Genomic DNA, 57,671 nt, shown 5'->3' with positions numbered 1-57,671 from the left:
GGTGGGCTTGAACAGCGGGAAGTCCACAACCCAGGTGAAGGCGAACTTCTTCGGGTCGAGCAGGCCTTCGCGGCGGGCGAGCTCCACACGGGCGGCACCCAGCAGCAGCTGGGAGGATTCACGAGAACCGGCGGCGAAGAACACGGCATCGCCCGGCTCAGCGCCAACGGCTTCGCGCAGACCAGCGCGCTCTTCCTCGGAGAGGTTCTTGGCCACAGGGCCCTTCAGCTCGCCGTCTTCAGCGAAGACCACGTAGGCGAGACCCTTGGCTCCGCGCTGCTTGGCCCATTCCTGCCATGCGTCGAACTGACGGCGAGGAGTGGAGGCGCCGCCCTTGAAGAGCACGGCACCCACGTACGGAGCCTGGAACACACGGAACGGGGTGTTCTTGAAGTAATCGGTGAGTTCGACCAGCGGGTTGCCGAAACGCAGATCCGGCTTGTCGGAACCGTACTTATCCATAGCTTCCTGCCAGGTGATACGCGGCAGCGGCAGCTGGACTTCGTAGCCAGCGGTCTTCCAGATGGCGGCAATAACCTTCTCGGCCATAGCCATCACGTCTTCCTGATCCACGAAGCTCATCTCCATATCGAGCTGGGTGAACTCAGGCTGACGATCAGCACGGAAGTCCTCATCACGGTAGCAGCGGGCCAGCTGGTAATAACGCTCAACGCCGGAAACCATGAGCAGCTGCTTCAGGAGCTGCGGGGACTGCGGCAGAGCGTACCAAGAGCCCGGCACCAGACGGGCCGGCACCAGGAAGTCGCGAGCGCCTTCCGGAGTGGACTTGATGAAGGTCGGGGTTTCCACCTCGGTGAAGTCCATATCCTCGAGGGCGTGGCGAGCGGCCTTGGCCATGTCGGAACGCAGCTTCAGATTGTGCTGCATGGACGGGCGGCGAAGGTCGAGGTAACGGTACTTCAGACGAACGTCCTCACCCGGCAGCTTGTTCTCGGACTCGTTCTCGAGCGCGGTGGAGACCTGGAACGGCAGGGCGTCGGCCTTGGCCAAAATCTCGATGTTTTCGGCAACGACCTCAATCTTGCCGGTGGCAAGGTGGGTGTTCTCGTTGCCATCCGGGCGCAGGCGCACCTCACCGGTGACCTGAATCACGAACTCGGAGCGGAGCGGACGGGCCACTTCCTCGTCATAGATAACGACCTGCACCAAACCGGTGTTGTCGCGAAGGTCGATGAAGGCCACGCCGCCGTGGTCACGACGACGGTCGACCCAACCGGCGAGGGTGACCTTCTGGCCCACCAAGGCCTCGGTCACGTCAGTGGCATGATGTGTTCTGTAAGCCGTCTGGCTCATTGTCTTGTTTCTCCTCGATTTTTCGCGCGAATTCGTCAGATTTCGACGGTTTGCTGGGCAACCACAGTATCCGGCTCCCACGACGTGCAATCAGCGGCAACCTGCTCACCGGTGACGATGTTCTTGACCTCGTCTCCAGTGGCTTCACCGTTCTCGCTGTCTGCGGCACTGGCCGGGAACCATACGTACGGAATGCCGAGCTTATCCGCATACTTGATCTGCTTACCAAGCTTGGCTGCAGTGGGTGCCACATCGGTAGCGATGCCGCGAGCGCGCAGCTGGGCAGCGATACGATTGGCAGCCGGACGATCTTCCTCATTCCACACAGCCACAAGTACGGCGGCCGGGGATACACGGTTGGCGTGAGCGCCCGCGGTGTGCAGCATGTAACTCACCAGTCGGCTCAAGCCGATGGACAGGCCTACACCCGGGTACTTGCGATTGCCCTGGGAGGCCAGATTGTCGTAACGGCCACCGGAGCAGATGGAGCCGAGAGATGCGGCACCGTCAAGGAAGGTCTCGTAGACGGAACCGGTGTAATAATCCAAGCCACGGGCAATCTTGAGGTCGGCAATCACGGAACCGGGGCGAATCACAGCGGCTTCGTCCACAATCATAGCCAGCGTATCGAGACCCTGACGAGCCAACGCATAGGCTTCCGAATCCTGTGCAATGCCATGTGCGGCGCACAGCGCATCGAACTTTTCCGCCAGTTCCTTGCCATCGGCCGCGGTCAGTTCGGCGAGTTCAAGGCAAGCGCGGGCCTGAGCCTCACTAGCCCCGCAGGACTCGGTGAGCAGTCGGGCCACTTCATCGGCACCGATCTTGTCAAGCTTATCGATTTCGCGCAGCACGCCCTCGATGTCGGTCAAGCCAAGGCCACGGTAGAAACCTTCGGAAAGCTTGCGGTTGTTGGCGTGCACGGTTGCCTTCGGCAGACCGAATGCACGCAGCTCTTCCAATGCGGAAACCATGACCAGCGGCAGCTCGACCTCATAGTGGTCCGGCAGGTCGCCGGCACCAATCACGTCGATATCCGCCTGAACGAACTCACGGAAACGACCTTCCTGCGGACGCTCGCCACGCCATACCTTCTGAATCTGCCAACGCTTGAACGGGAAAGTCAATGCACCCGAGTGCTCGACCACATACCGACTCAGCGGCACGGTCAAATCGAAGTGCAAACCCAAACGCTCCTCAATGGGAGTGTCGGATTCGTGACCGACTTCCTGCAGACGGCTCAGCAGATAAATCTCCTTGCTGGTCTCGCCCTTTTTCAGCAGAGAAGCGCCAGTTTCCACCGCTCTCGTCTCAATGCCGATGAAGCCATTGAGCTCAAAAACCTTACGAAGCGTGTCGATAACACGCTGCTCCACAACACGTTCGGAGGGGAGCCACTCCGGGAATCCTGATATTGATGCACCTTTAGCCACGAAATCAATATAATAGGTGAGGGTTGCGTCAAGCCATGCGATTTTCCAGCATGCGAGGCGCTTCCACTCACTCACACTACGCTTGTAAGGAGCTGGCCATGTCCGACGAGACTGTCACCGAAACCGAAAACACCGCTGCAACCGAAGAGCAGGCAACGACACCCGCACCCGCGGTCAGCGAGGCCAAGCCGACTCCCGCTTCAATGCCGAAGCCGCATGCTCCCTCCCCTGCTGCATTCGCTAAGAAGACCCCGGCCAAGCAGCACACTGCAGCCCCGGCCAACACCTCCGCCTACTCCGAGGAGGATGTCAAGGCAGCCGAGGCATTCGGCCGCGTGGACGATAACGGCACCGTGTTCGTAAAGGACGGCGACGCCGAGCGCGAAGTCGGCCAGTTCCCGGATGTTTCCAAGGAAGAAGCCTTGGCACTGTACGCCCGTCGCTTCCTTGATCTGAAAGCCAAGCTTGACTTGCTCGCCAACCGTCTGACCTCTCCGAACGTCAAGGCTCGCGAGATTGACGAATCTCTCAAGCTTTTGGGCGAAGAGACCAACGAGCCGGCTGTGGTGGGCGATATTGCCGCCCTGAAGGCTCAGTTCGAGGAGCTTAAGGCAGCCGGCGAAGCCAAGAAGACCGCACTGGCCGAGGCCCGCAAGGCCGCTGTTGCCAAGGCTGTTGCCGAGCGCACCGCCATTGTCGAGAAGGCCGAGGCCCTGGCCGCATCCCTGGGCGACAACACCAACTGGCGTTCCACCGCAGACAAGTTCCGCAACCTGTTTGACGAGTGGCAGAACCACCAACGCACCACTATTCGCATTGACAAGCCGGAAGCTGAAGCCTTGTGGAAGCGCTTCTCCGCAGCTCGTACCACATTCAACCAGGCTCGCCGCAAGTGGGCTCAGGCTCGCGACAACGAACGCAACCACGCCAAGGAAGTCAAGGAAGCCATCATTGCCGAAGCCAATGAGCTCAAGGATTCCACCGCTTGGGGCGAGACTTCTCGCAAGTTCAACGATCTGATGGATCGTTGGAAGAAGGCTGGCCGCGCAGGCCGCAACGAGGACGATGAGCTGTGGGCCAAGTTCCGTGAGGCCGCGGACGCGTTCTTCAACGCTCGCCAGGCCGACCGCGACCAGATGAACACCGCAGAGAAGGAGAATCTGGCCAAGAAGGAAGAGCTGCTGGTCCAAGCTGAAGCCCTGGTGCCGGTCAAGACCGATGCCGAGGCCAAGAAGGCTCGTCAGGAGCTGGCCAAGATTCAGGAAGAATGGGATCAGATCGGCTACGTGCCGCGCGAGGATATGCGCCGCATCGAGAACCGTCTAGACGCTGTGGACAAGCAGATCAAGTCCGTTGAGGATGCCGCTTGGAAGCAGTCCGACCCTGAGGCCGATGCCCGTAAGTCCAGCTTCGAAGAGCAGCTAAACGCTCAGCTCGCCGAGCTCGACGCCAAGATCGCCGCTGAGTCCGATCCGAAGAAGAAGGCGAAGCTCGAGGCCGAGAAGGCCACCAAGGAACAGTGGCTGAACGCCATTAAGTAATAGGCAGTAGCCACTACTACTTGCTAAAGTAATGGGCTTCCCTCCACAATGAGGGAAGCCCATTCTCGTTTTACAGGGTCCGTTTTCCCCTTTCTTCTAGGCCCTCATACCGGTTTGTGGCAGTTTTACTGGCGCGAGCGCAGGATGTGCGGCGAGGTACTGCTTCAGTGGCTCACTGTATGGCATATTGAGCTCGCCATAGTTCGTTCCTGCGCGGAAGGCATGGTAATCATCACCACCCTGCAGCAGATATGAGTTAGATGCCACAATCACCAAATCATCATCAGCAATCGGTTTGCCATCGATGAACAAATCAGTAATATCAACCGCACGATGATTATCATCACCATCAAAACTGGTATTTGCTGGGTGGCTGCCGGCCTTATCCTGGGTCTCCTCCCCCGCTTCGGTTGATTGATATTCCACAAATCGATAACTCACATTTGAGGAAATTCCAATCCACCGACGTTTCAACTGCCCATCCTTGAATCGGAACTGCTCAGCCAAGACATTTTTCAGATCTTTGCCAGTCAAGGTTTCATGTGCGGCTTTGAACTGCAGAGCCATCAGGGAATCCACTTCGCGTACGCTGACCTTACCATTGCCGTCCATGTCAAGTTTCGCAGTGCGCAGGCTGCCATCGTTGGAAAAACCGACTACAGGCAAACGCTCGCCAGCATAAAGGGTTCGCTGAATCATGGCGCGATTCGCATCCGCCACCAGCCGGCCCACTGAATCTTCCTGACCGTTTTCGATGCGCTTATCAAAATTCGTACCAGCAGCCAGCGTACCGACAATAGTGCCACCTACCTGTGCTGCATGCGCCTGCGCAACCGCATACACATGCTGGGCATGATCAACCATGCCTTCGCCCGTTGAACCGGCAGACATCCAAGCCGATTGCGTGGTATGCGCATCAAGACCTTCCACCCGAATCACGCCGGGAACTGTAGACGATGCCTGTTCAGTGCCATTGCCAAGATCCACGTTCTGCACTGCAACTCTGGATCTGCGTCCGTATCCGGTAATGACCAGATCCTGCACCGCCATTGCACGTCCGAAGCTACCGGCTTCATAAATCGGGGCTCCACCATCCGTGCGCGCGTATTTCACCGCATGCGTATGGCCTGTGTACACCACATCCACATCCTTGCCCAATCCTTGCGCAGCGGAGGCATCAGCATGAATCAGCGCAACTACCGCATCCACCTTGCCGGATTGCTTGAGCTCATGCGCCACTCGATTGACTGCATCAACCGCCCGCTCATCCAAATCAGCATCTTTCGTGATTTGCGGGGTAGCCACCGAGCCCAGTGCATCAGTCAATGCACCAACGAATCCAATACGCTTTCCATTGACTTCTCGAATCGTATAATCCTTGACCCGACTCAGTTTGCCACCCGGTGCCTTGTTGCGTGCCGATACGTTAGCGCATAGCCAATCAATGCCATTAGCAGGTGAGGCAATCCGGTTATTGAAGTCAGCCACCGAGCGATCGAATTCATGATTACCGACTGCGGAAATCGTCAATCCCCAGGATTTCGCCATATCCAATGTCGGCTGATCTTTAGCCACAGCGGACTCGTATGGAGAACCGCCTACTAAGTCGCCAGAGGAAACAGGCACCATATTGCCTGGATTATGGCTGTCTGCCAATGTAAATGCGGCCGCATTATCCGCTCCGCGTTCAATATGGCCGTGGAAATCGGTGATGTCCGCGATGGTCACCGTTCTGGTGCCAGTAGCGGCATCATTTCCGGAAAAAGGAACAGTTCCTGCAGCTCCAGCAACAGCATTGGGAACAAAAAGAATCGTAAGTACAGTCGCGATGATTACCGCTACGGCGACCTTAGGCCGCCTGCCGGCCCACTGCCGGCGATTCATGCCCTTGCTCACACTGTTACGCTAAGACGGCTAGTTGAATGAATTTCCACGCCCATTCAACGCCTAAGTTAACTCTTAGCGGCTTCTTTGTCTCAGCAATCCCCACCGTAATCGCGCGAACCGGCGCTATGTATGCGGCCGAACGAAGCATCCGCATACATAGCGCCGGTTTAGACCTCCGAATCCTCACTATGTATGCGGCACCTTGGTTCCCATGCATACATAGTGAGGGAAAAGGCACATTCAGGCTCTTTGCCACCCAACATGCCTTGCTGATGTTCGCATATCCCGACTGTTAGACTTCCCTAGCGTGAATACACCGACTCAGAACACCGATCACATCCGTACCGTAGCCGACCTGTTCGTGGAATGTCTTGTTAATGAAGGCGTTGAGACCATGTACGGCATCCCCGGCGAAGAGAACATTCCGCTGATGGAAGCCATTGAGCGCGACGGTCGCATTCGTTTCATCCTGACCCGTCATGAGCAAGGTGCAGGCTTCATGGCCGCCACGCAAGGCCATTTGACAGGCAAACCCGGCGTTTGCCTGGCTACCCTTGGCCCGGGCGCTCTGAATCTGACGCTTCCGGTGGCACAGGCGAACGCCAGCACCACGCCAATGGTGGCCATCTGCGCGCAAGGCAACGTGAGCCGACTGTATAAGGAATCGCATCAAATTGTTGATCTGGTGTCTGTATTCCGCCCGCTGACCCAGTGGACTTCGATGATTGTGGAACCGGCTTCCGTGCCGGAAATGGTTCGAAAGGCGTTCTCCATCTCTCAGCGCAACCGCCCGGGTGCCACTTGCTTGATTCTGCCGGAGGATGTGGCCGAAATGCCCGCTCCCGAGGATGCTCACCCGCTGCCGCTGCCGAATCCGATGAGCTTCGCTCCTACTGCCGACACGATCTCTCGCGCTGTGAGCATTATTCGCGGTGCCAAGCATCCGATCATCTTGGCCGGCAATGGCGTGGCCCGCGGCCATGCGGAGAACCGTCTACTGGCCTTGGCCGAGCAGCTTAATGTGCCGGTGGCCACCACGTTCGAAGGCAAGGGCGTGATTTCCGATCGCATTCCGCTGGCGCTCGGCGTGGTGGGCTTCATGCGCCATGATTACGAGAACTTCGCGTTCGATGAGGCTGATCTGATTATTGCCGTGGGCTTCTCCATCCAGCAGTTCGATCCGAAGAAGATCAATCCGAATGATGATAAGACCATCATCCACATCAATACCTTCATTGAAGATACGGATGCGCATTACTCCACCGCATTAAACATCATGGGCAATATCGACGCCACGCTGCAGGCGTTGATTGCCCAACTGCATGCGGAGCATGTGACATTCGGCGTCTCGCATCCGAAGATTCACGAGCTGCTGGAAACCGAATACACTTCGTATGCGGATGATGATTCCTTCCCGATGAAACCTCAACGTATCGTGGCCGATACACGCCGTGCAATGGAAACCGATACCGATATCGCTTTGGTGGATACCGGTGCCTTGAAGATGTGGATGGCCCGTCTCTACCCCACGTATTATTCGAACACCTGCGTGATTGATAACTCCCTGTCTACGATGGCCTGGACGCTGCCGGGTGCGGTGGCTGCCTCGCTGGAAAATCCGGGACGCCCGGTGCTCGCGGTCATGGGTGACGGTTCGTTCATGATGAATGTGCAGGAAATCGAAACCGCCGTGCGTGTGGGCGCCCGCATCGTGATTCTGGTATGGGTTGATGAAGCCTATGGCCTAATCAAGTGGAAGATGGATATTCACGACGGCACCCATGAATATGTGGATTTCAATAATCCGGACGTGGTGGAACTTGGCATGAGCTTTGGTGCCAAGGGCCATCTCATCGAATCCGCCGACCAGCTCTACCCCACGCTGCGTTCGGCATTGCGTTCCGGTTCCGGCATCGACATCATTGCCTGCCCGGTTGACTACTCCGAGAATATGAAGCTCATCGAAAAGCTCGGTGAAGTCGACTTCAGCGGCTGAGCCTAGACAATACGCACACGACGAATCCTTGTGAACATTAATACCAACGTATTAGTGTTCACAAGGATTTTATTAAAACATTAATTTTCCCAATAAGGACGTATTGCTATTTTTACATTTCTCAGCTTTAAACAAGGCACTCCAGTAGGATCAGTGAAATCATAACCTGAGCCATATGCCGCTCTAAGAAAAGCTTTTCCTCCAACCATAATATTGGGATCTGCTTCAGTAAAAATTTTATATGTGGATCTGTTATTATCATTTATATTACGGCAAATCATTACCACTTTTTGTTCTTTTGTCTTTTTGTCAACATAATTATGAAATGACATTATTTCCAGTGGTTCTTTTTCTTTTTTATAATGTGAATTAATAGCCATTGCCATGATATCATTATATTTTAATCCCTTAGGCTCATACCTCATGATTTCATCATATTTAGACTTTAAATCACGCATATGTATAAGAGTTTCATCAGGATTATTAGCCATGTCCTGTTTAAAATTTCTTTTAATATCTATTAAATATAAAGCCTTCTCTCCTTTATTAGCCAGGTAACATGATGACATCATCACATGACGCATATATTCATTGAATTCATCAGGATATTTTTTAACAAAATCATGGAAACGAGCATCCTCATCGTCTTTTATATCCTGTATTAAAACCATATCTGCTGGTGAAGCACTGCATTTTTCTGAATACTTACTACCCCTGCATTCAGGACATTCAATATCCTTGTTTTCCTTATCATCATGGATTGTTCCTTTACCATGACATTTCTCACATCTTTTAGCAAAATTAACTGTCAAATCATAATTATAAGGTGTGAATTTTTTAACAGTTGGCATATATCTCGCATTACCAATATACAAACTATTAAAACTGATTATTGTAGAATGTAAATTACCTTTAAATAACGAGCAATTGTCATATTCACTCGGCAAAACGGTATTTGGATTCCTGTTTTTGCTCTTTTCATGTTCGTTATACAACGATATTCTTCTGTTGACCTCTACCGTTGCCTCATACTCGTTCGCAGCAATTACATCGCAGGCACCATGCTTATCGCATGGCGTATTATCACATGGAACCATCCTGTTTTGCTCAGCAGAGTAATGCCATGACATCTTACGAACTGCGTCGTTCTCTTCATTGAATAAACCGAACATTGAAACAACTCCCCTCGACACTGATAATGCATCTAGTATAGCTTTTCATCAATGTATGAACAGTATCCCACTACAGCATAAAATATCAGGTTGCGTTATCATGCCACAGGGTAGTTGTGACATAGCAAAAGGGTCTTGATTCCTTATGGAACCAAGACCCTTACTTATATGCATTGTCAGCGGCGATTATTCAGCAGATTGCTCACCAGCATCGCCGGTATCAGCAGCCGGTGCGGAGTCATCCGCAGCCTGGGCACTGACCAACTCAGGCTTGTCGCCTTCACCAGTTTCGGCGTCTGCGCCTTCTGCCTTGGCAGGCTCCTCGAACTTTTCACCCTTGAAGGTGAATTCACCCAAGATGCCTTCGCCTTCGGCGTCCACCACCACGCGCTGACCATCTTCGAGATCGCCCATCAGAATCTTCTCGGAGATGGCGTCCTCGATGTCGCGCTGAATCACACGACGCAGCGGACGTGCACCGAGCAGCGGGTCGAAGCCCTTCTGCGCGAGCAGATCCTTGGCAGCGTCGGTGAGCTCGAGCGACATGTGACGGTCGAACAGACGGTCATTGAGCTGCTTGACATCGAGATCAACGATCTGACGCACCTGCGGCTCGGTGAGCTGCTTGAAGACAATGATGTCGTCCAAACGGTTCAGGAACTCCGGACGGAACTGCTGCTTGAGTTCGGAGCTGACCTGGTCCTTCATGCGCTGGTAGCTGGACTCGTTGTTGGCGCCCAGGTTGAAGCCCGTATTGGCGGCCTTTGCGATGTCACGCGTACCAAGGTTGGTGGTCAGAATGATGATGGTGTTCTTGAAGTCCACCTTGCGGCCCTGACCATCGGTCAAGTGGCCGTCATCCAGCACCTGCAACAGCGTGTTGAAGATATCCGGGTGAGCCTTCTCGATCTCATCGAACAGCACCACGGAGAATGGCTTGCGACGCACCTTTTCGGTGAGCTCGCCGCCCTCTTCGTAACCCACGTATCCCGGAGGTGCACCGAAGAGGCGGGAGGCCGCGTACTTCTCGGAGAACTCGGACATATCCACGCGAATCAATGCGTCTTCATCGTCGAATAGGAATTCGGCGAGAGTCTTGGCCAACTCGGTCTTGCCCACACCGGTCGGACCGGCGAAGATGAACGAACCGGACGGACGCTTCGGATCTTTCAGGCCCACACGGGTACGGCGAATCGAGCGAGACAGTGCGGACACCGCTTCATCCTGACCGATGATGCGCTTGTGCAGTTCGGCTTCCATGTTGAGCAGCTTCTTGGATTCGGCCTGGGTCAGCTTGAACACCGGGATACCGGTGGTGGAGCTGATGACTTCGGCGATCACATCCTCGTCCACAACCATCTTGACGTCGGACTCGCCTTCGCGCCAGGAATCTTCCTTGGCCTTGCGGTCGACCTCGAGCTTCTCCTGGCTGTCGCGCAGCTTGGCGGCGTTCTCGAAGTCCTGAGCCTTGATGGCTTCATCCTTCTTGGCTGCCACCTTGGCAATCTTCTCGTCTAGCTCCTTGAGCTCCGGCGGAGCGGTCAAGCGCTTGATGCGCAGGCGCGCACCTGCCTCATCGATCAGATCGATGGCCTTATCCGGCAGGTTGCGATCCTGAATGTAGCGGCTGGAGAGTTCGGCTGCGGACTGCAGCGCACCATCAGTGATGGTCACATGATGATGGTTCTCGTAACGGGAGCGCAGACCCTTCAGAATCTCGATAGTTTCAGCAATGGTAGGCTCGTGCACCTGAATCGGCTGGAAACGACGTTCCAGAGCCGCGTCCTTCTCGATGTACTTGCGGTACTCGTCGGTGGTGGTGGCACCAATGGTCTGAAGCTCACCACGGGCCAGCATCGGCTTCAACATATCGGAGGCGCCCAGAGCACCATCCGCGGAGCCTGCACCCACGATGGTATGGATTTCGTCGATGAACAGCACGATGTCGCCGCGGGTCTTGATTTCCTTCAAGACCTTCTTCAGGCGCTCCTCGAAATCACCACGGTAACGGGAACCGGCCACCATAGAGCCAAGATCCAGCGAATAGACCTGCTTGCCCTTCAGGGTTTCCGGCACATCGCCAGCGTTGATCTTCTGGGCCAGGCCTTCGACCACTGCGGTCTTGCCCACGCCAGGCTCACCAATCAGCACCGGATTGTTCTTGGTACGGCGAGAGAGCACCACCATAACGCGCTCAATCTCGTTGGTACGACCAATCACCGGATCCAGCTTGCCCTCAGCTGCCTCCTGCGTGAGGTTGCGGCCGAACTGGTCAAGAATGGCGGAGCCGGACTTATTTTGCTTGTCGGCAACGCCACCTGCGTTGGCCAGGTCGCCCTTGCCATCGCCGGAAGTACCGGAGTTGCCACGAATCATATCGATAGTGGCGCTACGAAGCTCGCCCAGATCAACACCCATCTTGATGAGCACCTGAGTGCCGACACCTTCGCCTTCGCGAATCAGGCCGAGCAGAATATGCTCAGTGCCAATGTAGCTGTGCCCCAGCTGAAGGGCCTCACGAAGCGAAAACTCCAGCACCTGCTTGGCGTGCGGAGTAAAGGGGATGTGCCCGTTCGGAGCAGCGTTGCCCTTGCCGATCATCTCTTCAACCTGCTTGCGGGTGGGGTCAAGCTCCACGCCCTTCGAGGCCAGCGCCTTGGCGGCCACACCCTCGCCCTCACGAATCAGGCCGAGCAGCAGGTGTTCGGTGCCGATGTAGTTGTGCTGAAGGGACCTTGCCTCTTCCTGCGCCAACACAATCACGCGCCGTGCACGGTCGGTAAACCGTTCGAACATGCTTGTCCTTCCTCAATAGACATTCCGTTTTACTCTACCGATTCACGGTGACGTTTATTCACCTGATTCCATGAATTGCGCCGTAAGCAGGAAAGAAAACGATATGCTGGACGTATATTCATCATTCACACTATGCCAAAGGAGGTTGTGATGGCTGAATTGAACACTAAGGCCGACATCGTGGTTGGCGTTGACGGCTCGGACGAGTCATTTGCCGCATTGAAGTGGGCGCTTGAAGAGGCTTCTCTTACCGGCCAGAGCGTCAATGCTGTATTCGGTTGGACGCATTCCTGGGATATGGGTGGCGAGCCTGATAGCGATGAGGCTTGGGCCAAGGTCCGTCATGATATCGCTAACGAGTTGCGTGAATGGGTGGAGCGCGCTACCAAAGGTATCGACTTTGATCCGGCGAACTTGAAGCTCACTTCCGTTAAGGCTTCTGGCACTACTGCCCTGCTGCAAATCGGTCATGATGCACAGCAGATTGTGGTTGGTCGCCGTTCGTTGGGACGTGTGGCGCGCTGGTTCCTAGGCTCGTTGTCGGCGTCTCTTGCCGAGGAAGCCGAAGTGCCGGTTACCGTAGTGCGCTTGAGCGGCAGCGAGGAGGAAAGCGTCACCGATGCCATCGCCAATGCGTTGACTCCCGGCGACGAACCAGTGCATTATGAGCAGCCGGAACCCCAGGCTGAGCTGAATGTTCGCCCGGTTGTGGTCGGCGTTGATGGTTCCGAAACGTCTCGCCGCGCTTTTGATTTCGCGTTGGAGGAGGCTCGCATTCATCATCGCCCGCTCCATGTGATGTTCTGCTGGCAGTTGCGTGATCTCGGTGTGGTTCCCGGATATGAAAATGCCGTGCCCTCAGTTGAGGTTGGACAGCAGCGTGCCGAGGAAATACTGAACGGTTTGATGGCCAAGGCTTCCATTCCCGAAGACGTGCCGGTAACCGCGAACGCCTTCCATATTCGCGCTTCCAAGGGCCTGATTGCGGCTTCTCGTTATGCCTCACATCTGGTGGTTGGCTCGCGTGGACTATCTGGTTTGGACGCACACTTCCTCGGATCGGTGTCTCGCCAAATCGTCAACTTTGCCGAATGCACGGTGACCGTGGTGCACTGAAGTCATTAGGAGGTGCGAGCCACTGAGCCGCTTTAGCAGCTTCAACACCAAATGAAATTAATTGGGCGGTGAGATTACCCCCTTCATGGTCTCACCGCCCTTTTTTATTGTAATTCCACAGAACCTCAAAGGTAAGTTTTGTATGGAACATCACAGTTTTCCAATCACGCCTATCACCCATCACTTACCCCCCTCTAATACCCCCTTATCCTCTCTCAGCGTCCATAATTTGGGGAAAAGCCGGATAGGGAGGAGTTGCGTCAGAGGTTACTTTAGGGACGCGGATACCTATGGTCAGATAGCAACCTTTGGTTCAGGCATTATTGTCGTCAATGTCTTCTGCACCTTCAGCATCGCCAACACCGGGTTCCAAGGTAGGTTCACCGTTGTCACCGGATTCATTCTCGACACTTTCGGTATCAATATCGATACCGGTGTCGGCGTCGGTATCAGAATCCTCATCGGCGCGATTTTGGCGCAGTTGTTCGATCAGATCGATGACAGTTTCCAGCTCCGGAGCCACATTGTCACTCACTTCGGAATCGTCATCGTCAAAATCGTCATCATCAGTGTCAACAGACGTGTTATTAATGATGTCTTCTTCAGTAGCCTCATCATCATCGAGGTCATCATCTTCACCGAAATCGGTGTCAATAACGTCGGTGTCGGCATCATCAGACGAATTGACGAGGTTATCCTCAAGGGTTTCCCCCTCCTCCGAAGAGACAACAGCAACGTCGCCGCTCATATCATTGCCGCTGAAGGAATCAGCCTCATTCGCCACAGTTGCAGCAGGAACCTCTGTACTGTCTGCGTTCTCGATTCCGAGACCTTCGGATGCGGATTCCGAACTCTGAGCATCGGCAACACCAGAAACTACCGTACTTTGAGGAGTCTCACCGCCAGATTTCTCAGCACCATCGGTAGCCTTTGCGCCAGACTGAGCGGTCGCACTTCCGGCACCATCAACTGCATCCGTTGACGGTACAGAAGATTCAGTTGCCGGCGCATCGGCAACGGCAGCGACGTTCTCTGCAGCATCAACCACAGTTTCGCCGTCAACGTCGGCAGACTCGGACTCGGACTCGCTTTCCTCAGCCTTATGGGCCTTAGGTCGAGCGATAACATCAATATGCAAATCATCCAACGCCGGCTTGGACTGCACCCACAGATGGCTCGGCTCAGGAGGCTCGATTTCGGAGTGTTCGCCGCAACCATGATCCAGCGACACTACGCGTCCATCATCCGGACTCCACTTGTTGGCGCACACACCAAACATGCGGTCCAGTTCGCCGGTCAATGGCACGAAGAAACCACAATCGGAGCACAAGTTGCCTTCTGCGGTTTTAGTGCTCAAAGCCTTAGGACCGCGCGGCCCCTCATACCAACGCTTGGCGGCCTGCGCACGACCCAAGGGGCTCAGCACATGGCGTCGCGTCAAACGAAAAGTCTCGGCTGCGTCATTAACATCCTGCAGCGAGGACTCTTCCACTTCCCCGGGTTCAAGACGCTCATCATCAGGATCCGTACCGATTGAATCGGTAGGCGAAAGATCCGTGGGTTCGAGACGATCCTTCCAAGGAATCCACTGCGGCGGCATCAACGCATCTTCAGTGGGGATCAGCGAAGATTCATTCACGGTCCAGGAGTCCAACTCCACGTCGTGATATAGCGTCACCGACCACTGCCAACCTTCATAACCACGAATATTGGCAGCAAAGCGAAAATCGGTAACATGATCTTCAAGCTCGTTGGCAACAACGAACTCGCCCACTTGCTCGGGCTCGTCGGCCACTTCAAGTAGCACGGCATGTGCTATGGCGCGAGGATCCGGCGTCACAGTGGTTTCGATGGTGTCAGTCATGGATGGAATCAGCCCCGTCAGTCCTGTACATCAAATTGATCAGCCACGGCGCGCAGCAGCGTGGCCAGCTTCTTGCTCTCAGCGGAAGAAGGATAACGGTGACGACGCAACGTATTGCCTGCGGAGTCCAACATCTTAATAAGGTCCTCGCAGATAGCAGCCATATCATCCGGCTTCGGGCGAGTTGCCTTAACCAGGCTCGGCGCGGAGGCAATCAGCTGCACGCCCATAGCCTGCGGGCCGCGGCGACCATCCACCACGGAATACTCCACCTTGGCACCCTTGCGCAGCGTAGTGGCGCCAGCGGGCAGGGCCTGAGCCGGCAGGAACACATCCTTGCCTTCCTCATTGGTGATGAAACCATAACCCTTGGCTGCGTCAAACCAACGAACTCGACCGGTGGGCATTGCAAAACCTTCCTTAGTGCATAGGGAGTAATGAACTGAAGGAACAGTGTACCTCACAGGCCTTGACCGGCGCCACTTGGAACGAGCGTCTTACGCTTTGCGCTCACCACCGAACCATGATGTCTTCGATGTCTTCTGCCGGTTTTCCTTTGGCTTGCCATTCGGCTGCTGCACCGGCAGCTGCACGGAAGCAATTCGTTCGACCGGCAGAATCACCGTAAAGGTCAGGCCGCCACCTTCAGTACCCGTGGCGCAAATGAATCCATGATGGGCTTTGACCACTGACTGTGCAATGGCCATGCCGAGGCCGGTGCCACCCTTTTGCCTTGCGCGCGAGGGATCTGCCGTGTAGAAGCGTTCGAAAATCTTCGAGCGGGATTCAGGCGGAACGCCCGGGCCATGATCCACGAATCGTAGCACGGCATACCGGTATCCAGTCTGCATCGATTGCCCCACTTCAGCGGCATCAACGAAACGCCTCATTGAAGCTTCGGTGGTTGGCATTTGCGCGAGTTGTCGCGGATCGATGGCAGCCGGCACAATACCCAACGCCACTTCGGCTGGAGAATCAACCGGCGTATAACGGTGGATGTTGCCCACGATGTTGGTGACTACCTGACGCAAACGAGAGGCATCCCCCGGCAAGGTGACGGCATCCCAATCACCGGTTTGGAGCTGCAGCGACGCAGGATGAGACAAATCCTGGCTTGGAGCCAATACCAGACGATCGCGAGTGATTGCACGATCCGGGTCAAGCGCGTGCAAATCATCTACGGCATCGGTCACCAGAGAAGATAGATTGACGGTACCGGTAATATCAATGCCTCGCCCTTCGTCCAGACGCGCCAACGACAGCAAATCTTCTACAAGCACGGTCATACGCTGACTGGAGCGTTCGATGTGCTCGATGGATTCATCCGCACGCTCCAGCGCCCCTGGCATGTCCCGCTGCATCTTATACAGTTCCGCATACCCGTGGATGGCCGCCAACGGCGTGCGCAATTCATGGCTGGCATCCGAGACGAACCGTTTCATTTTCTCGGTGGTCTCTTCCTGCTCATGGAAACTGACTTCTATTCGCGTCAGCATGGTATTCAGCGAAGCCGCGAGCGAGCCCACCTCAGTGTTCTCGGGAGCGGAGGGAATACGCTGGCTCAGGTCGCCCGCAGCGATTTTCGCTGCGGTTTTCTCCATGCGCTTCAGCGGCTGCAATGTGTGCTGAATAATCAAGGTGGAGAGCGAACCGCCCAGCAATACCACAGCGATGCCCACCACGATGCAGTAATAGGTCAGCGTCTTCAACGTGTCGATTTGGTCGGACATGGATAGTCCGATGTACACCACGCCGCGCACTTTTTCGGAACCATTGCTTTTGATGGTCCATTCTTTGGCGATGATGCGCCACGGTGCGCTGGCGGCAGTCACCGCAGCATGATTGGCGCCAGGCTTTGGACTGGAGAGCACCTTGGTTACCGAATCAGAGGAGCTTGAGCTGCCTGGTGCAGGGCTTCCGGATGAGTCGGGAGCAGGGTCGGTATTATTGCTGCTGTTGCTGCCATTATTACTTTGGCTATTGGTACCGTCAGAGGACGAGCCGCTATCCGATTCGCTGGCCTGTACTTCCACAACCTGACGTGCGACCGCGGGGGCAGTGAACACCTTGCCCAAGGTAATGCCATCAGTATTGCCATACGTAGGCAGTACCGGTACCGAAACAATGCCGTCCTGCAGCTGCGGCAACAGTGGTGTGACTACGAGCGGTTTGTCATCGGTATCGGTAGTGCCATCGGTGTATTGAATCTGCAGAAAATACGAATTCGGGCCGGAAAGTCCGTTGGAATTATCTGTTTTGGACAGCCAATCAATGTTGTTGAACACCAGATTGGCCTGCTGTGACAGCTGGCTATCTGTTTTCTCCAGCATGTAGTTGCCTACTAAGGCACGCAGCGAGAAGGAGATGACGGTAATGCCTACCAGCAGCACAGCGATGGTAGCAGCCATGAGCTTGCCGCCCAACGAAATGCGGTCGAAATGCTGGAAGAAAATGTTCTTCTTGCGTTCGTGATGCTCTTTCAGGCAATCCTTGACCTGAATTTGGATTCCAGGATTGTCTTGCGGGGACTGTGGCGGCTCTGGAGCCGAAACTGCCGGCTGTTGCTGCGGATTGCTCATGGTTTACAACGTTCTCAGTGCTTTGGCTCGCGAATCATATAACCGATGCCGCGCTTGGTTTCGATGAGAGGGGTCACCTTGTGCTTTTCGCCATTCTCATCGGTGACTTCCACGCCATCGACCTTCTTGCGCAAGTAGGAGATATAGGATTCCACGATGGCGGCGTCTCCGCCCCAGTCGTACTGCCAGACGTGATCCAAAATCTGCGCCTTGGATAGCACTCGGCCTTCGTTATCCATCAGGTAACGCAGCAGCTTGTACTCCGTTGGGCTCAAGTCGATAGGCTGGCCGGCACGGGTCACGTCGTGGGAGTCTTCATTGATTTCAAGGTCGGCCACACGAATAATTGGGTCGTCTTCGACTTGTTCGCGAGTACGGCGCAGAATGGCGCGGATACGAGCCACAACCTCTTCCAGGCTGAATGGCTTGGTCACGTAATCGTCGCCGCCCACGGTCAGGCCCATGATCTTGTCCTGAGTATCGTCACGCGCGGTGAGGAACAACACCGGAGCGTCGATCCCCTCCTGCCTGATGCGGCGGGTTACGGTGAAACCGTCAATATCAGGCAGCATGACATCAAGCACAATGAGATCGGGCTGGACCTTTTCAATCACCTCAATGGCCTCGGAACCGGAGGCCGCGGTGTTCACCTCAAATCCGGCGAAATGCAGCGAGGCAACCAGCAGTTCACGGATGGACGGCTCGTCGTCAACAACAACAATCGATGCTTCAATAGGCTTACTCATGGTTCCTAGAGTGGCGCGCTCGTCTGAGCGTTTCCTGAATGCCAGCTTGAAGTTATTCGTTCTTTTGTGTTTCCGGGGTTTCTTCAGCCGCTCTTTCGGCTTCCCTGGCCTTGCGCTCAGCCTTTCGCTTGGCGATTTGCGCCTTACGCGCCTTCTTTTCAGCACTGGTGAGCGTCTGTCGATTCGCACGACGCGGCTTCTTGCCCTTACTGCGTACGCGTATGACGATCATGAGAGCAACCACGATAAGCAGCACCACCAGCACCACAATCATGGCGATAACACCGATGGTTACCGAGGAGCTTGAGGTAGAGGTCTTCTTCGACTGCACAATCTGGTCCATCATGGCGGTTGCTGATCCCGGCCAATCAGGAGTGCTCTTCATCAGCGGTTCCTGTGCCGCTGCCGACAGTTTGTCTACAGTGTCCTGGCTTTTCAACCATTCATCGGAGTTGGAGGATACTGCAACCACTAGGTTGCCGTCATTCGATGCCACTGCCAGCAGTACCGTGTTGGGCTTTGGCTTGGTGAATTCAAGAATATTGCTGGCCCATTTCTGCGGTGTCTGATCGCTATTGAAGCTGGACACATACAGCAGATGGACGTGCACACCGGTTTCCTGCTCTGTTTTGGCAATGGCATCGGTCACTTCAGCCGCATGTGAGCCAAGTAGATTCTCCGTATCGGTGATGTTGTCGGTAATGGTGACGCCGCTGTTCGAACTGTTCGAATCGCTTGAGCTGCTCTCAGAGTTATCCCCATAGGCATTTACGGTTATCCACATGCAGCTCAGCACCAGTGCAACCAGCATAGAAATGGCGCAAACAAGCCATTTTCTAGCCTTGCTACTACGCAATGAAAGCGAGTAAGCCGAAGCTGGAACCACATTGGTCGTATGAACGTCTGCCCAAGTCGAATTTGCCATATGCTCCACCTTAGCGTTCGGTATTCGCAATGCCGAACGTGCTTCATCAATTATTTTTTCGGAAAGGAGCAATGATGCCTCAATATCAAGTGGATTCGGAGCGAATACAGTCATCATCGGCCGCGGTGGCTTCTTCAGTTGCGCAAATCAGGCAGGCGGTAGGAGGTATGTACACCCATCTCAATGCATTACAAGAAGCTTGGAGAGGTTCGGCCGCCACACAATTCACTTCGGTGATGGCGCAATGGCGCGCCGCACAACAGCAGATGGAGGCCTCGTTGGAGACTATCCAGCGTTCGTTGGCTTCTGCATCCACCGTGTATGCGGATGCGGAGACGGCGGCCTCACGATTGTTCATGCAATAACAAAGCGGGGATTCCCGAAGGAATCCCCGCAATCAGTTAACTTGAGCTATCAGCTAACCTATTTTGGATCAGTAGCCCATGTCAGCGCCAGCGGCCGGGGCAGCAGCCTTCGGCTCCGGCTTGTTGGCCACGACAGCTTCGGTGGTCAGGAACAGACCAGCGATGGAGGCAGCGTTCTGCAGAGCGGAACGGGTCACCTTGACCGGGTCGGTGACGCCGGCAGCCAGCAGGTCCTCGTAGGTGTCGGTGGCGGCGTTGAAGCCTTCGCCGTCCGGCAGGGAACGAACCTTGTTGATCACCACGTCGCCGGACACGCCAGCGTTCTCAGCGATCTGCTTGATCGGGGCTTCGATGGCGCGGAACACGATGGCGGCACCGGTAGCCTCTTCGCCGGTCAGAGAGGTCACGGCCTCATCGGACTCAGCCTTGGCAGCAGCCTGAACGAGGGCCACGCCACCGCCCGGCAGCAGGCCTTCCTCGATAGCAGCCTTGGCGTTACGCACTGCATCTTCGATGCGGTGCTTGCGTTCCTTGGCCTCAACCTCGGTAGCAGCGCCGACCTTGATGACGGCCACGCCGCCGGCCAGCTTGGCGAGACGCTCCTGCAGCTTCTCGCGATCGTAATCGGAATCGGTGTTCTCGATCTCAGCGCGAATCTGAGCAACGCGAGCGTCGATGTCTTCCTTGGAGCCAGCGCCCTGAACGATGGTGGTCTCGTCCTTGGAAACGATGACCTTCTTGGCGTGGCCGAGCACGGACACGTCGATGGAGTCGAGCTTCAGGCCCAGTTCGTCGGAAACGACCTGAGCACCGGTCAGGATGGCCATATCCTGCAGCATGGCCTTACGACGGTCGCCGAAGCCCGGAGCCTTGACGGCGCAGGACTTGAAGGTGCCGCGGATGTTGTTCAGAATCAGGGTCGGCAGAGCTTCGCCGTCGACGTCCTCAGCGATGATCAGCAGCGGCTTGCCGGTCTTCATGACCAGCTCAGCAACGTGGACGATGTCCTGCTGGGAGGAGACCTTGCCGCTCGTCAGCAGGATGTACGGATCCTCGAGGACAGCGGTCTGATCGTCAGCGTTGGTGACGAAGTACGGAGCGATGTAGCCCTTGTCGAAGCGCATGCCCTCGGTGAAGTCGAGATCCAGGCCGAAGCGGTTGTTGTCCTCAACGGTCACAACGCCGTCCTGACCAACCTTGTCCAGAGCTTCAGCGATCTTCTCGCCGACCTCAGGATCAGCGGCGGAAATGGTGGCGGTAGCGGCGATCTGGTCCTTGGTCTCAACGTCCTTGGCAGCTGCGACGAGCTCCTTGACGATAACCTCGGTGGCCTTCTCGATGCCACGACGCAGAGCAATCGGGTTGGAACCGGCGACCACGTTCTTCAGGCCCTCGTGAACCAGGGACTGAGCCAGCACGGTTGCGGTGGTGGTGCCGTCGCCAGCGACGTCGTCGGTCTTCTTGGCGACTTCCTTGACCAGCTCGGCGCCGATACGCTCGTACGGATCCTCGAGATCGATCTCCTTGGCGATGGACACACCATCGTTGGTGATGGTCGGAGCGCCGTAGGTCTTGTCAAGCACGACGTTGCGGCCCTTCGGGCCCAGGGTGACCTTGACGGTGTTGGCGAGCTTGTCGAGGCCCTCCAGCATGCCCTGACGGGCTTCCTCATCATAAGAAATGATCTTTGCCATGGTTGTGTGTTCCTCCAAATGGCTATGTATACCGGTTATCACCCGCAAGCGCCAAGAACGACCACCGGCCGTCAGCTGCCGGTTATCACTCTCGACCTCCGAGTGCTAACTGAGACATTAGCACTCTCGGGTAGAGAGTGCCAACAAGCGCGTTTGCGATTGCGCTATGGGCATGAAATCAGCAAAGAATCAGGCAGCTCAGATAGCCGAGATACAGAAAAAGCCTCGACTGCAACAACCAGTCGAGGCTTTCAGCGTCCTACGAGGCAAAACCACTCACTCGGGGCGTTCTTCGCCAGAAGACAACTTGACGACGTCCTTAGCCTGAGTACCTTTACCGGACGAAACAGGCGTGTACTCCACCCGATCGCCCTCATACAGCATCTTGAACTTGTTGTTGCTGCCGTCGTCCTTGATTTCCGCGTAGTGCACGAAAACGTCCTCGCCTCCGCCGTCCGGCTGTATGAACCCGAACCCCTTCTTGGCAAGGAAGAACTTTACGGTACCTTGTGCCATATTTGATCTTTCCTTTGTTCCCTAGGCGTCGCGAAAAATGCCAATAGGGAACGTAGAAAGAACCGCATCGCGCTCCCCCTACCTCGCGACTAGTGAAAGATTGTACCGTGATGAGGGAACATTACAAATCAAACAATAAGTGAATAGGCCAAACCGTCTCATTAATTGAGCGATACATTCATATTCGACAGCCCGCAGAACTTATGAAAAATGCCGTCTTCGCTCTCAGGCGTAGACGGCATAGATGCCATTCCGCTATTCGATATGCACTAGTGCATATCGAATGCGCTGCTAGTTCATCAGCACAACAGTAATAGGTGCAGCCAAACCCTGTACCTGCTGAACCGTGCTGATGCCCAACGTATTGGCCACATCCTGAGCCGTGGCCTTATCAGATTCATTCTGATACCACACCACCGTGGCGGAAGGCAGTGAACCGGTCGGGTTAGCTGCCTCCACGCTGGTGTATCCGGCCGTCTGCAGCACATCGGCCTTTTGGCCAGCGTACCCGGAGACACCGGTACCGTTCACCACACGAACCTGAGTGGCCTTGTTCACGGTAGCGGTCTGTTCGCTCTGCTGTGCACTCTGATCGCTGGTGGAGGAATCAGAGGATTCAGTGGACGTGTTCGAAGAATCCGTGCTGGTCGAGGAATCAGAGCTCGAAGAATCCGTGGAATCGGCAGTGGAAGAAGAATCGGACTTGGTCGACTTGGACGTGGACTTCTTCTTTGACTTGGTCGTGGTGCTGGTAGTCGAGGAAGACTGGGAGGACTTCAGATTCAGCAGATTGGCGTATTCGCCGCTGCTTACCGCCCAAGCACCAGCTCCCAGCAATGCCGCCACCACAATCACGATGATGAACGGAGCGATTCGAGTAATCACCGGGCGAGATCCACGGTGAGCGCCCACCGGACCGGCCGGTGGATTATCGAAGACGTCCTGCTCATACGATTCGTAGGTCACCTTGTCGCGCGCCATAAGCTGCTCTCCTTCATGCAAAACTACCCACGAGTGTAACCGTCTGACTCGAAATGAGCCACCGTACAGCATGCCATGAGCTGGACATGCACCGTATATGCACGTTTGGCTACAGTATTGAGCCATGATCAAACCGTTGAGCGAACTGGTTGAACCAGGCTGGGCCAAAGCGTTGGCCGATGTGGAACCGAACATTCATCAGATGGGCGATTTTCTCAGAGCTGAAAACGCCGCCAACAGGCCTTGGCTACCGGCAAGCCACAACATTCTGCGAGCTTTCACCATTCCTTTTGATTCCATCAAGGTCCTTATTGTGGGCCAGGACCCCTACCCTACTCCGGGCCATCCGGTTGGATTGAGTTTTTGCGTGGCCCCCGATGTGAGGCCACTGCCGAAAAGCCTGATCAATATATATAAGGAACTTGTGGATGATCTCGGTGTTCCCATGCCCCCTAATGGCGATCTGACACCGTGGACCGAACGCGGCGTCATGCTGCTCAACAGATGCTTGACCGTGGGTGTCGGACGCCCGAATTCACATCAGGGCAAAGGCTGGGAGCAGGTTACCGAAGCAGCCATCCGCGCGCTGAACGCCCGTGTTGATGCCGATGGCAAGCCAAAGCCATTGGTCGCTATTCTCTGGGGGCGTAATGCACAAAGTCTCGAACCATTGCTGACGAACGCGTACATCATCAAGTCGCCGCATCCAAGTCCGCTGTCTGCACCCCGCGGATTCTTTGGCTCCAAGCCGTTCTCTCGCGCGAATCAGGCTCTGATATCTATGGGTGCCACCGCCGTGGATTGGCAGCTGTAGGTCGAAACGTCGTCTTGGGGAATCCAACCATTCCCCAAGCTTGCAGTCAGTGTAGGTAGTTACAGTGGTGGACATGACTTTGTTCCCCACGCAACCAAAATTGCCTCCGCAGCCGTCTGTTCAGCGCCCATTGGCCACGCCTGTGGCGCCTCCGGTAACCGCTGCAGTTCCAGGAGCCGCAGCTCCCTTGGGTCTTGATGACGCCAAGCGTGCACGTATGCTTGCGGATACCATTCGTTCGCGTTTCTCCCAGACCTTGGTTGGTCAGGATAATCTGCGCGAATCCCTCATCGTCACGCTGGTCGCAGGCGGTCATATTCTTATCGAGTCCGTGCCTGGTTTGGCAAAGACCACTGCGGCACAGACGCTGGCCACTTGCGTTTCCGGCTCATTCAAGCGCGTGCAGTGCACGCCTGATCTGATGCCTTCCGATTTGACCGGCACGCAGGTGTTTGATTTCGCCTCGCAGAAGTTCACTACGCAGATCGGTCCGATTCACGCCAATTTCGTGCTTCTGGACGAAATCAATCGCTCCAATGCCAAGACTCAGTCGGCCATGCTTGAAGCTATGGCTGAGGGCGCCACCACCATCGGCGGTCAGCGGATCGCCCTGCCCAAGCCGTTCATGGTCATCGCCACGGAGAACCCCATTGAGGAAGAGGGCACATTCAATCTGCCCGAGGCCCAAATGGACCGCTTCATGATGAAGGCCGTGATGACCTACCCCACTGCGGATGAGGAGACGCGCATGCTGGCCATGCTCACTCGTCGCGGCTCGGATATGATCGGCCCGGATACCATCACCGGCGAGCGTATCACCGTTTCCGATGTGGAATTCCTTCGTCAGGCCGCACGCCGTGTGCATGTTTCGGATGCCATCATGAAGTATGCGGTTGATATTGCAGCCACATCTCGCGGCGCAGGTTCTCGCCCGATCAAGGGCTTGTCTGCTCTGGTGCGTCTGGGTGCTTCCCCGCGTGCCACCATTGCGTTGACTCGTATAGGTCAGGCTCAGGCATTGCTGTCGGGTCGCGATTACGTGGTGCCGGAGGATATTAAGGCCTTCGCTCACGAGGTGCTTCGCCACCGTATCGTGCTCACGTTCGAGGCTTTGGCCGATGGCGTGGTCAGCGATCAGATTGTCGATAAGATCGTCGAAACGGTTCCTGTTCCGTGAGTTCAGATTCTATTCGCAGGAAGATCGAGACTCTCGGCACCCAGATCAGTCTGCCTACGGTGCGTAAGGCATTGGGTGTGTTGGAGGGCGAGCATGCATCAGGGCGCCGCGGCGGTGCCGGTGATGTTATGGACGTGCGCGTCTATGAGCCCGGCGATGAGTCTCGTTTGATTGATTGGAAGACCAGCGCAAGACAGGGTCAGCCTATGGTGGTGCAGCGCGAGAGGCTATCCACTTCCCGTGTCTGGCTGCTTATGGATGTAGGCCGTGAGATGACCGGCGTCTGCCCGTCCGGAGAGCAGGCATGCGAAGTGGCGGCCAATGCGCTGCGCATGTTCGCGGCCTTGTCGCTGCGCCGATCCGATGACGTTTCCATCGTGTTCGGTGATGAAGCCGCCATTACGCGTATCCCGTTCAACGGTGGATTTGCACAATTCGAACGCACGCTGGATAAAGCGCTGACTCGTGAGTGGAACCATAAGCGCAACATCGATGCACTGCTTGAGTACGCCAGGCGCATCAAAGACCGTCACGCTCTTATTGTGCTGGCCACTGATGAACTTGCCATGACGGAGCACCATATTCAAGAGTTTCGCCGCATTGCACGCACGCATCCCATCGTGCTGATTGATGTGGCTACGCTGAACCCGTTCAAACCGCTGGCCAAGGGGCAAAGCGCCCCGCTAGATGGCGTGACCAACCGCCGAGTGCCAGCTTTTCTGCGTTCGTCGGCAAGCGCCCAGCAGGTCGAAACGCATCGCCACTATCTTGCAGCCGCTTTGGAACAGGAGTTGAATCGTGCCGGCTCGTTCATGATTCGCGCCGGCTCCAGTGAAGATATGTTCAATCGTTTTGTGCAACTGGTATCCGTGGCTTTGGCAAGGACCACACGCAATCAGCTGGGGGCTTCGCCTGAACTGAATCTGGGTCTGGCAGGTGATCGCCGATGACATTGCCCTTATTGTCTCTTGCCGTGGATCCTAGCAATCTGCATCCTGTGGAATCATTGTCCATCACCGGACCTTTGATCGTTGCGATTGTGGTCTTTCTGCTGCTTGCCGTGGTGTTGGTGATTGTGGCAGTGATACTGTCTCGCCCGGCCCGCGCTTCTCGTGCCGCTGCGCAATTGCGTGGCGCTCATCGTAATGCCAGTGCCAAAGCACAGTGGCATGCGCGTATCGATGATGTGCTGGACCGTTACGCCAATGGCACGCTGACCCGCGAGGATGCGTTCGTGGAACTCGCATTAATCGCACGCGAATTCGCTACAGCGGCCAGCGGCAAACCACTGAAATCCAGTACGCTCGCTGATTTGACGCGCATCGACCGCACCTTGGTGAACCGTCAAGGATTGGATACCCTGCGTCAAACCATCGAAGCATTGTATCCGCCTGAATTTGCCAATCCCGCATTCAACTATCAGGCGCAAACGGTAACCGTGGACCAGGCTGCGGAATGGGTGGCTAATCTCGTGGAAAGGTGGCGAGCATGATGCTGGCATGGCACTGGCCTTGGGCCGCACTCGCCGGCGCTCTGGCGGCATTGGCGATTATCGTGCTGATTATCGCGTTCGCCCGCCGTGCGAACGCTTCTCATGAGGCTGTATTCTCGCTTGATGACGATCTCAATACTGAGCACGCCTCTCGCATGTTCCGCCAATGGCGAGCATTGAATCGTACAGCTGTGGCGATGGTGGTGGTTGCTTTGGTGCTTGCGATTGCACTGGTCGCCAGGCCATCTCAAGTGGATTCCAGCAGTGAGCAGGCATCCAGCAGAGATATTGTGCTGTGCTTGGATGTATCCGGCTCCACGCTACCGTATGACCGTGAAGTCATTGATACGTATCTGGAACTTATCAAGCATTTCCAAGGCGAACGTATCGGATTGAGCATTTTCAACTCCACTTCACGTACCGTGTTTCCGTTGACCGATGATTATGATTTGGTCACCGAACAGCTCACGGCAGCCAGTAAAGCGCTCAAGGGCGTGGAAACACAGGATGATATCGACAAGATGTCTGACGCCGACTACCAGAAAATCGCGGATTGGTTGGAAGGCACGCAGAACAGGAAGGACGCCACCTCGCTGATTGGAGACGGCGTAGTGTCTTGCGCTGCCATGCTTCCCGGTTTCGCTTATGGTTCGGCCACTGAAGCGAATGCGGAGCGGCAACGTGCGGCTTCCATCGTATTGGCCACCGATAATGTGGTGTCCGGCAAACCTACCTATTCGCTTTCCGAGGCGCTTGACCTGACTCAGCAAACCAAGATTTCAGTGGATGGCTTGTATTCAGGGCCGCAGTCAAGCGAGAACGATCAGGCCACGTTGGATATGAAGTCGGCGATTGAATCTCATGGAGGTGTGTTCCTGACCCAGTCAAATGGACAGTCCGTCAATGAGCTGGTCAAGGATATTCAGTCGCGCAGGGATAGCGAATCGGCAAGTAAGGCGAAGGCTTCGATGTCTGATGCTCCCGGTTGGTGGACCTTGGCTTTGGTGGTGGCTCTTATTGCCGCTATGGCGTGTGCATGGAGGTTGAAGCGATGAGTGGATTCACCTTCTCCCCTGCTTTGGGTTGGATTGCAGGCGGCGTTATTGCCGCCCTGCTGGTGGTGTTGGCCGTGGCCGAAGTCGTGCAGTTCGTACGGCGGAATAATGCTTATGCCACGGATGAAACCGTATGGGCGTGCGTGCGCCGAACCTTGATGCTGGTGGTAGCCGCATTAATGGTGCTGACCCCAAGCGTGGTGGCGCCTACCACATCGCGCGCCATTAACGCCACTGATGTGATCATCGCCGTTGACACTACTGGTTCTATGGCTGTATCTGATGCGCATTATGGCTCCGATGAGACCATCAGCCGTATTGAAGCCGCACGCAAGGCCGTTCATGATGTGACTGCATCGTACTCCGACGCGAGTTTCGCCGCTTTGCGGTTCGGCGCTTCCGGCACACTGGATGTGCCGCTTACACCGGATGCGCCTGCCATCGATAATTGGGCGGATACGTTGAGCGTGGAATCCACTTCCGTGTCTTCCGGTTCAAGCTTGGATGCACCGATTGATCAGCTGTTGGTTACGGCCAAATCGATTCGCGACGCGCATCCTGATGATGCCATCGTGTTGTATCTCATTACCGATGGCGAGCAAACATCGAATGTGGCTAGGCGTTCGTTCTCCTCTCTGAGGCAGTATGTGGATGATGGCTTCACCGTTGGCGTGGGTTCCACCCAAGGTGGCAAGATTCCGGTCATTGCCGATGGCGTTAGCGCCGGCGACTCCTCTACCACTGATCAATGGGTAACCGATCCGGACACTGGCGAACCAGGCATTTCCAAAATGGATGAGACCAATCTCAAGGATATTGCCGACGAAATCAGCGGTACTTATATTGCCGTGAACGAATCGAATACCCTGGCCGGTCAGACTTCCGATAAGACTTCCGGGCAGTGGCGAGTCACTACCACTACCAAGGAGCGCACCAGAACAACTGCAGTAGTCTGGCCTTTGGCCATAGTGATGGCTGTACTGTTGGCATGTGAGCTTGGCGCTTGGATTGCCGCATCAAGGAGATTGCTATGACAACCGATGCAACAACCGTACATCATACGAAGCGTGCGCGAGTGCCGCTCGGCGTACGCATCGCACTGATTGTCACTGCTGTGCTATTGCTGGCGGCAGCAGGCGTTACGGCGGTGAATCTTTCCGCTGTGCTCGCGTTCAATCAGGCCACGGCATCGTTGAGCGCGAATCTTAAAGCCGCACAGGATACATCCACTGATGTGACCACGCTGAACGCCCAACAGCAGCAAACCGATGCTCAGTTTGCGGAAGCCGGCCAGATGCGCGCAGTGTTGTTGCCGCAAATCCGTGATGCAATCGACACGAATGCTTCCATCTCTTCTAAGTTGACGAAAATCACATTGAAGCAGGCTGAAGTGCAGCAGAATGGTGAAAGCTCTCAAGCTGAAGCCGCGCAACAGTCGGGTAGCTCTTCGAAGTCGAATGCCAAGAAGGGCGGAGCATTGACCGAAGAGCAGAAGAAGCAGGTGGAGGAGCTGATGAAGGCGAATCAGCAGTCCACTGACACGCAGTCCAATACTAAATCCGAACAGAAGACCTCACAGAACAAGGGCAACGGCACCACCAAACCGTGGTGATATGCATATCTGGCATCGCAACTACTGTGAACAGTTTGACTTGAAGTATCGTTCAGGCATTCGGCAATACAGTAAAGGCATGATGCTGCCCTGACGATGCCAAGCAGGCTGGTTTATCCACATTTGTTGTGCATAAACCAGCCTTTTTTCAATAAGCTAGAACCACATAGGTCGATTGGGCTAGACAACTGAATCAGCTATCCCTTTAGCTGAGTACATGAGCACTTTTACTACGAATTCACAGCCTACTGCAGCCGCACCTCTTGACCATATCGGAGGGTTTGCCGGCAACACCGTGACACCGTTCGATTACGGTTCATGCCCCTGCCACAATGCTGTGGAGCGAAGCCGCAATCTTATAGGAGTTCAGCAAGCCGCCACCATCATGGTATGCGAACGTTCCGCTACGGCCTCAGCCTCAGCAAACGATATTGTGTGGACCGGCAATGCCGCCAATCTCTTTAGAACCAGACTGAACCGGATAGCACAGGCTTCTCAAACACTGGTGGATGACATAGCAACCACACACCGACTCGTCTGGGGATAATCATGGCTGAAACGCATTATTACTGGCAGGTTGAATCCTCGATTTACGGTGGTGTCGGCTATGCGCCGGCCACATTGGAGGAATATACGGCGATCGCCAAAGCCTTGGATGATGAGGCTGCAGGCTTCGACGCGCTTGCGACTTCATGGAGCAATGCCGCATTGCAATTGTCATCGCAGCGCACCAGTGCACCGATGTGCCCGGCATTATCCGGTGGAAATCCTCTCACAGCTCCGGCCGGGCACGATACGGTGGCGTTTGATGCTGTAGGCGAGCGCTGCCACGAACATGCACTGGCGTGCCGCAAACTCAGCATCGACTTGTCTGCAACGGCAAGCCTGCTGATTCGAGCACATGCGCTGTATTCCGAAGCCGAACTATCCGTTCGTAGAACGTTTACCGAAGCGGTTCAAGCCGGCACTCAGTTCAAACCGGGACATGCCATCATCGGCACCGCAGCCGTGGCTCTTGGCGGCCTGATTTCCGGCTGGGTGGTTGAAGGCAAGCCGAATGCTTCCTGGATGTCGACGTCCACGTATCCATTCCAAGAGGGGGTAATGAGTGGTATCGGCGCGTTGGCGGGCGGCATTGCCATTGGCAAAGGCGTGGCCCATACCGATGAAGTCAATAAGGGAGCCGGCAAGATTGCGAATGTTTCCGGGCCGGTGAAAGACATTATTCAGGGCAATCATATTGACGTCACTGAAGTGTACGCGCACAATGACGTGGTTCGCTCCAGCAACAGCGTGGGCAGTGCGATGGAGAATCTACGGCGGTTGGCCGAAGAAAGATTGGGCAAAATCGATCTTGATAGTGGGCTTGACTATGGCACCATCGCCATCCAACGGTATGAGAAGTCAGATGGTTCCAGCGCATGGCTGGTCACTATTCCCGGTACGGATGGCAAAGCTGATTCCCCGTTCGGATGGGAACAGAATGTGGAACTTATGAGTTCAGACAAGGAACGCCGTATGCGCGCGGACAGCGTACGTATGGTCACCGAAGCCATGCAACAGGCCGGCATCGGCAAAGATGAGCCAGTGGCTCTGATCGGGCATTCACAAGGCGGCATCGTTGCCGCAACCATTGCATCCGATTGGTCGGAGGATTACAACATCGAACATGTGGTTACCGCTGGCTCCCCGGTGGCTAATCATCCCATTCCATCCGATACGTGGGTGACCAGTGTGGAGATTGATGACGAATTGGTGGCGGCATTGGATGGGGCGGCGAATCCGCATACGAAAAATTGGCTGACGGTGCGAGGGCATGTATCCCCCGCTCCCACAGCCACACCCAATACCACCAACGCCGATGGATCCTGCACCCCTGGTGTCACGCCAATCTATGGGCAAACAGCATATGACGCCGCGCCTGTGGCGGGTGGAGCCACTGATGGGCGAGAAATCAGTCATTGGATCAAATATCATCAGGCCGCCTACCAGAATGCCACCGATCTGGGCTCTCCGGCATTGCAACGGCATGAGTCCCATTTCCAAAGCGTCATCAGTGGCAATCTTAAGGAAACCCGATATTTCCAAGGGCGTATGACCTCAAGTACCACGCTGGCTCCCGCTGACCATTCAGCGCAAATCAATACGCTCCAGTGAAATAGCTATTACCACCATGTCAATAAGGCTAATCAGCCGTCCAACACAGACAACACCGCCGCTCAATTCGCCGGTTCACGGCTGGAAGTACCCTAGGAGACTATGAAGCTTACTGATATTTCCCCCGCCATCGCATTGACCCCGCTTGATGGTCGTTACCATAACGCCACCGCACCGCTCGTGGAATATTTGAGCGAACCCGCCCTGAACCGCGAACGTATGCGCGTCGAGGTCGAGTGGATGATTCTTCTGGCCAACGGCTTTGAAGGCAACGGCAACCAGCCGATTGTGGACGGCGTCCACCCGTTCACCGAGGAGGAGAAGGCATTCCTGTGTTCCATTCCTGAGGATTTCGGCGCTGAAGGCATTGCTGCTCATGCCGCTCACGAGGCTGTGACCCACCACGATGTGAAGGCTGTGGAATACTACATCGACGACCAGTTCGCCAAGGCTCCAGCTGACATGACGAACATCAACGATGCGTTGAAGACCCTCGTGCACTTCGCCTGCACCTCCGAAGACATCAACAACCTCTCCATCGCCCGCTGTGTGAAGAACGCAATGGAGAACGTCTGGACCCCGGCGTTCAAGGAAATCATCGATCACTTGGCTGAGAAGGCCGAGGAGTACAAGGACAAGGCGCTCCTTTCCCTAACCCACGGCCAGCCGGCTACCCCGACTACGCTCGGCAAGGAACTTGCCGTCTATGTGTACCGCCTGAACCGCCAGCTGAAGCACATTGAGAATCAGGAATACCTGGGCAAGATCAATGGCGCCACGGGTACGTTCGGCGCTCATCTGGCCGCCTGCCCGGACGTGGACTGGATTGCCGTCTCTCGCGAGTTCGTAACCAACCGTATGGGACTGACTTGGAATCCGCTGACCACGCAGATCGAATCCCACGACTGGCAGGCCGAGCTGTACTCCACCGTTTCCCATGCGAACCGCATCATGCACAACCTGTGCGTGGACGTGTGGATGTACATCTCCCGTGGCGTGTTCGCTCAGGTTCCGGTCAAGGGTGCCACCGGCTCCTCCACCATGCCGCACAAGGTGAACCCGATTCGCTTCGAAAACGCCGAAGCCAACTTCGAGATTTCCTGCTCGCTGCTCGATACCCTGTCCGCAACGCTTGTGGAATCCCGTTGGCAGCGCGATCTGACCGACTCCACCACCCAGCGCAACATCGGCTCCGCACTCGGCTACTCCCAGCTGGCCCTGTACAACCTGATGGGCGGCTTGAAGTCCATCCACCCGAACGATCATGTGATCTCCCGCGAACTGGACGAGAACTGGGAGGTGCTTGGCGAGCCGATTCAGACCGCCATGCGCGCCTGCGAGCTTCGCGGCCTGCCCGGCATGGACAAGCCGTATGAGAAGGTCAAGGAGCTGATGCGCGGCCATGAGATCAACAAGGAACAGGTCGAGGCTTTCATCGACCAGCAGTCCTTCGATCCCGAAACCGCTGCTCGTTTGAAGGCATTGACCCCGGCTACCTACACCGGTGTGGCTTCCAAGCTGGTAGCGTTTGACCGCTGATCGCATAAAGTCTTGATAAACACACACTAAGGCGCGTGCGCGATTGCGTACGCGCCTTACCATTAGAAGCACAATTCCCCTCATTTCAGCATCGAACAGGAGTTCAGGTGGCAGAACCGGTTATCGACGACGTAGCACCTCGTCGCACCCGCGATTTCGCAGATTTAACCAGAGCCGCAATGTCTCTGCTGACGGCGGCCATCGTTATGGTGTTCGCCGTATTCATGGGCGGCATTACCCGCGGCGTGGAATCCGATGCCCATACTGCGGCACAAGCCATCAATTGGCTTGCCAACTATCCTTCCACCGTGCTGACTCAATTGGTGACCATCATTATGGTGGTTATCGTACTAGCTCAGATTCTTGTTGCTCGAGAATGGCTGCAGGCCGCCGTTTCCGCCATCGCCATGCTTGCCGGCTACGGCACCGTATGGGCTATTTCAACGCTTATCAGCGGGCTTAACGATCAAACGCTCGCATTGGCACTGGTTTCCGCCGCCACCTCATATGGCTCGGGCCTTCTGCCGGACATGTATGCCGGCATGGCGGCTTTTCTGACGGCAGCCGGTCCTCGCCGCACTCGCTCCAGCGTGAAATGGAGTTGGAATATCCTGTACGTCACCGCAGTGGTGATGGTGGTGCTTTCCTGGCACTCAGTTACCGGCATGCTGGTTTCCATGACCGCAGGCCGTACGGTGGGCATGCTGATTCGGTTCATCGTTGGCACGCAGAACAAAGGCGTTTGGGGCATGCCGTTGGTTACGGCGCTCAAAGGCATAGGCCTTGAAACAGCTTCACTGATTCGACATCAGGAACCAGTGATAGTCAAGCGCGGATCTTTGGCCGCCACATTGGAGGATGATCTGACCGCAGGTTCACGCCTTTATGACCTCGAAACCACCGATGGTCGAAAGTTCATTGTGTCGGTAATTGATGCCCAAACCCATACAGTTGGCTATCTCAAGCAGGTTTGGGATCAGATTCGTTTCACCAGCGTGTCCATTCGCCGAGACAAATCCGTGCGAGATGCCGTACAGCATCATTTCTCCATGCTGTTGGGACTGCACAATATCAAACTGCCGGCCCCCTCCCCCTACGGCATCGCAGATACCGATGAATCCGCCATTCTGGTGTTGGACGCACACACGATAGCCATGCCCGCCAATCTCAAAACATTGACCAAGGCTGATGCCGTGGCCTATATGCGGTACCTGTCGGTGGCCAACCGTCGCGGATACACCCATCGCCGTATCACGCCGGACACCTTGGCCCGTCTTGAGGATGGCACTCCGGTCATCGCCGGATGGCTGAATGGCGATAATGCTTCCAGCTCTGCGAACACCGCACTGGATAAGGTACAGCTGCTCGCATTGCTCGCCGCATTGATTGGCGTAAAGCCGGCCATTGAGGCTGCCCGCGAGGCTTGGGGCGATTTGACGCTCGCCAGCATTGCCCCATTCATTCAAAAAGTGGCCGTCCCCTCCCCTACTCGCGCGTTGGATGCTTGGGATAAGCAACTGCTCAAATCCTTGCGCGGTAGTGTTGCCTCATTGTCTGACGACGATACTGCTGAGACCGTTGAACCGGTGACCTTGGCTCGTTTCTCTTGGCGTTCGATGATTACGATGCTGCTGGTGATTGTGGCCGTGATCGTGGTCTTCACCCAGCTCAAGCCAGAGGAAATCATTGATGCGCTCACCAACGCCAACCCGATTATGGCCGTAGTAACCCTTACTTTCGGCCTATGCGGTTGGATTGGCTCTTCCATTTCGCTGGGCGCGTTAATGAATCGCGGCAATCGCAACAATGCCGGCGTATTTATGAGCCAGGTGGCAGGTGGTTTCGCCACCGTATCCATGCCTGCCGGCGTGGGTCCCTCCTTTGTGAACCTACAGTTCCTGAGGAAATCCGGGTATCGCAACACCACCGCCACCGCCATTATGAGCGCAGCCTTGGTGGTGTATTACATGGTGTACTTCGCCATGCTGGTGCTCATTGGTATGTTTACCGGCCGCAACATGCTCTCCGGTGCAATCCCCACCAATACATTGGTGATTGTGCTTGGCGCAGTGGTTGTGGTGATCTCCATCGCCATGATGATTCCTCCTGTGCGCCACTGGGTTATGCAACAGCTCATGCCATTGGCCAAAACCTATATCAACCAACTGTTTGATGTACTGTCTCAACCAAGGCAGCTGGCCATCAGCTGCGCAGGCGCACTGTTCCAGAACATCACCACCGGTCTTGCGTTCTGGGCCGCATTACAGGCATTCGGATACTCCACGAATCCCGTGGAGACCACGTTCGTGTTCATGCTGGCCTACGCGCTGGGTTCCGCAGTGCCCACCCCGGGCGGCTTGGGCGGTGTGGAAGCAGCGTTGACGTTCGCATTCGTCGCCGTGGGTGTTCCTCAGGCCGTGGCATTGTCCGCGACGTTGCTACACCGTGTGGTGTTCTATTGGCTTCGTATTCCTCTGGGTGCCGCCGCAATGAAATGGTTGGATCAGCATAATCTGGTGTAGCAGGCTCAGAAACCGTTGTTTTTGAAGCTTTTACGGGCCGTCAATATGCCAAAAACGGCCGAATCGTCAATAAATCCGCGCGTGAAAGCCTCCCATATTGGGCGAACTTCCATGTAGTGAGCGAATTTAGTCGAAAATCGCGGAAAAAAGATGTGAAAAGCCTTATAAAATGCGGGTTTAGGCAGGTCTATGCGCTATCATCATGTGATGAACACGGACAGGCAACCGTGCCTGCCCACTGACTCAAGAAGGATGCTTTATGGCATACAACAAGTCTGATCTCGTCTCGAAGATTGCCCAGAAGTCCAACCTGACCAAGGCCCAGGCCGAGGCTGCTGTTAACGCCTTCCAGGATGTGTTCGTCGAGGCTATGAAGTCCGGCGAAGGCCTGAAGCTCACCGGTCTCTTCTCTGCTGAGCGCGTCAAGCGCGCTGCTCGCACTGGCCGCAACCCGCGCACCGGCGAGACCATCAACATCCCGGCTTCCTACGGCGTGCGCATCTCCGCTGGCTCCCTGCTGAAGAAGGCTGTCACCGAGTGACCCTCCGCTCCTAGCGAGCCTTTGCGCATCAAGCGAGATAGAAAACCCCGACCATGATGGTCGGGGTTTCGCTTATTTCAGGGATTCCATCAACGCCGTAAATTCCGGAGTGGGTTTGAACGCAAACGGGTCAAGAAGTACGGCTTCATGGCGTTCCGGAGCGGTTACGGTCAGGTGGGTCCAGTCAGCGGAGAATTGTGATCCTGAGGCGAGGGCCGCTTCCACGAAGCGTCCGCGCAAGGCGGCACGAGTGTCCTGCGGGGCCTCGTGAACCGCATGTTCGACCTCGTCAGCGGCCAGCAATTGCTTCATCTGGCCTCGCGCAGTAAGCGAACCATACAGGCGACCATTGGCAATGTCGTGGTAATCCAATTCAAGTTGCTCCAATTGAGCTAGCGAGATATCTGGCTTACGACGGCGCATCGCATCGAAGATGCGTTTCTTTGCCGCCCAATCCACGCGGTCGGCAAGCGCATCATAATCGCCTTGCGCCAACGTATCCAATGCTCGGTTCCACTCCCCCAGAACCACTGCTGTTGGCAAGTCAGCAATGGCATCTTCCGAATGTTCCGTAACCGATGCACCGGCAGTAAACGCAGCGTCCATCACTTCCCGATGAGCGGCCACAAATGATTCGACTGCAGCATAGTATCGACGTTGCAACGCCAGCGCACTCACTGACTCACCCGATGCAAGCGCCAGTGCGGCATTCGGTTCATCCAAGAATCGGCTCACTGCACGGTTGGCAGCAGCCGGGTCGGCAAACGCCCATTCTTCGAAGCCGGATGGCTCACCACGGCGGAATGCCTCCTCAATCACGCACAGCACCAGATGGGTTACGGCAAGTTTCATCCATGTAGCCCACTGCGAACGGTTCGAGTCACCGATGATTACATGCAGACGGCGGAATGAATCCGGGTCGGCATGTGGCTCGTCACGCGTATTGACCATTGGGCGCGAACGCGTAGTGGCCGAAGAAACAGCCTCATCCAAGAAGTCTGCTCGCTGTGTGATTTGGAAGCCATCCTGGGCCATGCGTCCGGCACCGGTGAACAGCTGGCGGGTAATTAGGAATGGCAGCAGTTGATGTTCGATGGTTTCCAATGGCACGAAGCGGCGGACCAGATAATTTTCGTGGCATCCGAAAGCATGGCCTGCGGAATCGACATTGTTTTTGAATACGTGAATCGTGGCCTGCTCGCCATAGGATTCACGCAGTTTAGCCTGGGCCTTTAATGCCAGATGGCGCATCACCCGTTCGCCGGCCAAATCCTGAGCTAATGCCTCACGAGGGTCACGCGCCTCGGCGGTGGCATATTCGGGATGTGAGCCGACATCGAGGTAGAGGCGTGAACCATTGGCCAGATAGGTGTTGGTGGATCGGGAGCGGGAAACGATGGGCTGGAACATGGTCATGGCCACTTGGCCCGCATCCACTGGCTTATTGGCTCCGGTTACCGCCACACCATATTCGGTTTCCACACCGAAAATACGGCAGAACCCGTCCATCTCAGTGGATGGCACGGGTTCTGTGGCGTGGAGGGTACGAGTACCGCTATCACGCAATTGGGGCATCACTCGCCGCCTTTTTGCACGAAGCTGTTGACGTATTCCTCAGCATTGGTCTCGAGCGTGGACTCGATGTCGTCCAGAATGCTGTCCAACACATCGGACTGGTCTTCGTTCTGCTGCTGCGCATTGCTCTCAGTAGCAGCGAGGATGTCCTCTTCATGAGTTTCCTGCGGCTGAGATTGCGGTTGTTCGAACTGCTGTGGCATGATTCATGTCCTTTTCGACTCCCCTCCGTGTACGCAACCATAAAAATACACGCTCACGAAGGGCAGTCATCATTCAAGGTTTATGCAGATTGATTATGAAGTGTGGTGAACAATATGTCCAAAATATATTTCAGAGGTTTACAGCATGCTGAGGTACCGCATGAGCTCACGTGAAATGAGACCGTTCGTGGCCACCACGTCGTTGTCATGACGCCAATGGATGCGATCTCCATCCCAACGGCTCAACGTGCCCTGAGCTTCCCATACCACCACGGTGCCCGCGGCGATAGCAGGAATATCCCACACATGCAGCATCGGCTCAAAGTAGGCATCGTATGTACCATCCGCCACCTTGCACAAGTCCAAGGACGCCGGACCGACGCGCTTAATATCGGCAGGACGACCAGCCAACGACGATGCTACATCCAACGCACGTTGGGATTCCTTAGGAATGAACGACATGCCATAGCTCAGTACGGAGCCATCCAACGAAGAGGTCATGGATGGCACTACCTTGTCTCGCTTCTCTCCGACCGCAGTCTTATGAATGCGTACCGCACCCGCGCCCTTGGCTGCCAAATAGGTCAGACCCAATGCCGGAGCATGTACCACACCGAGAATCGGCTTCGGCTCATTGTTCTCATCGAATTCAAACAATGCCGCAGTCAATGTCCATTCGCTCATTCGGCGAACATAGTTGATTACACCGTCAATCTTGCCGATGTACCAGTATCGTTGACCTGGACGGCTTTTAGCGGGTCGCGTAGACCAGAAGCCATCGAAATGAGCGATATCGGCCAGACGCGTACTCATAAAGCGCAGGATTTTACCGTCGGTTTCGAGCTTGTAGCGATTTCCGCTGCCGGACTGGTCGGTATCTACAGACTGCACGATATTGCGAGGATTAATCTGATCATGGAGGGCATGCTTGCCGGCCTCTTCAAGGAGAGCGGCTACCGTGAGCGCAAGACTGCGCAGTTCCTGTGGACTCTGTGTCTTTGTGTCTTCCATAACTGTCTAGTCTAACCTTCCGTGGTGATGGCCAAAGCCTTCAGCAGATCAATGGCGTGTTCCGCCGCATCAAGCTTGGTTTGGCAATCCTGTTTGGTGAATCGCAAGGGATTGGAGATATCCAAGGAAAACAGGTTTGCGGATGAGGCGGCAGCATGACTGGCGTTACCGTAGAATTCGGCGGAGTCATCCGCGGATACAGTTTGCGGATCGCGCGCAGTCAGTTTAGACCAGCTGACAGCGGCGACTTCACTACCAAACTTGCTGACCAGCTTGCCTCTCAGCCATGCACGGGTGTGTTCAGGAGGTTCTGCCGCCGCCTGAGCAATCTCCTGTGCTCGAATCACACGTTCGGTGCGGGATTCCAATTTGGCGAACACGCTGGTTGTAGGATCCAACGCGGCCCAAGCCAAATCGATGACCTTGAGCTTCGGATGGTTCCAGCCGGATGATGCAGCTGCGGCTCCATCTGATACGCCAGCGGCGATTTTGCGGCGCATTTTCTCCAAAAGCTGCCATTTGAACAGCCATTCCACACGGCTGGCTTCATTGCTCAATGCCAGTCGTGCATCATCATTTTCAGCATGACGAATGGCGGCCACGTCGGCGAGCGCCTGACCCCACATCGCCATGATCGAGGTGGTGGACTTATCGGGCCAGGCAGGCTCGCCCGTGGTATCCGTGCCGTCGATTAGCGCCGCCACCTGATAGACGGCTTGACGCAGTTTCAGCTGAATCAGCCAAGCATTGGTTTCCCCGCCGTGCTCTAGCTCGAGCGGAGCGGCAAGCGTCAGATCATGCGAGACCGTGTGCATCGCTTCAACCGGGTCGGCGAGTTCCAATTCGTCAAGGAATGCGTCAATGTCAAAATCCGCTTCCTCGACATGTTCCAGCAGCCATAGCAGCATGCTGGTGGTGCCAAGTTTCAACACCTGCGGCACTTGCATGCGGTTGGCATCGCCGACGATCACATGGAGGCGGCGGAATTCATCGGTGGAGTGGGATTCATCGCGCGTGTTGATGATGGGGCGTTCGAACGTGGTTTGCAAACCGACCTTGGAATGAATGTAGTCGGCGCGCTGGCTCAATTGGAACCCAGCCATTTCGCTGTGTTCGTCAATCCCCACGCGCCCAGATCCGGCGTAAATCTGGCGGGTAACGAAGTGCAGGGTCATGAGCCGAGCCACCCGACTGAATGGCACGCTGCGCAGCATCATGTAGTTTTCATGCGTACCCCAGCTTGAGCCTTTGCCGTCCACATTGTTGCGATGCAACGCAATCGGAGTTCCGGTGGCTTTGGACGCGCGCTCTGCGGCGGCTTGCATGATGAGGTCGCCAGCATGGTCGTAGCGCACGGCTTCGAACGGATCGGTGGTTTCCGGAGCGGAGTATTCGGGGTGCGCATGATCCACATATACGCGGCCACCGTTGGGCGTAATCACGTTCGTGATGTTGAGCTGCGGAGAGTCGGTCAGCATATCCGGGCAGGCTGCGGCTCGTTCAAGGCGAGTGCCGCGCGCATCGTTGACCGGATCCTCCTGCCGGTAGTCCCAACGAATCGACTTACTGTGCTGGTCGGCGGCGCCGTTGACTACGTCGAAAGAAAGCTGCACCGGATTATAGTGTCCGCCTGCAGCTTTCAGCGAGACCGCATATTCCGTCTCGGTGCCCATAACTCGTTGCACGCTCATACATACTCCTAACTCCGTGCTCCCCATCGTCGCGAAACCATAGGATGGCGAAGCCCCCGTTCCTTATCCCGTCCCGACGATTTCTCCCACCGACTGTAGGTTTTTCTACATCCGCTGTAGGTTTTCCCACATTGACTGTAGGTTTTTCTACAAAATACGTTCAAAAACCTACAGTCAGTGTTAGGAATCCTACAGTCAATGTTAGGAATCCTACAGTCAATGTAGAAAACCCTACAGTGAAGTGGCGGTAGGGACATGATTAAACATCACGACACCGCGCGAATACGGCGAACTGGGTCCATGCCGTTGATACGGGACCATTGTTCAGGATCCACATCCGCCATAGAGTCCCGAGTCTCCTGGAATTCGTCTTCCACGGCTGCGGCCAGCAACGGTATGGTCAACGCCACATCTTCGCCGGATTCAATCGACTGTTTGACGGCACGTGTTTTGGCTCGGTCCACAATGTTTTTCAGCATTGCGCCAGAGACCACATCGGCTAGGAACAATGCGGACCACTGGCCGGATTCACCTTGCACATCGCAAATATGCCGACGTTCCGAAGTCTCGTAAATGTCACGCACCAATACCGCGGAAAGCGCATGAGCATCCACACCGGATTCCAACGGCAGATCGTCGGTCAGGTAATGGCCGACAATGGCCACGGCTTGATCCCTCTGAGGTCTGCCAACGCGGATTTTCACATCGAGTCGTCCAGGACGCAGCACGGCCGGGTCAATCATGTCCACACGATTGGAAGCGCCAATCACCATCACATTATCCAACGATTCCACACCGTCGAGTTCGGAAAGGAATTGTGGCACAATCGTGGTCTCCACATCCGAGGAGACGCCGGAACCGCGGGTACGCAGCAGCGAGTCCATCTCATCGATGAACACCACCACTGGCCGGCCTTCGGCGGCACGTTCGCGGGCACGTTGGAAAATCAACCGAATCAAACGCTCGGATTCGCCCACGTATTTGTTGAGCAGTTCCGGACCCTTGACGGAAAGGAATACGCCTTTGACCATACGTTCGGTGTCATCTACCGTACCGTCGCCATCCATATCGTATCCGCCTTCGCACAGCGCATTGGCCACGGCTTTGGCAATCATCGTCTTGCCATTGCCAGGCGGACCATACAGCAGCACGCCCTTCGGCGGCTTTAAATCGTAACGCTCGAACAGAGCACGATGCTGGAATGGCAGCTGCACGGCATCGCGAATACGACTGATTTCAGCATCAAGACCACCGATATCCGCGAAGCTGACATCCGGGGTCTCCTCCAGTACCAGATCCTTATCGCCTTCCACCGGCAGCACTTCCAAGGCCAAGCGCACGGATGAGTCCACAATCAACCGATCACCTTGATTGATGGTCGCGTGCGCCAACGCTCCCGCCCTACGAATCAAGGTAGGGTTGCCGGAAGCATCGGCTACTACCAAACGCCCGTCATCAAGCGATTCCTTGACCGTGCGAATCTGACCAACGGTATCGTTGTCTCGTTGTTCGACCAGCACCAGCTTCTCGTTCAGCATCACCGTGGCACCAGAAGTCAGTCGAGCCGCATTCACGTTGGCGGCAACCGGCACCACCATGCGGCGTGTGCCGGCAATCACTTCCGCTGAGGCATGCTGTACGCCATCGGCATCGATATGTGAGGAATCAACCTTGACCATTGTGGCGAAAGTCAGCGGCGGCTGAGCCAATTGCGCCAACTGTGATTTGGCTTTGGTCAGTTCCTTGCCCGCGCGAGACAACGCTTCGGCGAGCGCATGATTACGCGCCATCAACCGATCATTCAATGCGGCAAGATCTTCTGCTTCGCTCATTCGACTTCCTTGATTGCACGCGCACAATGCTCCGTGCGGCTCAGCTTATTATTGTTTCCGGCTACGCACCACACTACGCACTTTGCGCGCAATGAACCAAACGATGACCACAATCACCGCGGCGATAACCACATCTTCGAACATGCCAAGCGCACCTTGAATCGAACACCATTGGTCGCCCAACAGGTATCCGGCGGACACCAGAATCGTGTTCCAGATGGCGGAGCCAAGCAACGTCCAACCGGTGAATTGCAGGAAGTTCATGCGATTGAATCCAGCGGGAATCGAAATCAGCGAGCGCACCACGGGAATCACACGGCCAATCAATACCGACCATGTGCCGTATTTGGTGAACCAGTCATTTGCTTTGCTCACATCATTGCGACTAACGCCGGGAATCTTGTCGGCGGCGCGATTGATGCGATGCAGTCCAACCCAGCGGGCAATGCCATACAGCACCCATGCACCGAGCACGGATCCGATGGTTGCCCAGATAATCGCACCGGGCAAGCTCAAGGTTCCACGTGCTGCCGTGAAACCGGCGAGTGGCAGAATCACTTCGGAAGGAATAGGCGGGAACACGGATTCGAGGGCGATGGCAAGCGCCACACCAACACCACCAATGGTTTCCATTACGGCGATAAGCCATTCAGTGATAGCACCGATCAATCCGCCATCGGATGCAGTACAGATGGGGGTGGGGTCTGCCGCGAGAGCGACGACAAGCTCAGGGGAAAAACTCATAGCGGGTATTGTCCCAAGGTTTTTCGACAATCTAAGGCATGACTGCAGAAGATGTGCACTTTGTTAACAAGTCCGATGAGACTGAGGCTGGGGATGTCTCGATGGATTTCGCGTGCCCTACGTTGAGCAAGCCAGGTCTGCTGGTAATGGATGTGGATTCCACGCTGATTGATGAAGAGGTCATCGATGAGTTGGGCGAGGCAGCCGGTAAGGGCGAGGAAATCTCTGAAGTGACCGAGCGCGCCATGCGCGGCGAGCTGGAGTTCTGTGATGCTTTGCGCGCCCGAGTGGCATTGCTGAAGGGGCTTCCGGTTTCGGTGTTCGACACTGTGCACGATAAGCTGCACTTCACTAATGGTGCTCTGGAATTGATTGACACGTTGCATGCGCATGGTTGGAAGGTCGGCGTGGTGTCTGGTGGCTTCCATGAGGTTGTGGATAGGCTTGCCGCTGAAGGCAATATTGATTTGTGGATTGCGAATCGTCTGGAAACTGCGGACGGTCAGCTTACCGGCAATGTGCTCGGTGAGATTGTCTGCAAAACCGTTAAACTGCACGCGCTGAAGGCTTGGGCTGAGCGTCTTGGTGTGCCGATGAGCCAGACGGTGGCTGTTGGCGATGGTGCGAATGATATTCCGATGATTCAGGCTGCGGGGCTTGGCTTGGCGTTCTGTGCTAAGCCGAAAACGCAGCTTGCCGCCGATGAGGCCATCAATACGCGCGATTTGCGTCTAGTACTCGACTACCTGAGGTAGTCCTCACTTATGGCTCCCCTTGTCAGGGGAGCTGTCGGCAATGCCGACTGAGGGGTAGTCATTGCGGCGGCTTTCATGAGCTTGCTTATCTCAAGGAAAATATTTTCCCTGACACGAATCCCCGCTTATAGTGGTGCCATGACTTTTGAGGGTGCTGAACAGTTGGCGTTTGCGGGGCTTGCCCCACGCAAACGCCGCAAACGTGCGCCCGCGGAGCATACGCCTGCCGAACATAATCCCATTGCCCAGGTGGTGTTGGAAGTGCAGGCTCTGCATTTAGGGCAGACGTTCGATTACCTCATTGATGAGAAAGACAGTGATGCCGCGCAACCCGGCGTGCTGGTTCGCGTACGGTTCGGCGGGCAACGCGTCAATGGCATTATCTGGGACCGTGTGGCCACCAGCGCTACACCGCGTTCTTCTCTGCGCTATCTGGAACGTGTGATGAGCCCGGATGTGCTGGTTCCTGCTTCAATGCGGGAAGATATTGCGCTTATCGCCAAGGCATACGGCGGCACTCGTGCGAATATTCTACGTTTCGCCGTTCCTCCGCGCGTGGCCAAAGTCGAGGCGGAACAACGGCTAGCGGCATCGTTCACTCGTCAACTCGGCCCGCAGGTTGCCAAAGGTGCTGAACAGGGGTACAAGCGAATTAGCACTTATTATGGTGACGCCCATGTGCTGCAGGAATCGCTTATCGGCAATCGATTCCAATCGTTCGTGTTTGATCTGATGCCCGGCGCACAGGAATGGCAGAAGGATATGGCGTGGATGGTGGCCACGGCATTGAACGCAGGCAAGTGCGCCGTCGTGGAGTTACCGACCATGCGGGAAGTGAACGATCTGCTTACCGTGCTGCGCAATTATGGTTTGATGCCGTTTGCCCCGGCCGCAAACGGCGGCTGGGTGGGCGATGTAGCCGTGCTTAACGCTGAGGCCATGCCCGCCGCCGATCGATACCGTACCTATCTGGCGGTGGCATTGGGCCAGGTGAAAGTGGTGATTGGTACACGCGCCGTAGCGTATGCGCCGGTTGAAGGACCTGCACTGTTTGCGATTCTTGAGGATGCCGCCTATCAGAACATGGATGGCATGATGCCATATCCGCAGGCTCGTGGTGTGATGCGATTGCGAGCCAAGGCTCATGGTGGCGTATTTGTGGCTATGGCCAATGCTCGTACACCGCAAAGCCACTGGGAAAATACCGGGCCGGATACAGTGGAGACCCCAGTGAGCGGATTTTCCACGGCGGTTCATCCATTGGCCTCTCCGCTGAAGGATTCGACGCCGTGGGTACGTTGGCTGAATCGTGAGGAATTGACTCGACTTGCTGATCCCACTATCGGGGCACGCGTGCCGCATACTGCCGTACGTGTGCTCAGCAAGGCTTTGGAAAGCGGCCCCGTGCTGCTTTCCATTCCGCAGGACAGCATGAGCGAGACCTTAAGTTGCGCGAAATGCCACCGGCAAGCTCGGTGCCCGAAATGTGCCGGACCATTGCAATTACCGTCAGATCGGTCGGATAGCACACCGCGATGCCGTTGGTGCGGTGCTCCGACGCTGAATTGGGAGTGCCCGGCCTGCAAGCATGAGCGTATGCGGGTGGTGCGGGTGGGCGCGGCTGGCACCGCGCAGGAGCTCGCCGGCCTGTTCCGCGGTGTTCCGGTGGTGGTGTCTAGCAAAGCGCGAGGCCTGGTGGCGGATGTGCCGTTCAAGCCGATGATTGTTATTGCCACGCCCGGATTCGAGCCACGCGTGCGCCCGGTAGAAGCTTCACAGGGTGCGGCGGGGCGCGAATATCGTGCCGTGGCGATTCTCGACGCGTGGACGAGTCTGTATGCTTTGGGCGTGGATGCCCGCTTGGATACGCTGACCGCATGGATGCGTGCGGTTTCGCTGTGCGCACCGAGGTCTCGTGAGGGTCAAGCGCTGATTCTGGGTGAAACGGATCCTGCGATAGCGCAATCGTTGATGGTGTGGGATTCACGCATTCTTGCCGCCAAAGATATGGAGGAGCGCGTGGAAACCGGCATGCCACCTGCTGTGGCAGCGGCTTGCATATGGGGCCGGCGTGATGCTGTGATGACGCTGATGCAACGTATCGGTGCGCTCAGTGGCGACTGGGCTGTATGCGGTGAACTGCCTGGCATGTTGGGTCCGGTTCCTATTCCCCAGCCGGAAACTGTGGATGCTCGCGAATTGGAGGCCACAGCCGATCGTGTGAAAGCTGTGGTGCGTGTGCCGCAAACCGAGCGTGCTGAACTTGCCGAACGCTTGCAGCAGGAAACGGCCCGCCATGTGGCGGCGCGTGAACCGGGCGAATTGCGGTTCCGAGTCGATCCAAAGGATTTGATTTAGGTTCTGGTAAACCAAGATTGACACGACTCCGGAGAACTACCCCTCAGTCGGCTTCGCCGCCAGCTCCCCTGACAAGGGGAGCCAAAATTAAGGGGGCATGTCAATTTTGGTTTAATAGAGCCTTGATTTATGGCGCAGCAGTCGCCTACACATGGAACCATAGAATCTGATACATATCCACTACTACAGGAAAGAGGCTGTAATGAAGGGTTGGCCCGGAGAGCCGGATATGGAATACGACGTGCTGGTTGCGGACGGCGAGGCAGCCGCCAATGCCGGCAAACCAATTACCAATGTGATTTTCGACTTCGGCAATGTGCTGATTTACTGGGATCCGGCAGCCGTGCTCATCCCCCGCTATAGCCAGAAGACCATCGACGAATTCTTGGATAACGATATTTCCGGTTTCTATGATGTCAACGATCTGATGGATGGCGGCATGAGTACCGACGAGGCCATCGCCATCATGCGCAAGGATAAAGGCGATAAGTGGGCGGATATTCTGCAGTACTACATTGATAACTTCCGTGATTCACTGACCGGTATTGTGCCGGGCGCGCGCGTGCTGGTCAATGATCTGAAGGCTGCCGGCATTGGTGTATGGGGCCTAAGCAACTGGGAGGCCAGTCTGTTCCATGTGGCTGAGGAACAGTGCGATATACTGCAGCAGCTGGATGGCAAGTTGGTTTCTGGTTTCGTCAAGCTGCGCAAACCGCATAAGGAGATTTATGAGGCTGCGTTGAAGGAGTTCGGCATCAAGGCAGAAGGTGCCGTGTTCATTGACGATAAAGCTATGAACATCGTGGGCTCCAATGCCGTGGGCATTCGTGGCGTGCGCTTCCAAGATCCGGTGAAGCTTCGTCAACTGCTTATCGCCAACGGTGTCAACATTCCAGCTGTTCAATAGATCACAATAAGGTTGAATTAACGCCGACTTCTGGCTCCCCTCTCTCTGAGTGAGGGGAGCTGTCAGCAAAGCTGACTGAAGGGGAGCTCGATACGGCGATATCATGGCATGATTCGTCATGCATCGTAAGGAGATTTATGCTGAAACTGGTGTTCGCAGGTACCCCTGATGTGGCCGTGCCTTCGCTGAAGGCGTTCGCCACTGACCCGCGCTTCAACGTGGTGGGTGTGATTACCCGCCCGGATGCGCCTACCGGTCGTGGCCGCAAACTGATGCCCAGCCCGGTGAAGGCGACGGCATTGGAATTAGGACTGCCGATCATCGATTCCAAGCCGCGCTCCCCCGAGTTCTTGGATGCGTTGAACGCTCTAGGCGCGGATATCGCCGCCGTCATCGCCTATGGCAATATTCTGCCGAAGAACGTGCTTGATGCGGTACCGATGGGCTGGTACAACCTGCACTTCTCCAATCTGCCGAAGTGGCGTGGCGCTGCACCGGCGCAGCGCGCCATCTGGGCAGGAGACGCCACCACTGGTGCCGATGTGTTCAAGGTGGGCGAAGGCTTGGATGATGGCCCGATCGTAGCCTCGATGACAGTGGCACTTACTGGACGCGAGACTTCCGGCGAACTGCTTGAGCGTTTGGCGGAGGAAGGTGCACCCATGTATGTGGATGCGCTAGCCGCTGTTGGCGATGGCACAGCCACGTTCACACCGCAGCCAGCCGAAGGCCTGGAATACGCGCACAAGATCACCGTGGAAGACGCACGCATCAACTGGGCTGATTCGGCTGAGGCCATTGACCGTCAGATTCGTGCCTGCACCCCGCATCCCGGCGCTTGGACCAAGTTGTATGCAGAAGGCTTGCCGGAAACCGCAGACACCGAATCTGTAGGGGCTGCCGCTCAGCCGCTCACGCTGCATGTGCTCACCGCACAGCTGGCTGATAGTACCCATCCGAACACCCCCACCGACTTGCAGCCCGGCGAAATCAAAGCCGGTAAGAAGAACGTCTGGGTCGGCACCGGCACCACAGCACTGGAACTCACTCAGGTCAAGGCGCAGGGCAAGAAAGCCATGCGCGCCGCCGACTGGGCCCGCGGCGCTCGCCTCAGCGAATCCGCCTGCGCGAGGTAGTGGCTTCCCATATCGTTGTGCAGTCAGAGCGATCACACATCTTCCACCTCTCTGACTGTACATGTTCCACCGCTGGAACCTTATGATCTGTTCCAGTAGCTCAACATTAATCAGCACGCACCAATCAGGCTCCAAGTAGCGTGATCGGCACTACATATACGCCTTCCGGTGTTTTTCTGGCGAACAAACCATTGCCAACAATCACCATCAGGAAAGACGGTTCCTGCTGCTGTGAGTAAGGGTTAGCCATGATGGTGTTCCGCACTTTGATAAGTGAATCCACACCTTCCTGAGCTTTGTTCTCACCGAGTTTGATTTCGACCGCAGCCCATCGGCCATCCGCCAATTCAATAATGGCATCTGCCTCCAGACCTTTGTCATCACGATAGAAATAGACTTTGGGATGCTCGATGCCTACCCAAGCGGAGGCATAAACCAGCAGGTCACGAATCACCAGATTTTCAAACATGTCTCCGAAGACCTGACCATTGGTCAACAAGCGAGAAGGATTCATACCCAATGCCGAAACCGCAAGTGAAGGATCCACAAAATATCGTTTGGACTTCACACGCATTCGGTTCCGCGCTTTGATAGGAGCATCCCAACTCGGCAATTCCTCAATAAGGAATTCACGAATCAACATGTCAACATAACTGGTAGTAGTGGATCGAGCCGGCTCAGTATCAGCTGCCTCGTCAGCCGCATACAGGTCTCTGCTCAACGTTTTTACGGTGGCAGCTTTCGTGTTGTTTCGAGCCAGCGACATGATGATACGTCGGGTCAGTTCCGGGTTCTTCCCCATTCGAGGCGCATTATCCTCGCATACAGCTTCAAGATACTGCTGCGGAATATATAAAGCGCTTTCAAGATCCCTGTCCAATGAGGCCGGCCACCCTCCACGGCAAGTCCACTCCGCGATTTGTGCCAACGACGTTTGCGTGGATGCAGGCTCGAAATCCTCCTCAAACAACCGCCGCAACGAGACTGCACCAGTGGAAAGACCCTGCTCATACAAGCTCATTGGACGCATACGCAAATGAGCAATCCGTCCGGCACCACTATGCTCATACTGCTCCAATGGAGGAGCGCTTGATCCAGTGAGCAGGTATTGTCCAGCACGATTGGCTGTCTGATCAATTGCATGACGGACGGCATCACGTACAGCAGGAACAGTCTGCCACTCATCAATCAGATGTGGCTGATCACCGATAAGCGGCATGGTTGGATCTGCTTCGGCTAAAGGACGAACACGATAATCATCAAGCCCGGTAACACTATTGGCATGCGACAGCGCGCACCATGTCTTGCCGCACCATTTCGCACCGTCGATCTGCACCGCTCCAAACACATTGAGCATTTTCGAAACAGGCGTATCAAGCAGCCTCGGCCTATATTCATCCGGCTTGAGTGTCATATCCCCAACTCCATCTTACATTTTATACCATTTTCATCTTACATTTTACACCATTCTGACTGTACATTTTCCACCAGTTCGATTGGACATTTTGCACCGCTTTCTTTGACGCACTTGCTCAGGCTATGGGCAAATGATCATCCGTCATCATCTCTTGATTGGTATTGCTTAGGCTCCTACTTCATTAGACACATCAACATCCTTATCTATCGATTTGCCTAATTCCGTACTGCAATAATGATGTACTTAAATACGGATGCGAAGTACCGCTTTGCAACAATCAGATTCATCAATCATTATTGATGCGTGTTATGCAAAATCTATAGCACTATCTTTTTCCATTTTCTGATTTTTGTTCTAAAGGTCCCAAATGGTGCGACAGTATTCACATGTATGAACTTATAGACTTCCCACACTGCTGTTTTAGTTGCTTCATCAGCCCATTTCCTCATATGTGGAGCAAATAATTCCTCTTCGCTCATAGAATCAATCAATGCATATAAAGAATTAACGTTTTCTTCTAATTGAGCTTTTAAAGCATTGAGCGATAAATGAGCGTACTCATCATTAAACCACTGGTATAGCTCACCAAGCTGATTCCATTTAAAATCATCCGATGGAGTATGTACTTGGAGTCCGTTTCTTTCATCCTTTTCCCACTTAAGGACCAACGTCGTCCATCCAACTTGATAAGCGAGGTTCTCAGCCGGAGTCCTATCAACGTTATCGACTATCTTATCTTTTAAAGATTCCGGTATATTATCAAATTCTGAAATATATTTTTCAAATGATTTTTTTTATTTCAGCTTTGAGTTCCTCTTTATTTGCATATATTCTCACATAAACACCTTTTACAAATTCATAGTCTCTTCAACATACGATACAAAAATAGCCTTTCGCGACTTGGCGAAAGGCTATTGCAGTGTTCCTGTGGAACTACCTCTCAGGCGGTTTCACCGCCAGCTCCCCTGACAAGAGGAGCCGGAAATGTCCCAATACCTATCAGGCGAGGCCGGAGAGCTTGTTGATCAGGTCAGGATCTCGCGTAGCACCCTTGTCGGCGGAGCGGGCGAAGGCGGCGTAGGCCTTCAGCGCCTGAGAGACCTTGCGGTCGCGGTGAGCCACGTAGCCGTCGCCGGCTTCGAGCTCAGCACGGCGCTCGGCCAGCTGCTCGTCGGTCAGCTCCACGTTCACCGAACGGTTCTCGATATCGATGTTGATGATGTCGCCGTTCTTGATGAGTGCGATCGGGCCCTTGTTGGCAGCCTCAGGAGCAATATGGCCGATGGCCAGGCCGGAGGAGCCACCAGAGTAGCGGCCATCAGTGAGCATAGCCACCTGCTTGCCGATGCCCTTGCCCTTGACGAAGGAGGTCGGGTACAGCATTTCCTGCATGCCCGGGCCGCCCTTCGGGCCTTCGTAACGAATCACCAGAGCCATGCCGGGCTTCAGGGTGTCGTCCAGAATCACCTTAATGGCTTCTTCCTGGGATTCGACCACCAGAGCCGGTCCGCGGAACTTCCAAATCTCCTGCGGCACGCCTGCGGTCTTCACTACGCAGCCGTCAGGAGCCAGGTTGCCACGCAGCACGGCGAGGCCGCCCTCGTGAATCTCCGGGTGGTTGATGTCGTGGATGGCACCGTTCTCGCGGTCGGTATCGAGCGTGTCGAACAGGGTGGTGTGCGTCCACGGCTCCGGGGAGATGATGTGGCCAGGAGCGGCCTTGTACATCTGCTTGGCTTCCTCAGTGCAGGTTGGGCGCATGATGTCCCAATCGTTGAGCTTGTCCTCAAGGGTCGGGTAGTCAATGGAGTGCACGTTGCGGTGCAGCTTGCCGGCACGGTCGAGCTCGCCCAGAATGCCGGTGATACCGCCTGCGCGGTGAACATCGGAAATCTCCCACTTGCCGGACGGCGAAGCCTTGCAGATGCACGGCACAGTGTGGGAAATACGCTCGATATCATCCAGAGTGAAGTCCACGTCTGCGGACTGGGCCATTGCCAGGATGTGCAGCACGGTGTTGGTGGAACCGCCCATAGCCACATCCATAGTCATGGCGTTCTCGAAGGCTTCCTTGGTGGCGATGGAGCGCGGCAGCACAGAGTCATCGTCATCGCGGTAGTACTGGTTAGCAATCTTGACCACCTGTTCGGCAGCACGCTTGAACAGGTCCTTACGGTAGGAGTGGGAGGCCAGAATCGTACCATTGCCTGGCAGTGCCAGACCGATGGCCTCGGTCAGGCAGTTCATCGAGTTGGCGGTGAACATGCCGGCGCAGGAACCGCAGGTCGGGCAGACGGTCTTCTCATAGTTGAGCAGATCCTCTTCGGAGACGTTGTCGTCTGCGGAGGCGTACATCACGGAAATCAAATCCGTGTTCTTCTTAACGGTACCGTCAGCGAGCACGGTGGTGCCGGCTTCCATCGGGCCGCCGGACACGAACACAGTCGGGATGTTGAGTCGCAGTGCAGCCATCAGCATGCCCGGCACAACCTTGTCGCAGTTCGGGATGCAGATCAGAGCGTCAGCGCAGTGAGCGTTGCACTGGTATTCAACAGTATCGGCGATGATATCGCGGGAAGGCAGGGAGTAGAGCATACCGGTGTGGCCCATAGCGATACCGTCATCCACGGCCATCGTATTGAACTCGCGGGGAATGCCGCCAGCTTCCTTGATGGCTTCGGAGACGATACGACCCACCTTGTTCAGGTGAACATGGCCAGGCAGGAACTCATCGAAAGAGTTCGCGATGGCGATGATGGGCTTCTTGCCCATGTCGTCGCCGCTGACGCCAGCGGCACGATACAGGGCGCGCGCGCCTGCGAAGACGCGGCCGGACATGAGTTTTGCAGATCGCATTTCAGTCATAACCCCATTCAAGCCCTTGCATGGGACACGGCTCTTGTCAAGAGTCGAATAATGGAATTTTCGAAAATGTAACCTTTTTCACACCCAGCCACGGCACTTCTTATGTCTCAAACTGGTAAGTAGGCAAAGCTGACGGACGATTGGCCTGAAGTCCCGCCACAAGGCTACACTTGCTTCGGTTGAGATAGATTTTCCAACGTTTGGAGACACATACTTATGGCAGAAGATACCGAGGTCAAGGGTAACGAGGCATTCGGCACTGACCCGCACCCCACCGGTCTTGCAAATCCGCCGATTGACGACCTGATGAAGCACGCCGACTCCAAGTACGCGCTGGCCATTTTCGCCGCCAAGCGCGCGCGTCAGATCAACTCCTACTTCACCCAGCTCAACGAGGGTCTGCTGCAGAACGTTGGCCCGCTGGTGGAATACCAGAACAACGAAAAGCCGCTGTCCATCGCATTCCGCGAAATCGACGAGGGCCTGCTCGAGGAAACCTTGGGTGAGGACGACGTCAACGAGGGCAACTGATCGACCTTCGCTCCTTCGAGGGAAACTATTGGTGTAAGGCACATCACTCGCTGATTTTCAGCCGACACACTTGCCTTGCTCACATCAATAGACTATAAATCGAACAAGAGCAAACATGCACAGGGCTCGCGCCACCGCGCTGGTTGGCACGAGCCCTTTTGTTATGTCCGCTCTGCTGTATCAACAATTGAAGAACCGTATCATTGTGCCTCGCATTTCAGCGGGGCGATAAGTCCTAACGAAAGGGATGATATGACTGAAGAGAAGCGGCTTATTTCCGCAGAATCCGTAACCGAAGGCCACCCTGACAAGGTTTGCGATCAAATCTCCGACGCCATTTTGGATGATTTGCTTGCCCAAGACCCCACCAGCCATGTAGCTGTTGAGACTTCCGCTGCAACCGGCGTATTCCTGGTATTCGGCGAGGTTACCTCCGAGGGTTACTGCGATGTGCAATCCAAGGTCCGCGAAACCCTGCGTAATATTGGCTACACTTCCTCCGAAGTAGGCCTCGACGCTGATTCCTGTGGCGTTATCGTTGCCATCACCGGCCAGAGCGCTGAAATCAATCAGGGTGTTTCCCGTCTTTCCGCTGCTCAGGAAACCGCAGCAAGCCGTGAAGAGCGTTATGAGGCTCAGGGTGCCGGCGATCAGGGCGTGATGTTCGGATACGCCACCGATGAGACTCCTGTCTTGATGCCGTTGCCAATTTATCTGGCGCATCGCCTCGCGTTCCGCCTGACCGAAGTGCGTAAGTCCGGTGAAGTGCCGCATCTGCGCCCGGATGGCAAGACTCAGGTCACCGTGGAATACGATGACAACGACAAGCCGGTTCGTCTGGACACCGTGCTGATTTCCACCCAGCATGATCCTGAGGCTACTCACGAATGGCTTGAGGCTCAGCTCAAGGAGCACGTCATCGATCCGGTATTGAAGGACGTGCTTGGCGACAAGGTGCCGTACGAAGGCTACCGTCAGCTGGTCAATCCTACTGGATCCTTCATTCTCGGCGGCCCGGCAGCCGATGCAGGTCTGACTGGCCGTAAGATCATCGTGGATACCTACGGTGGTGCCGCTCACCACGGTGGTGGCGCGTTCTCCGGCAAGGATCCTTCCAAGGTGGATCGTTCCGCCGCATATGCCACCCGCTGGGTCGCGAAGAACATCGTGGCCGCAGGTCTTGCACATAAGGCCGAGGTCCAGGTGGCCTATGCTATCGGCGTGGCCGACCCGGTGTCCATTAATGTGGAGACTTTCGGCACCGAGCAGGGCGTGACCCGTGGCCAGATTGCCGCCGCTGTGCGTAAGGTATTCGATCTACGTCCGGCAGCCATTATCGACGAGCTTGATCTGAAGCGTCCGATCTATTTGAAGACCGCCGCTTATGGTCACTTTGGTCGCACCGATGTTGAATTCCCGTGGGAGCGCACCAATAAGGTGGACGAGCTCAAGGCTGCCATCGCCGCTGAGTAACACGCGCTAAAACAAAGTGCATCTCGCTCCCCTCATAGAGAGGAGCCAAAAACGAGTAATGGCCTTCCTTATCGGAAGGCCATTACTGTTATTTACTTACCACCTCACGGCCCTGAACCCAGACAGTACGAATGTTCTCCGGTACAGCAAGGTTCACAATCTTTTGGAAGATATCTGAAGTTGGCTCATTGTCCTCGAAAATAGGCAGACGAGCGCTCGGGAACTTGGTATCGACCACTTGAGCGTCCCAAGCATATCCGGCTTCCAAGCGTCCAATCGGCAAGCCCAGAGATTCGCCGCCACCGGCAGTAGCCACATAGAACGCATTGTTCAAGGTCAGGGCACTGTTCGCCACTCCCCTCTCCCCTGCTGCCAAATCACGATTCACACCGGTTTCCAGCATGCGCGAGGATGTCACTGCCTGACGAATTGCGCCATACAAGTCCGGATTGTATCCACCGGAAATATCACTGCCTATTGCCACATGCATACCGGCATCCAAGTAACGGCGAATCGGCGCCACCGATCCGGCAAAGAACGCGTTGGAAAGCGGGCAATGCACAGCCACCGCACCGGTTTGCGCATATACTTCCATATCCTCTTCGGACAGATACACGCTATGCGCCAGAATGCTGCGGTCGGTCAGCAATCCGAACTCATGCAGCATATGCGTATCGCTTTTGCCATAGCGCTCGTACGCGTAACCATGCTCCCAATCGCTTTCGCTGCAATGGGTTTGAATGTAGGCCACATCATGATAATGCGCGGCCAGTTCACCAAGCCCGCGCAATGCCTCATCCGTGCAACTGGGAATGAATCGCGGGGTGATTACCGGGTACACGCCCTGCACACTGCTCTGGCTGAGTTCGGCGACTTCTTCGATGAACCGCTCTGTCTCCTCGATAGCCGCCTGAGCGGAAGCATCACGATAATATTCCGGATTAGCTTCAGGGTCATCCATCACCACCTTGCCCACCAAAGCGCGCTGGCCGAGCCGGACGGCTTCCTGAGCTAATACCAGAGAACCCTTGCGGTCAACGGTGGCGTAATAGGATGCCGTAGTGGTGCCGGTAGAGAGCATGCGGCTCACCAAATCCTCATACACCTTGTGAGCAAAAGCCTCATCAGCGAATTTGGCTTCTGTGGGGAACGTGTATTTGCCGAGCCAGACCTCCAACGGCTCATCCAATCCGGTACCGTCCTGCGCCCATTGCGGAGCATGAACATGCAGGTCGATGAAGCCCGGCAGCAGATAGGAGCCTTCGGCAATAGCATGATAGATGCCACGTTCCTGTGCTTGCGCTCGCTCCGCTTGGTACCGTTCATCATCTGGTTCCAATACTGATTGAATGATGCCATGCTCATCAATCAGAAATAGCGAGTGATCGAAATACTGTACGTCATCGCGAGTGCGCGAAGTGAAACCTGAACCTTCAATGGCTAAGGTAATCGTCATTGATTATCTCCTTAATATATGTAAAATTCCCCCTCAGTCAGCTTCGCCGACAGCTCCACTCTTCAGAGGGGAGCCCAATTGGGGTATTGCCGTATTTACTGCAGGTGAGAAAAGGCTCGCATACGAACTGGAGAGAACCAATTTGTATGCGAGCCCTTCAATCAGTTGAACTATCAGTTCTGGCTGTAGATCTTCTTGCGGAAGAGGAGGAACACGATCAGGCCGAGCAGCATTACGCCACCGCCGATCAGGAGCAGATTGGCGTAGCCGGCAGCCGCACCGATGGCACCAGTGATGCTGGAGCCGGCCAACGACTGGGAGCCCATCAGGCCGCCGATAACGGTGATGCCGATGGAAGCGGTGACGTTCATCACCAAATCGTTCATGCCCACGCCACGGCCGGATTCACTCTGCGGCAAGGTGTCGATCACGGTGGAAACCACCGGGGAGTAGAGCAGACCCACACCGCAGTAGAACAGGCATGCGGTGAGCGTGAGCACCAGGAAGCCAGCGTTGACAGCCAAGGCTGCGGTCACGAAGCCGGCAATCATCAGACATGCGGCGGTGATCAGTGCTGGCTGGCGACCGATCTTGCCGATAATCCAACCGGAGGAAGTGCCGACCACTGCAGCGCACACGAAGGCCCACACAATGTAGGTGGAAACCTGTGCGGTGGTCATGCCGTAGACGGAGGTGCCGATGGCGTTGAACAGCGGGGAGATGCAGTAGTTGGTGAAGTAGAACACCAGAATCAGGCTGATGGCAGCCAACCAACGGGTGTTCTTGAAGAACTCCGGGGTGATGAACGGGTTGGCGGCCTTGTGGATGTACACGGCGAAGATGGCGAACAGCACCACGGCCACGGCGAGCATCCACCATGCCATGTAGGAGAAGAACAGGGTGAGGAACGCGCTGGCCAAACCGAAGATGGTGAAGCCAAGCCAGTCAACGTGTTCGTTGCCGCCCTGACGGCCCGGCAGGTTCTTGAGCAGGGTCGGCAGGAAGAAGATGGTCACCACAGGGATGAGGAACAGGTACTGCCATGCGATGGAGCTCAGCACACCGGCTGCGAACACGCCAATGGAGGCAGACAGCTGGTAGGCGGCGGTGTACAGGCCGAAGAAGATGACCTTAAGCGACGGCTTCAGGTACTTGGTGGCGATGACCAGGAACACGGAACCGGCGACCTGTTCACCTGCGGTTTGCAGCACACGAGCAATAATCACGGTCCAGATGTTCGCGGTAAAGAAGAAGTTCGCCACGAAGCCGAACAGGGAACCGACGAGCAGGGTCACGAGGCCGGCGACGACCAGTCGCTTCAGGGAAACGAAATCACCAAGAGAACCGTAGATAAAGCAGACGATGCCGAGCACCAATGATGGGAATGCGGTAATCAGCGAAGCCTGTGCCGGAGCTCCTACATCTTCACCAACCTGGGTGAACACCAGGTTGAAGCCCTGCAGGCACAGGGTGCCGAGGATGAATGTGATCAGCAGCAGAATCAGCGCCTTGATGGCCATCTTGTTGCTGGTTTCCGGGTCAGTCCACGGGTCTGCAACCGGAGTTGTAGTGGTTTGTGTCATTATTTTCTTCCTTTATTTCTTTCTCTCCATTAGGGGAAGTTTGGAAAATGTCACTCGGCGTTCTTGGCGAGGCCGGTGATGCGGGTCATGAATTCATTTGGCCTTTCGCTGTTTGGTGTGGGTGGGTCTGTCAGGTGGTGACGGTGCTGAGGTCGAGTTTGCCGCAGGTCAGGTAGATCATGGTGCTGAAGTAGCCCATGTTCTTGAATCCGCGGGCTCGGGTCTTGACGTTCTGGATGACGCTGTTGAGTCCTTCGAGGATCGCGTTGGTGTAGGGGTGGTCGAAGTAGGCGAGGAGTC

46 protein-coding genes, 1 pseudogene and 1 riboswitch (1 of these 48 running past the window's edge) are annotated in these 57,671 nt (G+C 55.5%); of the genes and pseudogenes, 22 read left to right on the top strand and 25 right to left on the bottom strand.

What is annotated here, in order from left to right:
* Window positions 1-1,314, bottom strand: partial view of an aspartate--tRNA ligase gene (gene aspS / locus BISA_RS03445; RefSeq protein ID WP_033890247.1) — the 5' portion only. Its footprint begins 480 nt before the window's first position; 1,314 of the gene's 1,794 nt are visible here — the first part of the coding sequence; the start codon lies at window positions 1,312-1,314; the stop codon falls past the left edge of the window.
* 35 nt (window positions 1,315-1,349) lie between these two features.
* The gene (gene hisS, locus BISA_RS03440) at window positions 1,350-2,747 is read right to left on the bottom strand and encodes a histidine--tRNA ligase (RefSeq protein WP_033890447.1); all 1,398 of its coding nucleotides are present in this window, start codon (window positions 2,745-2,747) and stop codon (window positions 1,350-1,352) included.
* Between the two features lie 98 nt (window positions 2,748-2,845).
* On the opposite strand from hisS, the gene BISA_RS03435 reads away from it, so the two are divergent.
* Window positions 2,846-4,288: a DUF349 domain-containing protein gene (locus BISA_RS03435; RefSeq protein ID WP_033890246.1), complete on the top strand. Its 1,443-nt coding sequence runs from the start codon at window positions 2,846-2,848 to the stop codon at window positions 4,286-4,288.
* Window positions 4,289-4,384: 96 nt separating this feature from the next.
* On the opposite strand, the gene BISA_RS03430 is transcribed toward BISA_RS03435, so the two are convergent.
* The gene (locus BISA_RS03430; protein ID WP_033890445.1) at window positions 4,385-6,172 is read right to left on the bottom strand and encodes a bifunctional metallophosphatase/5'-nucleotidase; all 1,788 of its coding nucleotides are present in this window, start codon (window positions 6,170-6,172) and stop codon (window positions 4,385-4,387) included.
* A gap of 310 nt (window positions 6,173-6,482) precedes the next feature.
* On the opposite strand from BISA_RS03430, the gene BISA_RS03420 reads away from it, so the two are divergent.
* Window positions 6,483-8,171 carry an acetolactate synthase large subunit gene (locus BISA_RS03420; RefSeq protein WP_193349251.1) on the top strand — a complete coding sequence of 563 codons (1,689 nt, stop codon included), beginning with the start codon at window positions 6,483-6,485 and terminating at the stop codon, window positions 8,169-8,171.
* Between the two features lie 80 nt (window positions 8,172-8,251).
* Here BISA_RS03420 and BISA_RS12790 read toward each other — a convergent pair whose 3' ends face one another.
* Entirely contained in the window at window positions 8,252-9,343 is a 1,092-nt protein-coding gene (locus tag BISA_RS12790; RefSeq protein WP_034534879.1) for a DnaJ-like cysteine-rich domain-containing protein, read from the bottom strand.
* A 186-nt stretch (window positions 9,344-9,529) separates the two neighbouring features.
* A complete protein-coding gene (locus BISA_RS03410; protein ID WP_033890240.1) occupies window positions 9,530-12,139 on the bottom strand; it encodes an ATP-dependent Clp protease ATP-binding subunit in 2,610 nt (869 codons plus the stop codon).
* 150 nt (window positions 12,140-12,289) lie between these two features.
* Between BISA_RS03410 and BISA_RS03405 the strand changes: the two genes are divergently transcribed.
* The gene (locus BISA_RS03405) at window positions 12,290-13,255 is read left to right on the top strand and encodes a universal stress protein (RefSeq protein ID WP_033890239.1); all 966 of its coding nucleotides are present in this window, start codon (window positions 12,290-12,292) and stop codon (window positions 13,253-13,255) included.
* A gap of 1,104 nt (window positions 13,256-14,359) precedes the next feature.
* Here BISA_RS03405 and BISA_RS12485 read toward each other — a convergent pair.
* The 5 genes and pseudogenes from BISA_RS12485 to BISA_RS03380 form a co-directional block, all read right to left on the bottom strand.
* A pseudogene (locus BISA_RS12485) lies at window positions 14,360-15,119 on the bottom strand (DUF3027 domain-containing protein); the annotation flags it as partial.
* Window positions 15,120-15,136: 17 nt separating this feature from the next.
* Window positions 15,137-15,526: a cold shock domain-containing protein gene (locus BISA_RS03395; RefSeq protein WP_033890237.1), complete on the bottom strand. Its 390-nt coding sequence runs from the start codon at window positions 15,524-15,526 to the stop codon at window positions 15,137-15,139.
* 90 nt (window positions 15,527-15,616) lie between these two features.
* A complete protein-coding gene (locus tag BISA_RS03390; protein ID WP_152597178.1) occupies window positions 15,617-17,698 on the bottom strand; it encodes a sensor histidine kinase in 2,082 nt (693 codons plus the stop codon).
* Between the two features lie 14 nt (window positions 17,699-17,712).
* A complete protein-coding gene (locus tag BISA_RS03385) occupies window positions 17,713-18,444 on the bottom strand; it encodes a response regulator transcription factor (RefSeq protein WP_033890236.1) in 732 nt (243 codons plus the stop codon).
* 52 nt (window positions 18,445-18,496) lie between these two features.
* Entirely contained in the window at window positions 18,497-19,228 is a 732-nt protein-coding gene (locus BISA_RS03380) for a TPM domain-containing protein (protein WP_081890003.1), read from the bottom strand.
* Between the two features lie 215 nt (window positions 19,229-19,443).
* On the opposite strand from BISA_RS03380, the gene BISA_RS03375 reads away from it, so the two are divergent.
* Window positions 19,444-19,734 (top strand): WXG100 family type VII secretion target, encoded by a 291-nt coding sequence (locus BISA_RS03375; protein ID WP_033890235.1) that lies wholly within the window; start codon window positions 19,444-19,446, stop codon window positions 19,732-19,734.
* A gap of 68 nt (window positions 19,735-19,802) precedes the next feature.
* On the opposite strand, the gene groL is transcribed toward BISA_RS03375, so the two are convergent.
* The 3 genes from groL to BISA_RS03360 form a co-directional block, all read right to left on the bottom strand.
* The gene (gene groL, locus BISA_RS03370) at window positions 19,803-21,428 is read right to left on the bottom strand and encodes a chaperonin GroEL (RefSeq protein WP_033890234.1); all 1,626 of its coding nucleotides are present in this window, start codon (window positions 21,426-21,428) and stop codon (window positions 19,803-19,805) included.
* 276 nt (window positions 21,429-21,704) lie between these two features.
* Window positions 21,705-21,944 (bottom strand): cold-shock protein, encoded by a 240-nt coding sequence (locus BISA_RS03365; RefSeq protein ID WP_033890233.1) that lies wholly within the window; start codon window positions 21,942-21,944, stop codon window positions 21,705-21,707.
* Between the two features lie 291 nt (window positions 21,945-22,235).
* Complete coding sequence (locus BISA_RS03360; RefSeq protein ID WP_033890231.1) at window positions 22,236-22,925, bottom strand: LytR C-terminal domain-containing protein; 690 nt, start codon at window positions 22,923-22,925, stop codon at window positions 22,236-22,238.
* Between the two features lie 124 nt (window positions 22,926-23,049).
* Between BISA_RS03360 and BISA_RS03355 the strand changes: the two genes are divergently transcribed.
* From BISA_RS03355 to BISA_RS03305, 12 genes are all read left to right on the top strand, one after another.
* The gene (locus tag BISA_RS03355; protein ID WP_033890229.1) at window positions 23,050-23,739 is read left to right on the top strand and encodes a uracil-DNA glycosylase; all 690 of its coding nucleotides are present in this window, start codon (window positions 23,050-23,052) and stop codon (window positions 23,737-23,739) included.
* Window positions 23,740-23,812: 73 nt separating this feature from the next.
* Window positions 23,813-24,916: an AAA family ATPase gene (locus tag BISA_RS03350; RefSeq protein ID WP_033890440.1), complete on the top strand. Its 1,104-nt coding sequence runs from the start codon at window positions 23,813-23,815 to the stop codon at window positions 24,914-24,916.
* Window positions 24,913-25,866 carry a DUF58 domain-containing protein gene (locus BISA_RS03345; RefSeq protein ID WP_033890228.1) on the top strand — a complete coding sequence of 318 codons (954 nt, stop codon included), beginning with the start codon at window positions 24,913-24,915 and terminating at the stop codon, window positions 25,864-25,866. Before BISA_RS03350 ends, BISA_RS03345 begins: the two co-directional genes overlap by 4 nt.
* Window positions 25,863-26,408 carry a hypothetical protein gene (locus tag BISA_RS03340; RefSeq protein WP_033890227.1) on the top strand — a complete coding sequence of 182 codons (546 nt, stop codon included), beginning with the start codon at window positions 25,863-25,865 and terminating at the stop codon, window positions 26,406-26,408. Before BISA_RS03345 ends, BISA_RS03340 begins: the two co-directional genes overlap by 4 nt.
* Complete coding sequence (locus tag BISA_RS03335) at window positions 26,405-27,463, top strand: VWA domain-containing protein (protein ID WP_033890226.1); 1,059 nt, start codon at window positions 26,405-26,407, stop codon at window positions 27,461-27,463. The genes BISA_RS03340 and BISA_RS03335 overlap by 4 nt, the downstream gene beginning before the upstream one ends.
* Window positions 27,460-28,497, top strand: a complete 1,038-nt coding sequence (locus BISA_RS03330) for a vWA domain-containing protein (RefSeq protein ID WP_033890225.1) — start codon at window positions 27,460-27,462, stop codon at window positions 28,495-28,497. Before BISA_RS03335 ends, BISA_RS03330 begins: the two co-directional genes overlap by 4 nt.
* Window positions 28,494-29,075, top strand: a complete 582-nt coding sequence (locus tag BISA_RS03325) for a DUF6466 family protein (protein WP_033890224.1) — start codon at window positions 28,494-28,496, stop codon at window positions 29,073-29,075. Before BISA_RS03330 ends, BISA_RS03325 begins: the two co-directional genes overlap by 4 nt.
* A gap of 217 nt (window positions 29,076-29,292) precedes the next feature.
* The gene (locus BISA_RS12480; RefSeq protein ID WP_081889991.1) at window positions 29,293-29,622 is read left to right on the top strand and encodes a hypothetical protein; all 330 of its coding nucleotides are present in this window, start codon (window positions 29,293-29,295) and stop codon (window positions 29,620-29,622) included.
* Between the two features lie 2 nt (window positions 29,623-29,624).
* A complete protein-coding gene (locus tag BISA_RS03320; protein WP_033890223.1) occupies window positions 29,625-31,232 on the top strand; it encodes a PGAP1-like alpha/beta domain-containing protein in 1,608 nt (535 codons plus the stop codon).
* A 102-nt stretch (window positions 31,233-31,334) separates the two neighbouring features.
* Entirely contained in the window at window positions 31,335-32,771 is a 1,437-nt protein-coding gene (purB, locus tag BISA_RS03315; protein ID WP_033890222.1) for an adenylosuccinate lyase, read from the top strand.
* Window positions 32,772-32,878: 107 nt separating this feature from the next.
* A complete protein-coding gene (locus BISA_RS03310; protein WP_033890221.1) occupies window positions 32,879-35,293 on the top strand; it encodes a lysylphosphatidylglycerol synthase transmembrane domain-containing protein in 2,415 nt (804 codons plus the stop codon).
* Between the two features lie 259 nt (window positions 35,294-35,552).
* Window positions 35,553-35,834 (top strand): HU family DNA-binding protein, encoded by a 282-nt coding sequence (locus BISA_RS03305; protein WP_003830278.1) that lies wholly within the window; start codon window positions 35,553-35,555, stop codon window positions 35,832-35,834.
* A gap of 72 nt (window positions 35,835-35,906) precedes the next feature.
* Here BISA_RS03305 and pafA read toward each other — a convergent pair whose 3' ends face one another.
* The 6 genes from pafA to BISA_RS03275 all read right to left on the bottom strand — a co-directional run bounded on the left by pafA (window position 35,907) and on the right by BISA_RS03275 (window position 42,890).
* Entirely contained in the window at window positions 35,907-37,409 is a 1,503-nt protein-coding gene (pafA, locus tag BISA_RS03300) for a Pup--protein ligase (protein ID WP_033890220.1), read from the bottom strand.
* On the bottom strand, window positions 37,409-37,612 hold the full coding sequence (locus BISA_RS03295) for a ubiquitin-like protein Pup (protein WP_033890218.1): 204 nt from the start codon (window positions 37,610-37,612) through the stop codon (window positions 37,409-37,411). Before BISA_RS03295 ends, pafA begins: the two co-directional genes overlap by 1 nt.
* A 138-nt stretch (window positions 37,613-37,750) precedes the next feature.
* The gene (locus BISA_RS03290; protein WP_033890217.1) at window positions 37,751-38,623 is read right to left on the bottom strand and encodes an inositol monophosphatase family protein; all 873 of its coding nucleotides are present in this window, start codon (window positions 38,621-38,623) and stop codon (window positions 37,751-37,753) included.
* 11 nt (window positions 38,624-38,634) lie between these two features.
* Window positions 38,635-40,314, bottom strand: a complete 1,680-nt coding sequence (gene dop / locus BISA_RS03285) for a depupylase/deamidase Dop (RefSeq protein ID WP_033890216.1) — start codon at window positions 40,312-40,314, stop codon at window positions 38,635-38,637.
* Window positions 40,315-40,580: 266 nt separating this feature from the next.
* Complete coding sequence (gene arc / locus BISA_RS03280; RefSeq protein WP_033890215.1) at window positions 40,581-42,146, bottom strand: proteasome ATPase; 1,566 nt, start codon at window positions 42,144-42,146, stop codon at window positions 40,581-40,583.
* 48 nt (window positions 42,147-42,194) lie between these two features.
* Entirely contained in the window at window positions 42,195-42,890 is a 696-nt protein-coding gene (locus BISA_RS03275) for a DedA family protein (RefSeq protein WP_033890214.1), read from the bottom strand.
* A 38-nt stretch (window positions 42,891-42,928) separates the two neighbouring features.
* Here BISA_RS03275 and serB point away from each other — a divergent pair, with 38 nt between their 5' ends.
* The 4 genes from serB (at window position 42,929) to fmt (ending at window position 48,046) form a co-directional block, all read left to right on the top strand.
* Complete coding sequence (gene serB, locus BISA_RS03270) at window positions 42,929-43,645, top strand: phosphoserine phosphatase SerB (RefSeq protein WP_033890213.1); 717 nt, start codon at window positions 42,929-42,931, stop codon at window positions 43,643-43,645.
* Between the two features lie 138 nt (window positions 43,646-43,783).
* Window positions 43,784-46,003: a primosomal protein N' gene (locus BISA_RS03265; protein ID WP_033890212.1), complete on the top strand. Its 2,220-nt coding sequence runs from the start codon at window positions 43,784-43,786 to the stop codon at window positions 46,001-46,003.
* A 202-nt stretch (window positions 46,004-46,205) separates the two neighbouring features.
* Window positions 46,206-46,910, top strand: a complete 705-nt coding sequence (locus BISA_RS03260; RefSeq protein WP_033890211.1) for an HAD family hydrolase — start codon at window positions 46,206-46,208, stop codon at window positions 46,908-46,910.
* Between the two features lie 137 nt (window positions 46,911-47,047).
* Window positions 47,048-48,046 (top strand): methionyl-tRNA formyltransferase, encoded by a 999-nt coding sequence (fmt, locus tag BISA_RS03255; RefSeq protein WP_033890210.1) that lies wholly within the window; start codon window positions 47,048-47,050, stop codon window positions 48,044-48,046.
* Between the two features lie 124 nt (window positions 48,047-48,170).
* Here fmt and BISA_RS03250 read toward each other — a convergent pair whose 3' ends face one another.
* The 3 genes from BISA_RS03250 to ilvD all read right to left on the bottom strand — a co-directional run bounded on the left by BISA_RS03250 (window position 48,171) and on the right by ilvD (window position 52,328).
* Window positions 48,171-49,460 (bottom strand): ATP-binding protein, encoded by a 1,290-nt coding sequence (locus BISA_RS03250; protein WP_033890209.1) that lies wholly within the window; start codon window positions 49,458-49,460, stop codon window positions 48,171-48,173.
* Between the two features lie 320 nt (window positions 49,461-49,780).
* Entirely contained in the window at window positions 49,781-50,194 is a 414-nt protein-coding gene (locus BISA_RS11880; RefSeq protein WP_474847054.1) for a ClbS/DfsB family four-helix bundle protein, read from the bottom strand.
* 268 nt (window positions 50,195-50,462) lie between these two features.
* The gene (ilvD, locus tag BISA_RS03240) at window positions 50,463-52,328 is read right to left on the bottom strand and encodes a dihydroxy-acid dehydratase (RefSeq protein ID WP_033890207.1); all 1,866 of its coding nucleotides are present in this window, start codon (window positions 52,326-52,328) and stop codon (window positions 50,463-50,465) included.
* 216 nt (window positions 52,329-52,544) lie between these two features.
* Here ilvD and rpoZ point away from each other — a divergent pair, with 216 nt between their 5' ends.
* Complete coding sequence (rpoZ, locus tag BISA_RS03235; RefSeq protein WP_033890206.1) at window positions 52,545-52,859, top strand: DNA-directed RNA polymerase subunit omega; 315 nt, start codon at window positions 52,545-52,547, stop codon at window positions 52,857-52,859.
* A 196-nt stretch (window positions 52,860-53,055) separates the two neighbouring features.
* Window positions 53,056-53,116, top strand: a riboswitch (SAM riboswitch).
* Window positions 53,112-54,332 (top strand): methionine adenosyltransferase, encoded by a 1,221-nt coding sequence (metK, locus tag BISA_RS03230; RefSeq protein ID WP_033890205.1) that lies wholly within the window; start codon window positions 53,112-53,114, stop codon window positions 54,330-54,332. It overlaps the preceding riboswitch by 5 nt.
* A gap of 88 nt (window positions 54,333-54,420) precedes the next feature.
* Here metK and guaD read toward each other — a convergent pair whose 3' ends face one another.
* From guaD to BISA_RS03215, 3 genes are all read right to left on the bottom strand, one after another.
* The gene (gene guaD, locus BISA_RS03225; RefSeq protein ID WP_033890204.1) at window positions 54,421-55,788 is read right to left on the bottom strand and encodes a guanine deaminase; all 1,368 of its coding nucleotides are present in this window, start codon (window positions 55,786-55,788) and stop codon (window positions 54,421-54,423) included.
* Between the two features lie 173 nt (window positions 55,789-55,961).
* Window positions 55,962-57,371, bottom strand: coding sequence for an MFS transporter (locus BISA_RS03220; RefSeq protein ID WP_033890202.1), 1,410 nt, complete (start codon window positions 57,369-57,371; stop codon window positions 55,962-55,964).
* A 130-nt stretch (window positions 57,372-57,501) separates the two neighbouring features.
* Window positions 57,502-57,671 (bottom strand): ISL3 family transposase (locus BISA_RS03215; RefSeq protein ID WP_033890200.1); only part of this gene is annotated, 170 nt, incomplete at its 5' end.

This window comes from Bifidobacterium saguini DSM 23967 (assembly GCF_000741715.1).
GTDB classification, from domain to species: Bacteria; Actinomycetota; Actinomycetes; order Actinomycetales; family Bifidobacteriaceae; genus Bifidobacterium; species Bifidobacterium saguini.
Note: the sequence above shows the minus strand (reverse complement) of the source record. Positions and strands in the feature narration are given on the sequence as shown.

Coding starts and splice junctions, on each gene's coding strand:
- BISA_RS03265 (WP_033890212.1), top strand. CDS start 43,784: ATGACTTTTGAGGGTGCTGAACAGTTGGCGTTTGCGGGGCTTGCCCCA.
- ilvD (WP_033890207.1), bottom strand. CDS start 52,328: ATGACTGAAATGCGATCTGCAAAACTCATGTCCGGCCGCGTCTTCGCA.
- guaD (WP_033890204.1), bottom strand. CDS start 55,788: ATGACGATTACCTTAGCCATTGAAGGTTCAGGTTTCACTTCGCGCACT.
- BISA_RS03320 (WP_033890223.1), top strand. CDS start 29,625: ATGGCTGAAACGCATTATTACTGGCAGGTTGAATCCTCGATTTACGGT.
- BISA_RS03340 (WP_033890227.1), top strand. CDS start 25,863: ATGACATTGCCCTTATTGTCTCTTGCCGTGGATCCTAGCAATCTGCAT.
- BISA_RS03335 (WP_033890226.1), top strand. CDS start 26,405: ATGATGCTGGCATGGCACTGGCCTTGGGCCGCACTCGCCGGCGCTCTG.
- BISA_RS03385 (WP_033890236.1), bottom strand. CDS start 18,444: ATGAGTAAGCCTATTGAAGCATCGATTGTTGTTGTTGACGACGAGCCG.
- pafA (WP_033890220.1), bottom strand. CDS start 37,409: ATGCCCCAATTGCGTGATAGCGGTACTCGTACCCTCCACGCCACAGAA.
- BISA_RS03365 (WP_033890233.1), bottom strand. CDS start 21,944: ATGGCACAAGGTACCGTAAAGTTCTTCCTTGCCAAGAAGGGGTTCGGG.
- BISA_RS03330 (WP_033890225.1), top strand. CDS start 27,460: ATGAGTGGATTCACCTTCTCCCCTGCTTTGGGTTGGATTGCAGGCGGC.
- BISA_RS03355 (WP_033890229.1), top strand. CDS start 23,050: ATGATCAAACCGTTGAGCGAACTGGTTGAACCAGGCTGGGCCAAAGCG.
- BISA_RS03275 (WP_033890214.1), bottom strand. CDS start 42,890: ATGAGTTTTTCCCCTGAGCTTGTCGTCGCTCTCGCGGCAGACCCCACC.
- groL (WP_033890234.1), bottom strand. CDS start 21,428: ATGGCAAAGATCATTTCTTATGATGAGGAAGCCCGTCAGGGCATGCTG.
- BISA_RS03220 (WP_033890202.1), bottom strand. CDS start 57,371: ATGACACAAACCACTACAACTCCGGTTGCAGACCCGTGGACTGACCCG.
- BISA_RS03380 (WP_081890003.1), bottom strand. CDS start 19,228: ATGTGGATAACCGTAAATGCCTATGGGGATAACTCTGAGAGCAGCTCA.
- serB (WP_033890213.1), top strand. CDS start 42,929: ATGACTGCAGAAGATGTGCACTTTGTTAACAAGTCCGATGAGACTGAG.
- BISA_RS03435 (WP_033890246.1), top strand. CDS start 2,846: ATGTCCGACGAGACTGTCACCGAAACCGAAAACACCGCTGCAACCGAA.
- fmt (WP_033890210.1), top strand. CDS start 47,048: ATGCTGAAACTGGTGTTCGCAGGTACCCCTGATGTGGCCGTGCCTTCG.
- BISA_RS03260 (WP_033890211.1), top strand. CDS start 46,206: ATGAAGGGTTGGCCCGGAGAGCCGGATATGGAATACGACGTGCTGGTT.
- BISA_RS03375 (WP_033890235.1), top strand. CDS start 19,444: ATGCCTCAATATCAAGTGGATTCGGAGCGAATACAGTCATCATCGGCC.
- BISA_RS03290 (WP_033890217.1), bottom strand. CDS start 38,623: ATGGAAGACACAAAGACACAGAGTCCACAGGAACTGCGCAGTCTTGCG.
- BISA_RS03295 (WP_033890218.1), bottom strand. CDS start 37,612: ATGCCACAGCAGTTCGAACAACCGCAATCTCAGCCGCAGGAAACTCAT.
- metK (WP_033890205.1), top strand. CDS start 53,112: ATGACTGAAGAGAAGCGGCTTATTTCCGCAGAATCCGTAACCGAAGGC.
- dop (WP_033890216.1), bottom strand. CDS start 40,314: ATGAGCGTGCAACGAGTTATGGGCACCGAGACGGAATATGCGGTCTCG.
- BISA_RS03250 (WP_033890209.1), bottom strand. CDS start 49,460: ATGACACTCAAGCCGGATGAATATAGGCCGAGGCTGCTTGATACGCCT.
- BISA_RS12790 (WP_034534879.1), bottom strand. CDS start 9,343: ATGTTCGGTTTATTCAATGAAGAGAACGACGCAGTTCGTAAGATGTCA.
- BISA_RS03325 (WP_033890224.1), top strand. CDS start 28,494: ATGACAACCGATGCAACAACCGTACATCATACGAAGCGTGCGCGAGTG.
- BISA_RS12480 (WP_081889991.1), top strand. CDS start 29,293: ATGAGCACTTTTACTACGAATTCACAGCCTACTGCAGCCGCACCTCTT.
- BISA_RS03410 (WP_033890240.1), bottom strand. CDS start 12,139: ATGTTCGAACGGTTTACCGACCGTGCACGGCGCGTGATTGTGTTGGCG.
- BISA_RS03360 (WP_033890231.1), bottom strand. CDS start 22,925: ATGGCGCGCGACAAGGTGACCTACGAATCGTATGAGCAGGACGTCTTC.
- BISA_RS03395 (WP_033890237.1), bottom strand. CDS start 15,526: ATGCCCACCGGTCGAGTTCGTTGGTTTGACGCAGCCAAGGGTTATGGT.
- BISA_RS03390 (WP_152597178.1), bottom strand. CDS start 17,698: ATGAGCAATCCGCAGCAACAGCCGGCAGTTTCGGCTCCAGAGCCGCCA.
- purB (WP_033890222.1), top strand. CDS start 31,335: ATGAAGCTTACTGATATTTCCCCCGCCATCGCATTGACCCCGCTTGAT.
- arc (WP_033890215.1), bottom strand. CDS start 42,146: ATGAGCGAAGCAGAAGATCTTGCCGCATTGAATGATCGGTTGATGGCG.
- rpoZ (WP_033890206.1), top strand. CDS start 52,545: ATGGCAGAAGATACCGAGGTCAAGGGTAACGAGGCATTCGGCACTGAC.
- BISA_RS03430 (WP_033890445.1), bottom strand. CDS start 6,172: ATGAATCGCCGGCAGTGGGCCGGCAGGCGGCCTAAGGTCGCCGTAGCG.
- BISA_RS03405 (WP_033890239.1), top strand. CDS start 12,290: ATGGCTGAATTGAACACTAAGGCCGACATCGTGGTTGGCGTTGACGGC.
- BISA_RS03350 (WP_033890440.1), top strand. CDS start 23,813: ATGACTTTGTTCCCCACGCAACCAAAATTGCCTCCGCAGCCGTCTGTT.
- BISA_RS03305 (WP_003830278.1), top strand. CDS start 35,553: ATGGCATACAACAAGTCTGATCTCGTCTCGAAGATTGCCCAGAAGTCC.